The organism is Pseudomonas sp. (genome assembly GCF_035512415.1).
Classification (GTDB): domain Bacteria; phylum Pseudomonadota; class Gammaproteobacteria; order Pseudomonadales; family Pseudomonadaceae; genus Aquipseudomonas.
The window spans coordinates 171,403-227,167 of the sequence record NZ_DATKDZ010000009.1; the positions used below are offsets into that span (position 1 = coordinate 171,403).

At 62.1% G+C, this 55,765-nt stretch carries 54 protein-coding genes (2 of these 54 running past the window's edge); 25 read left to right on the forward strand and 29 right to left on the reverse strand.

Annotation, left to right across the window (positions count from 1 at the left end; all coding sequences use genetic code 11):
- Together VMP31_RS04295 and phnE are read left to right on the forward strand one after the other, a co-directional pair.
- Window positions 1-284: the 3' portion of an ABC transporter permease gene (locus VMP31_RS04295; RefSeq protein WP_325504426.1), read on the forward strand. It extends 544 nt beyond the left edge of the window; the window shows 284 of its 828 coding nt (coding positions 545-828); the start codon falls outside the window, past its left edge; its stop codon occupies window positions 282-284.
- Window positions 281-1,072 (forward strand): phosphonate ABC transporter, permease protein PhnE, encoded by a 792-nt coding sequence (gene phnE / locus VMP31_RS04300; RefSeq protein WP_325504428.1) that lies wholly within the window; start codon window positions 281-283, stop codon window positions 1,070-1,072. Before VMP31_RS04295 ends, phnE begins: the two co-directional genes overlap by 4 nt.
- A 130-nt stretch (window positions 1,073-1,202) precedes the next feature.
- Here the strand turns inward: phnE and VMP31_RS04305 are convergent, their stop codons facing one another.
- Both VMP31_RS04305 and VMP31_RS04310 read right to left on the reverse strand, forming a co-directional pair.
- Window positions 1,203-1,571, reverse strand: a complete 369-nt coding sequence (locus tag VMP31_RS04305) for a DUF5064 family protein (protein ID WP_325504430.1) — start codon at window positions 1,569-1,571, stop codon at window positions 1,203-1,205.
- 149 nt (window positions 1,572-1,720) lie between these two features.
- A complete protein-coding gene (locus VMP31_RS04310) occupies window positions 1,721-2,038 on the reverse strand; it encodes a DUF2288 domain-containing protein (RefSeq protein ID WP_325504432.1) in 318 nt (105 codons plus the stop codon).
- Between the two features lie 284 nt (window positions 2,039-2,322).
- Between VMP31_RS04310 and VMP31_RS04315 the strand changes: the two genes are divergently transcribed.
- The 8 genes from VMP31_RS04315 (at window position 2,323) to VMP31_RS04350 (ending at window position 9,581) form a co-directional block, all read left to right on the forward strand.
- Window positions 2,323-3,450 (forward strand): branched-chain amino acid ABC transporter substrate-binding protein, encoded by a 1,128-nt coding sequence (locus tag VMP31_RS04315; protein ID WP_325504433.1) that lies wholly within the window; start codon window positions 2,323-2,325, stop codon window positions 3,448-3,450.
- 123 nt (window positions 3,451-3,573) lie between these two features.
- On the forward strand, window positions 3,574-4,497 hold the full coding sequence (gene livH / locus VMP31_RS04320) for a high-affinity branched-chain amino acid ABC transporter permease LivH (protein WP_325504435.1): 924 nt from the start codon (window positions 3,574-3,576) through the stop codon (window positions 4,495-4,497).
- A complete protein-coding gene (locus VMP31_RS04325; RefSeq protein WP_414705429.1) occupies window positions 4,494-5,762 on the forward strand; it encodes a high-affinity branched-chain amino acid ABC transporter permease LivM in 1,269 nt (422 codons plus the stop codon). Before livH ends, VMP31_RS04325 begins: the two co-directional genes overlap by 4 nt.
- Window positions 5,759-6,526, forward strand: coding sequence for a high-affinity branched-chain amino acid ABC transporter ATP-binding protein LivG (livG, locus tag VMP31_RS04330; RefSeq protein ID WP_325504437.1), 768 nt, complete (start codon window positions 5,759-5,761; stop codon window positions 6,524-6,526). Before VMP31_RS04325 ends, livG begins: the two co-directional genes overlap by 4 nt.
- Window positions 6,526-7,227: an ABC transporter ATP-binding protein gene (locus VMP31_RS04335; protein WP_090375237.1), complete on the forward strand. Its 702-nt coding sequence runs from the start codon at window positions 6,526-6,528 to the stop codon at window positions 7,225-7,227. Before livG ends, VMP31_RS04335 begins: the two co-directional genes overlap by 1 nt.
- 243 nt (window positions 7,228-7,470) lie before the next feature.
- On the forward strand, window positions 7,471-8,181 hold the full coding sequence (locus tag VMP31_RS04340) for an rRNA pseudouridine synthase (RefSeq protein ID WP_325504441.1): 711 nt from the start codon (window positions 7,471-7,473) through the stop codon (window positions 8,179-8,181).
- A 49-nt stretch (window positions 8,182-8,230) separates the two neighbouring features.
- Window positions 8,231-8,692 carry a DUF1456 family protein gene (locus tag VMP31_RS04345; protein ID WP_325504443.1) on the forward strand — a complete coding sequence of 154 codons (462 nt, stop codon included), beginning with the start codon at window positions 8,231-8,233 and terminating at the stop codon, window positions 8,690-8,692.
- A gap of 118 nt (window positions 8,693-8,810) precedes the next feature.
- A complete protein-coding gene (locus VMP31_RS04350) occupies window positions 8,811-9,581 on the forward strand; it encodes an SDR family oxidoreductase (RefSeq protein ID WP_325504445.1) in 771 nt (256 codons plus the stop codon).
- A 44-nt stretch (window positions 9,582-9,625) separates the two neighbouring features.
- Here VMP31_RS04350 and VMP31_RS04355 read toward each other — a convergent pair whose 3' ends face one another.
- The gene (locus VMP31_RS04355) at window positions 9,626-10,387 is read right to left on the reverse strand and encodes a helix-turn-helix transcriptional regulator (RefSeq protein ID WP_325504446.1); all 762 of its coding nucleotides are present in this window, start codon (window positions 10,385-10,387) and stop codon (window positions 9,626-9,628) included.
- A gap of 89 nt (window positions 10,388-10,476) precedes the next feature.
- Here VMP31_RS04355 and VMP31_RS04360 point away from each other — a divergent pair, with 89 nt between their 5' ends.
- The 3 genes from VMP31_RS04360 (at window position 10,477) to VMP31_RS04370 (ending at window position 13,560) form a co-directional block, all read left to right on the forward strand.
- Window positions 10,477-11,265 (forward strand): hypothetical protein, encoded by a 789-nt coding sequence (locus VMP31_RS04360; RefSeq protein ID WP_325504448.1) that lies wholly within the window; start codon window positions 10,477-10,479, stop codon window positions 11,263-11,265.
- A gap of 31 nt (window positions 11,266-11,296) precedes the next feature.
- On the forward strand, window positions 11,297-11,992 hold the full coding sequence (gene tsaA, locus VMP31_RS04365; protein ID WP_325504450.1) for a tRNA (N6-threonylcarbamoyladenosine(37)-N6)-methyltransferase TrmO: 696 nt from the start codon (window positions 11,297-11,299) through the stop codon (window positions 11,990-11,992).
- A gap of 185 nt (window positions 11,993-12,177) precedes the next feature.
- Window positions 12,178-13,560 carry a sensor domain-containing protein gene (locus VMP31_RS04370; protein ID WP_325504452.1) on the forward strand — a complete coding sequence of 461 codons (1,383 nt, stop codon included), beginning with the start codon at window positions 12,178-12,180 and terminating at the stop codon, window positions 13,558-13,560.
- 174 nt (window positions 13,561-13,734) lie between these two features.
- Here the strand turns inward: VMP31_RS04370 and fpr are convergent, their stop codons facing one another.
- Window positions 13,735-14,514: a ferredoxin-NADP reductase gene (fpr, locus tag VMP31_RS04375; protein WP_325504454.1), complete on the reverse strand. Its 780-nt coding sequence runs from the start codon at window positions 14,512-14,514 to the stop codon at window positions 13,735-13,737.
- Between the two features lie 104 nt (window positions 14,515-14,618).
- Here fpr and VMP31_RS04380 point away from each other — a divergent pair, with 104 nt between their 5' ends.
- Complete coding sequence (locus tag VMP31_RS04380) at window positions 14,619-15,545, forward strand: LysR family transcriptional regulator (protein ID WP_325504456.1); 927 nt, start codon at window positions 14,619-14,621, stop codon at window positions 15,543-15,545.
- 31 nt (window positions 15,546-15,576) lie between these two features.
- On the opposite strand, the gene VMP31_RS04385 is transcribed toward VMP31_RS04380, so the two are convergent.
- Together VMP31_RS04385 and erdR are read right to left on the reverse strand one after the other, a co-directional pair.
- Window positions 15,577-15,942 carry a diacylglycerol kinase gene (locus VMP31_RS04385; protein WP_325504458.1) on the reverse strand — a complete coding sequence of 122 codons (366 nt, stop codon included), beginning with the start codon at window positions 15,940-15,942 and terminating at the stop codon, window positions 15,577-15,579.
- A 62-nt stretch (window positions 15,943-16,004) separates the two neighbouring features.
- Window positions 16,005-16,655, reverse strand: coding sequence for a response regulator transcription factor ErdR (gene erdR, locus VMP31_RS04390; protein ID WP_325504460.1), 651 nt, complete (start codon window positions 16,653-16,655; stop codon window positions 16,005-16,007).
- Between the two features lie 252 nt (window positions 16,656-16,907).
- Here erdR and VMP31_RS04395 point away from each other — a divergent pair, with 252 nt between their 5' ends.
- Entirely contained in the window at window positions 16,908-17,804 is an 897-nt protein-coding gene (locus VMP31_RS04395) for a DMT family transporter (protein ID WP_325504461.1), read from the forward strand.
- Window positions 17,805-17,832: 28 nt separating this feature from the next.
- On the opposite strand, the gene VMP31_RS04400 is transcribed toward VMP31_RS04395, so the two are convergent.
- Entirely contained in the window at window positions 17,833-18,543 is a 711-nt protein-coding gene (locus tag VMP31_RS04400; protein WP_325504463.1) for a tRNA-uridine aminocarboxypropyltransferase, read from the reverse strand.
- A 183-nt stretch (window positions 18,544-18,726) separates the two neighbouring features.
- Here VMP31_RS04400 and VMP31_RS04405 point away from each other — a divergent pair, with 183 nt between their 5' ends.
- Window positions 18,727-19,128, forward strand: a complete 402-nt coding sequence (locus VMP31_RS04405) for a quorum-sensing-regulated virulence factor family protein (protein WP_325504465.1) — start codon at window positions 18,727-18,729, stop codon at window positions 19,126-19,128.
- Window positions 19,129-19,131: 3 nt separating this feature from the next.
- Here VMP31_RS04405 and VMP31_RS04410 read toward each other — a convergent pair whose 3' ends face one another.
- The gene (locus VMP31_RS04410; RefSeq protein ID WP_325504467.1) at window positions 19,132-19,332 is read right to left on the reverse strand and encodes a hypothetical protein; all 201 of its coding nucleotides are present in this window, start codon (window positions 19,330-19,332) and stop codon (window positions 19,132-19,134) included.
- Window positions 19,333-19,383: 51 nt separating this feature from the next.
- A complete protein-coding gene (locus VMP31_RS04415) occupies window positions 19,384-21,786 on the reverse strand; it encodes a xylulose 5-phosphate 3-epimerase (RefSeq protein ID WP_325504469.1) in 2,403 nt (800 codons plus the stop codon).
- Between the two features lie 134 nt (window positions 21,787-21,920).
- Here VMP31_RS04415 and VMP31_RS04420 point away from each other — a divergent pair, with 134 nt between their 5' ends.
- Together VMP31_RS04420 and VMP31_RS04425 are read left to right on the forward strand one after the other, a co-directional pair.
- Window positions 21,921-23,324 carry an MBL fold metallo-hydrolase gene (locus VMP31_RS04420; RefSeq protein ID WP_325504471.1) on the forward strand — a complete coding sequence of 468 codons (1,404 nt, stop codon included), beginning with the start codon at window positions 21,921-21,923 and terminating at the stop codon, window positions 23,322-23,324.
- 133 nt (window positions 23,325-23,457) lie between these two features.
- Window positions 23,458-24,537: an LOG family protein gene (locus VMP31_RS04425; protein ID WP_325504473.1), complete on the forward strand. Its 1,080-nt coding sequence runs from the start codon at window positions 23,458-23,460 to the stop codon at window positions 24,535-24,537.
- 177 nt (window positions 24,538-24,714) lie between these two features.
- On the opposite strand, the gene recX is transcribed toward VMP31_RS04425, so the two are convergent.
- From recX to VMP31_RS04440, 3 genes are all read right to left on the reverse strand, one after another.
- Window positions 24,715-25,179 carry a recombination regulator RecX gene (recX, locus tag VMP31_RS04430; protein ID WP_325504475.1) on the reverse strand — a complete coding sequence of 155 codons (465 nt, stop codon included), beginning with the start codon at window positions 25,177-25,179 and terminating at the stop codon, window positions 24,715-24,717.
- A gap of 11 nt (window positions 25,180-25,190) precedes the next feature.
- Window positions 25,191-26,234, reverse strand: a complete 1,044-nt coding sequence (recA, locus tag VMP31_RS04435; RefSeq protein ID WP_325504477.1) for a recombinase RecA — start codon at window positions 26,232-26,234, stop codon at window positions 25,191-25,193.
- A 249-nt stretch (window positions 26,235-26,483) separates the two neighbouring features.
- Entirely contained in the window at window positions 26,484-26,996 is a 513-nt protein-coding gene (locus VMP31_RS04440; RefSeq protein WP_325504479.1) for a nicotinamide-nucleotide amidohydrolase family protein, read from the reverse strand.
- A gap of 78 nt (window positions 26,997-27,074) precedes the next feature.
- Here VMP31_RS04440 and mutS point away from each other — a divergent pair, with 78 nt between their 5' ends.
- Together mutS and fdxA are read left to right on the forward strand one after the other, a co-directional pair.
- Window positions 27,075-29,648 carry a DNA mismatch repair protein MutS gene (gene mutS, locus VMP31_RS04445; RefSeq protein ID WP_325504481.1) on the forward strand — a complete coding sequence of 858 codons (2,574 nt, stop codon included), beginning with the start codon at window positions 27,075-27,077 and terminating at the stop codon, window positions 29,646-29,648.
- Window positions 29,649-29,786: 138 nt separating this feature from the next.
- Window positions 29,787-30,110: a ferredoxin FdxA gene (gene fdxA, locus VMP31_RS04450; RefSeq protein ID WP_274086771.1), complete on the forward strand. Its 324-nt coding sequence runs from the start codon at window positions 29,787-29,789 to the stop codon at window positions 30,108-30,110.
- Between the two features lie 676 nt (window positions 30,111-30,786).
- Here fdxA and rpoS read toward each other — a convergent pair.
- The 9 genes from rpoS to VMP31_RS04495 form a co-directional block, all read right to left on the reverse strand.
- Complete coding sequence (gene rpoS / locus VMP31_RS04455) at window positions 30,787-31,797, reverse strand: RNA polymerase sigma factor RpoS (protein WP_325504485.1); 1,011 nt, start codon at window positions 31,795-31,797, stop codon at window positions 30,787-30,789.
- A gap of 101 nt (window positions 31,798-31,898) precedes the next feature.
- Entirely contained in the window at window positions 31,899-32,753 is an 855-nt protein-coding gene (locus tag VMP31_RS04460) for a peptidoglycan DD-metalloendopeptidase family protein (protein ID WP_325504487.1), read from the reverse strand.
- A 57-nt stretch (window positions 32,754-32,810) separates the two neighbouring features.
- Window positions 32,811-33,749, reverse strand: coding sequence for a DUF368 domain-containing protein (locus VMP31_RS04465; protein WP_325504489.1), 939 nt, complete (start codon window positions 33,747-33,749; stop codon window positions 32,811-32,813).
- 23 nt (window positions 33,750-33,772) lie between these two features.
- Window positions 33,773-34,408, reverse strand: a complete 636-nt coding sequence (locus VMP31_RS04470; RefSeq protein ID WP_325504763.1) for a protein-L-isoaspartate(D-aspartate) O-methyltransferase — start codon at window positions 34,406-34,408, stop codon at window positions 33,773-33,775.
- Between the two features lie 38 nt (window positions 34,409-34,446).
- Entirely contained in the window at window positions 34,447-35,196 is a 750-nt protein-coding gene (gene surE / locus VMP31_RS04475) for a 5'/3'-nucleotidase SurE (RefSeq protein WP_325504491.1), read from the reverse strand.
- Entirely contained in the window at window positions 35,184-36,242 is a 1,059-nt protein-coding gene (gene truD / locus VMP31_RS04480) for a tRNA pseudouridine(13) synthase TruD (protein WP_325504493.1), read from the reverse strand. The genes surE and truD overlap by 13 nt, the downstream gene beginning before the upstream one ends.
- On the reverse strand, window positions 36,239-36,712 hold the full coding sequence (ispF, locus tag VMP31_RS04485; protein WP_325504495.1) for a 2-C-methyl-D-erythritol 2,4-cyclodiphosphate synthase: 474 nt from the start codon (window positions 36,710-36,712) through the stop codon (window positions 36,239-36,241). The genes truD and ispF overlap by 4 nt, the downstream gene beginning before the upstream one ends.
- A 98-nt stretch (window positions 36,713-36,810) precedes the next feature.
- A complete protein-coding gene (fghA, locus tag VMP31_RS04490; RefSeq protein ID WP_325504497.1) occupies window positions 36,811-37,659 on the reverse strand; it encodes an S-formylglutathione hydrolase in 849 nt (282 codons plus the stop codon).
- A 41-nt stretch (window positions 37,660-37,700) separates the two neighbouring features.
- Window positions 37,701-38,813 (reverse strand): S-(hydroxymethyl)glutathione dehydrogenase/class III alcohol dehydrogenase, encoded by a 1,113-nt coding sequence (locus VMP31_RS04495; RefSeq protein ID WP_325504499.1) that lies wholly within the window; start codon window positions 38,811-38,813, stop codon window positions 37,701-37,703.
- A gap of 166 nt (window positions 38,814-38,979) precedes the next feature.
- Between VMP31_RS04495 and VMP31_RS04500 the strand changes: the two genes are divergently transcribed.
- Together VMP31_RS04500 and VMP31_RS04505 are read left to right on the forward strand one after the other, a co-directional pair.
- Window positions 38,980-39,909: a LysR substrate-binding domain-containing protein gene (locus VMP31_RS04500; protein WP_325504501.1), complete on the forward strand. Its 930-nt coding sequence runs from the start codon at window positions 38,980-38,982 to the stop codon at window positions 39,907-39,909.
- A gap of 61 nt (window positions 39,910-39,970) precedes the next feature.
- The gene (locus VMP31_RS04505) at window positions 39,971-40,285 is read left to right on the forward strand and encodes an HPF/RaiA family ribosome-associated protein (RefSeq protein WP_325504503.1); all 315 of its coding nucleotides are present in this window, start codon (window positions 39,971-39,973) and stop codon (window positions 40,283-40,285) included.
- A gap of 32 nt (window positions 40,286-40,317) precedes the next feature.
- Here VMP31_RS04505 and ispD read toward each other — a convergent pair whose 3' ends face one another.
- From ispD to dnaE, 8 genes are all read right to left on the reverse strand, one after another.
- Window positions 40,318-41,022: a 2-C-methyl-D-erythritol 4-phosphate cytidylyltransferase gene (ispD, locus tag VMP31_RS04510; protein ID WP_325504505.1), complete on the reverse strand. Its 705-nt coding sequence runs from the start codon at window positions 41,020-41,022 to the stop codon at window positions 40,318-40,320.
- Window positions 41,019-41,297, reverse strand: a complete 279-nt coding sequence (gene ftsB / locus VMP31_RS04515) for a cell division protein FtsB (RefSeq protein ID WP_325504507.1) — start codon at window positions 41,295-41,297, stop codon at window positions 41,019-41,021. Before ftsB ends, ispD begins: the two co-directional genes overlap by 4 nt.
- Before the next feature lie 65 nt (window positions 41,298-41,362).
- A complete protein-coding gene (eno, locus tag VMP31_RS04520; RefSeq protein WP_325504509.1) occupies window positions 41,363-42,652 on the reverse strand; it encodes a phosphopyruvate hydratase in 1,290 nt (429 codons plus the stop codon).
- A gap of 145 nt (window positions 42,653-42,797) precedes the next feature.
- Window positions 42,798-43,643 carry a 3-deoxy-8-phosphooctulonate synthase gene (kdsA, locus tag VMP31_RS04525; RefSeq protein ID WP_325504511.1) on the reverse strand — a complete coding sequence of 282 codons (846 nt, stop codon included), beginning with the start codon at window positions 43,641-43,643 and terminating at the stop codon, window positions 42,798-42,800.
- Between the two features lie 4 nt (window positions 43,644-43,647).
- The gene (locus VMP31_RS04530; protein ID WP_325504512.1) at window positions 43,648-45,279 is read right to left on the reverse strand and encodes a CTP synthase; all 1,632 of its coding nucleotides are present in this window, start codon (window positions 45,277-45,279) and stop codon (window positions 43,648-43,650) included.
- Between the two features lie 165 nt (window positions 45,280-45,444).
- Window positions 45,445-46,764, reverse strand: coding sequence for a tRNA lysidine(34) synthetase TilS (tilS, locus tag VMP31_RS04535; RefSeq protein WP_325504514.1), 1,320 nt, complete (start codon window positions 46,762-46,764; stop codon window positions 45,445-45,447).
- A 60-nt stretch (window positions 46,765-46,824) separates the two neighbouring features.
- Window positions 46,825-47,775, reverse strand: a complete 951-nt coding sequence (locus VMP31_RS04540) for an acetyl-CoA carboxylase carboxyl transferase subunit alpha (protein WP_325504516.1) — start codon at window positions 47,773-47,775, stop codon at window positions 46,825-46,827.
- 160 nt (window positions 47,776-47,935) lie between these two features.
- Window positions 47,936-51,454, reverse strand: a complete 3,519-nt coding sequence (gene dnaE, locus VMP31_RS04545; protein WP_325504519.1) for a DNA polymerase III subunit alpha — start codon at window positions 51,452-51,454, stop codon at window positions 47,936-47,938.
- A gap of 299 nt (window positions 51,455-51,753) precedes the next feature.
- On the opposite strand from dnaE, the gene wecB reads away from it, so the two are divergent.
- The 3 genes in view from wecB to VMP31_RS04560 are tightly spaced (each overlapping or abutting the next) and all read left to right on the forward strand, a layout consistent with a single transcriptional unit that may run on beyond the window.
- On the forward strand, window positions 51,754-52,914 hold the full coding sequence (gene wecB, locus VMP31_RS04550) for a non-hydrolyzing UDP-N-acetylglucosamine 2-epimerase (RefSeq protein ID WP_325504521.1): 1,161 nt from the start codon (window positions 51,754-51,756) through the stop codon (window positions 52,912-52,914).
- Window positions 52,911-55,085, forward strand: a complete 2,175-nt coding sequence (locus VMP31_RS04555) for a glycosyl transferase family protein (RefSeq protein WP_325504523.1) — start codon at window positions 52,911-52,913, stop codon at window positions 55,083-55,085. The genes wecB and VMP31_RS04555 overlap by 4 nt, the downstream gene beginning before the upstream one ends.
- On the forward strand, window positions 55,082-55,765 hold the 5' end (the start) of the coding sequence (locus VMP31_RS04560) for an NfrA family protein (protein WP_325504526.1). It continues 2,406 nt past the right edge of the window; the window shows 684 of its 3,090 coding nt (coding positions 1-684); it begins with the start codon at window positions 55,082-55,084; the stop codon falls past the right edge of the window. Before VMP31_RS04555 ends, VMP31_RS04560 begins: the two co-directional genes overlap by 4 nt.

Genomic DNA, 55,765 nt, shown 5'->3' on the forward strand with positions numbered 1-55,765 from the left:
GTGCTCTGCTGGTCGCCGGCAGCCCGCGTCTGGCGGCCTTCGCCTATGGCGTACTGCCGGGTGCCGCCGCCGAGATGCTGTCCTACACGGTGTATCGCTGGGAATGCGCGATCCGCGCTTCGGTGGTGATGGGCTTTGTCGGGGCCGGCGGCCTGGGCCAGCAGATCGACCTGTCGATGCGCATGTTCGCCGGCGGCGAAGTGGCCAGCATGCTGCTGACCTTTCTCGCTCTGGTGCTGCTGGCCGACCAGATCAGCCGCCTGCTGCGCACCCGGCTGTTATGAAAGCGAGCCCGCTCTTGCGCACCTCGACCCTGCTCAACTACGGCCTGCTGCTGGTACTGCTGGCGGCGGTAGTCGCCTCCTTCCGCTACCTGGGCATCGATCTCGGCGAGCTATTTCAGGGCGACAGCCTAAACCAGATGGGCCGCTACGCCAGCAGCTTCCTCAGCCCGGATTTCTCGCCCGCCCACGTGCGGGCCATCGCTCATGGCGCGCTGGAAACCCTGGCCATGTCGGCACTTGGCACCCTGCTGGCGGCCCTGTTCGGCCTGTTGCTGGCCCTACCGGCGGCCGGCCGTTGCGGCTGGCTGGCCATGAGCCTGGCGCGCTTCGTGCTGAACGCCCTGCGGGCAATTCCCGAGTTGGTGTGGGCGGCTCTGGTGGTTCTCGCTGCGGGCCTGGGACCGAATGCCGGCACCCTGGCCCTGGCCCTGCACACCACAGGAGTGCTCGGCCGGCTATTCGCCGAGGCCCTGGAGAACAGCCCGAGCGAGCCTGCCGAGGCGATCCGTCTGGGCGGTGGTGGTCATATCGCGGCCTTCTGCTACGGCACCCTGCCCTGCATCTGGCCGCAGCTGATCGCCTATTCGCTGTACCGCTGGGAAAACAATATCCGCATGGCCAGCGTGCTCGGCTTCGTCGGTGCCGGCGGCCTGGGGCAGATGCTCTACGTCAGCCTCAGCCTGTTCCAGCAAGCCCAGGCGGCCACGGTGATCCTGGCCATGTTGCTGCTGGTGCTGGTGGTCGATGCCTTTAGCGGCTGGGTGCGCCAGCGCTGGGTCAGCGCGTAGGAAGGGTGGGGCCGCCGAGATCGGGCCGCGTAGGATGGGTGATAACCCATCAGCCAATTGATGGGTTATCACCCATCCTACAGGCTGCCGGGGCACCGTCCGCTCGGAGCGAAGCGACAGCCTACCCATCCTACAACCCATCTTTTTCCAGATGATCGAAGTCAACCGGGTCGCCGCTGTGGGCTCCCAGAATGCTGCGGATATGTTCGAACATCAGGTCGTACTCGTCATGGCCACGCATGATCATGCTGTGGCTGGTCGGCAGCCCATGTTTCTGCGCCAGGCGGGTGGCGACGCTGGCGAAGTTGAAGGCGGTGTCACGGTGCAGTTCGAACGCCTCCTCGAAAGCCTTGCCCGCCACTTCGCCGACCATGCGCATATGCAGCATCGCCCCTTCCACCGGGTCCTGGCGCACCTCGTAGTAGAGGTCGATGTTGAATATGGGCTGGTCGGCACTGACAAACTGGTTGGCGCGGTGCAAGTGTCCTGGTTCGAACATGATCGTTTCTCTCTGTAGTTGCCCGCTTTAGTTGCCCGGCTCTATTGCCACTGCCGTTTTATGATGCAACGGGAACACCTCAGCATACTCGCTCTGGCGGCATCTGCCTGCACGAGCGCAGGCCTCTAGACCGGGGTTTGCGCGCCAGATCAGTGCAGAGCTGGGGCCGCGGTGCGCTCCTGGGCCAGCACCCAGGGGGCCACCACCACAGCCCAGAGCTGCGGATCACGCTGCAACAGATCGGCGGCGCAGTCGTCGTCGACACGGCGCAACTGGCCGGCCTCCAGCCAGGCGGCGACCCGGCCTTGGTCGTTCTGCGCCACGGCCTCGGCCACTGCGATCAGATCCTGGCAGCCCTCGACCAGCAGCAGGGCACCGCGGGCAAAGAACGGCTGCAGTTCCTGCCAGCTAATAGGTGCAGTTTCTCCAAGCAGCTTGGCATAGAGGGTGCTAGGTTGTTCATTCATGGATTGCCCTGTCGTGGATGGCCGTTTACAGATCGGTCACCATGATAGCGTCAGCCGGCCAGCGACGCCGGCAACGGCACGTAAGACACGCCGTTTTTCTATACGTTTATTGCAATAACGCGACACCCTTGGGTTTTGCCCCCAGCTAGCGGCTTTTCAAGGCGCAAAGCCGCGCTCTACACTGCAGCGGTACAGTTGCCGGGGGTATGACCGGGGAAAAATCCCGGTTCTGCAGCTTTGGCCGCCAGAACTACAACAATGAAAATCAATAAGAGTGGAGCACTATGAACAAGGCTACTAAGCAGATTTCCAAACTGTTTGCCGCCATGGCCATGGCCGGCGTTGCCAGCTACTCGGTAGCGGCAGACACCATCAAGATCGGCCTGGCGGGTCCGGTTACCGGTGCAGTCGCGCAATACGGCGAAATGCAGTTCATCGGTGCCAAGATGGCCATCGAGCAGATCAACAAGGCCGGCGGGGTGAACGGCGCGATGCTCGAAGGCGTGGTCTACGACGATGCTTGTGATCCGAAGCAAGCCGTGGCCGTGGCCAACAAGATCGTCAACGACGAAATCAAATTCGTGGTTGGCCACCTCTGCTCCAGCTCCACTCAGCCGGCGTCCGACATCTACGAAGACGAAGGCATTCTGATGATCACCGCGGCTTCCACCAGCCCGGACATCACCGCGCGTGGCTATGAGCTGCTGTTCCGCACCATCGGTCTGGACAGCCTGCAGGGCCCAACCGCCGGCAACTACATCGCCGACCACGTCAAGCCCAAGGCCGTTGCGGTCATCCACGACAAGCAGCAGTACGGCGAAGGCATTGCCACCGCGGTCAAGCAGACCCTGGAAGGCAAAGGCACCAAGGTCGCCCTGTTCGAAGGCATCAACGCCGGCGACAAGGACTTCTCCGCGATGATCGCCAAGCTCAAGCAAGCCGATGTGGACTTCGTCTACTACGGCGGCTACCACCCGGAACTGGGCCTGCTGCTGCGTCAGTCGGCTGAAAAAGGCCTGAGCGCCAAGTTCATGGGGCCGGAAGGCGTGGGCAACAAGGAAATCTCGGCCATCGCTGGCCCGGCTTCCGAAGGCATGCTGGTCACCCTGCCGAAATCCTTCGACCAGGATCCGCGTAACCAGGCACTGGTTGAAGCATTCAAAGCCAAGAACGAAGACTCCAGCGGCCCGTTCGTGTTCCCGGCCTACGCCGCCGTGCAAGTGATTGCCGAAGGCATCGAGAAAGCCGGCGACACCGACACCGCCAAGGTAGCCGCAGCCCTGCGCGCCAACAGCTTCGACACTCCTACCGGGGTGCTCAGCTTCGACGAGAAGGGCGACCTGAAGGACTTCAGCTTCGTGGTCTACGAATGGCACCAGGACGGCACCAAGACCGAAGCGCCGCTGAACTGATAACGCGGCTTCCCGCCTGAACCCAAAGCCCACTGCACCGCAGTGGGTTTTGCTTATTAGAAGAATTCCGGTCTCACTCTGCGCCACAAGCGCTGACGTGCGTGACGACCCAGGAGTTAGGCAATGCCTGATCTTTATCACTACCTGCAACAGCTGATCAACGGCCTGACCGTTGGCAGTACCTATGCCCTGATCGCCATCGGCTACACCATGGTCTACGGCATCATCGGCATGATCAACTTCGCCCACGGCGAGGTGTACATGATTGGCTCCTATGTAGTCTTTATCGTCATCGCCGGCCTGGCCATGTTCGGCCTGGACAGCTTGCCGCTGATGATGATCGCCGGCTTCGCCGCCAGCATCATTGTCGCCAGCGCCTACGGCTACAGCATCGAACGGGTCGCCTACCGCCCCTTGCGCGGCGGTAACCGCTTGATCCCGCTGATCTCGGCAATCGGCATGTCGATCTTCCTGCAGAACCTTGTGCTGCTGTCCCAGGATTCCAAGGACAAAGCCATCCCCAACCCTCTGCCGGGCAATTTCGTGCTCGGGGAAAGCGCCATGAACGGCGTGGTCATTTCCTATATGCAGGTGCTGATTTTCGTCGTCACCTTCCTGGCGATGGTCGGTCTGACCCTGTTTATCTCCCGCTCGCGTCTGGGTCGGGCCTGCCGGGCCTGCGCCGAAGACCTGAAGATGGCCAACCTGCTGGGCATCAACACCAACAACATCATCAGTCTGACCTTCGTGATCGGTGCTGCCCTGGCCGCTGTGGCGGCGGTGCTGCTGGGCATGCAGTACGGTGTGATCAACCCGCACCTGGGCTTCCTCGCCGGGATCAAGGCCTTCACCGCCGCGGTACTGGGCGGCATCGGCAGCATCCCTGGCGCAGTGCTCGGCGGTCTGCTGCTGGGCGTGGCCGAAGCCTTCGGTGCCGATATCTTCGGCGACCAGTACAAGGACGTCGTGGCCTTCAGCCTGCTGGTACTGGTGCTGCTGTTCCGCCCGACCGGCATCCTCGGTCGTCCGGAGGTTGAAAAGGTATGAGTTCGCCAACCATGAAAAACTTCAAGATCGCGTTCTTCAGCGCCCTGCTGGTGCTGGCCGTGGCCTACCCGGTGCTGGGTCTGAAGCTCTCCACCATCGGCATCAAGCTGCAGGTCGAGGGAGCCAGCCCGGCGGTGCTGTGGACCATCGGCGGCTGCGCCATTGCCATGTTCTTCTGGCAATTGTTTCGTAACCAGCTGCGCGCCGCCTGGAGCCACGCGCCCAAGCTGCCAAGCATGCCGGGCAAGGCCAGCGAGTACCTTACCCTGCCCTCGACCCAGCGCTGGATCGTCCTCGGCCTGATCGTCGTCGCGCTGGCCTGGCCGTTCTTCGGCTCGCGCGGGGCGGTGGATATCGCCACCCTGATCCTGATCTACGTGATGCTCGGCCTCGGCCTGAACATCGTGGTCGGTCTAGCCGGTCTGCTCGACCTCGGCTACGTGGCCTTCTACGCCGTGGGTGCCTACAGCTACGCGCTACTGTCGTTCTACTTCGGCCTGAGCTTCTGGATCTGCCTGCCGATCGCCGGCCTGATGGCGGCGTTCTTCGGCTTTATCCTGGGCTTTCCGGTGTTGCGCCTGCGCGGCGACTACCTGGCCATCGTCACTTTGGGTTTCGGCGAGATCATCCGCATCCTGCTGAACAACATGACCTGGCTCACCGGTGGCCCCAACGGCATCGGCTCGATCCCCAAGCCAACCCTGTTTGGCCTGTCGTTCGACCGCAAGGCCGCCGAAGGCATGCAGACCTTCCACGAGTACTTCGGGGTGGCCTACAACTCGATCAACAAGGTGATCTTCCTCTACCTGATCGCCCTGTTGCTGGTGCTGTTGACCCTGTTCGTGATCAACCGCCTGCTGCGCATGCCGATCGGCCGCGCGTGGGAAGCCCTGCGTGAAGACGAAATCGCCTGCCGCGCCCTGGGCATGAACCCCACCGCGATCAAGCTCTCGGCCTTTACCATCGGTGCCTGCTTCGCCGGTTTCGCCGGCAGCTTCTTTGCCGCGCGCCAGGGTCTAGTCAGCCCGCAGTCGTTCACCTTTATCGAATCGGCGATCATCCTCGCCATCGTCGTGCTGGGCGGCATGGGCTCGCAGCTGGGCATCATCCTGGCGGCCATCGTGATGATCCTACTGCCGGAGCTGGCGCGGGAATTCAACGAGTACCGCATGCTGATGTTCGGTGCCTTGATGGTACTGATGATGATCTGGCGTCCGCAGGGCCTGCTGCCCATGCAACGCCCGCACCTGGAGCTGAAACAATGAGCCGCCCGATTCTAGAAGTAAGCGGCCTGTCCATGCGTTTTGGCGGCCTGCTGGCCGTCAACGGGGTGAGCCTGACCGTCAACGAAAAGCAGGTTGTGTCGATGATCGGCCCCAACGGTGCCGGCAAGACCACGGTGTTCAACTGCCTGACCGGCTTCTACCAGCCCACCAGCGGCAATATCCGCCTCAACGGCGAGCAGATCGAGGGCCTGCCGGGCCACAAGATCGCCCGCAAAGGCGTGGTGCGTACCTTCCAGAACGTGCGTCTGTTCAAGGACATGACCGCGGTGGAAAACCTGCTGGTGGCGCAGCATCGTCACCTCAACACCAACTATCTGTCCGGTTTGTTCAAGACCCCGGCGTTTCGCAAAAGCGAGCGCGAGGCCATGGAGTTCGCCGCGTTTTGGCTGGATCAGGTCAACCTGACCGAGTTCGCCAACCGCCCAGCCGGCACCCTGGCTTACGGTCAGCAGCGCCGCCTGGAAATCGCCCGCTGCATGATGACCCGGCCGAGCATCCTGATGCTCGACGAACCGGCCGCGGGCCTCAACCCGCGCGAGACCGACGACCTCAAGGCGCTGATCCGCGTGCTGCGCGACGAACATAACGTCACCGTGCTGCTGATCGAGCACGACATGAAACTGGTCATGAGCATTTCCGACCATATCTATGTGATCAACCAGGGCACGCCCCTGGCGGACGGCACGCCGGAGCAAATCCGCGAAAATCCGGACGTGATCAAAGCCTACCTGGGGGAAGCTTGATGCTGTATTTCGAGAATGTTTCCACCTTCTACGGCAAGATCCAGGCGCTGCATGACGTCAACGTCGAAGTCCGTCAGGGCGAGATCGTCACCCTGATCGGCGCCAACGGTGCCGGTAAATCCACCCTGCTGATGACCCTCTGCGGCTCACCTCAGGCGAGCAGCGGCAGCATCCGCTACCAGGGTGAAGAGCTGATCGGCCAGGACACCCCGAGCATCATGCGCAAGAGCATTGCCGTGGTACCAGAGGGCCGCCGGGTGTTCTCCCGCCTGACCGTGGAAGAAAACCTGGTGATGGGCGGTTTCTTCGGCAGCAAAGCCGACAATCAGGAGCAACTGGACAAGGTGCTGCACCTGTTCCCGCGCCTGAAGGAACGCTTCGCTCAGCGTGCCGGCACCATGTCCGGCGGCGAGCAGCAGATGCTCGCCATCGGCCGCGCGCTGATGAGCAAGCCCAAGCTGCTGCTGCTCGACGAGCCGTCGCTGGGCCTGGCGCCAATCATCATCCAGCAGATCTTCGATATCATCGAACAGCTGCGCAAGGACGGTGTAACGGTGTTTCTGGTCGAGCAGAACGCCAACCAGGCGCTCAAGCTGGCCGACCGCGGCTATGTGCTGGAAAACGGCCGGATCGTGATGCAGGGCAGCGGCCATGACCTGTTAAACGACCCGAAGGTACGCGACGCCTACCTGGGCGGTTGACCGCACCCTGGGTTCAAGAAAACCGCTCCTCGGAGCGGTTTTTTTTGCAATCGAGAACGTTATGAGCTCGTAGGATGGGTGATAACCCATCGTGCAATTGATGGCTTATCACCTTGACGGCCCCCATCCTCCGCCCCATCCCCTTTGTGGTCTGTCTTTTATCGCCGCCGTTCGCCCATTGCTGCGTGCATCGCGCGCGCGGCCAGTTACAATGGTCGCCCTTTTTTGCCGATGCGTGCTTCCATGACCGACCCGATACGCCTGTCCAAACGCCTGATCGAAGAGATCGGCTGCTCGCGCCGCGAGGCCGAACTCTATATCGAAGGCGGCTGGGTCACGGTGGATGGCGTGGTGGTGGAAGAACCGCAATTCAAGGTCGCCGAGCAGCGCGTTGAACTGCTGCCCAATGCCGTGCTGACCCCGGTCGAGCCGGTTACCCTGCTGCTCAATGTACCCAACGGCCACTCGCCTGATCGCGCCGTAGAAAGCATCAGCCCGGCCAGCCACTGGCCGGAAGACGGCTCGGGCATTCGTCCGCTGAAAAGCCATTTCGCCCGACTCATTTCCTGCATTCCGCTACAGGCCGGGGCCGATGGCCTACACGTACTGACCCAGGACTGGCGCATTGAGCGCAAGCTCAAGGAAGACCTGAGCAAGCTGGAGCAGGAGTATGTGGTCGAAGTGGTTGGCACCTTGAGCGCGAGCCAGCTCAAGCGCCTGGCTCAAGGCCTGACCTTCAATGGCACGGCCCTGGCACCGTGCAAGGTCAGCTGGCAGAACGAAACCCGCCTGCGCTTCGCCTTGAAGAACCCGCTGCCTGGGCAGATCGTCTTTATGTGCAACAGTGTCGACCTCAAGGTACTGGGCATGAAGCGCATCCGCATCGGCGGCGTGCCCATGGCCAAGGTTCAGCCGGGGCAATGGCGCTATCTGGCCGCGAAAGAACGCTTCTAACTTTTCTCAAGCTGCCGCTTTAGGCGTCAGCCACCTTCAGGACACCCTCATGCTTAATAACGATGTACTGCGCAGCCTGCGCTATATGCTCGACGTCAGCGATGCGAAGCTGAGCGAAATCATCCAGCTCAGCGGCAAGCAGGTCGCCCTCGACGACCTCGCCGCTATGCTCAAGAAGGAAGACGAAGAAGGCTTTGTCGCCTGCAACGACGAACTGATGGCCCACGCCCTGGATGGCCTGGTGTACTTCAAGCGCGGCAAGGACGACAGCCGTCCGCCCCAGCCGCTTGAGCTGCCGATCACCAACAACACGGTACTGAAGAAACTGCGCGTGGCCTTCGAACTGAAAGAAGACGATATGCACGCCATCATGAACAGCGTCGACTGCCCGGTTTCCAAACCGGAGATGAGCGCGCTGTTTCGCAAGTTCGGCCACAGCAACTACCGCACCTGTGGCGACCAGTTTCTGCGCAACTTTCTCAAGGGCTTAACCTTGCGCCTACGCGGCTAAGTCAGCGGCAAGCCGCCATGCCTGACCGCATGGCGTTGTATTTCCAAGGGCAATAGTGCCTGCCGCGTTGCAGGTGCAGGATTAGGCTAGTGGCATCTATCCCCAACAAGGATTTGCCATGCACCCTTATTTCTCCCTGCAAGGCCGCACCGCCCTGGTCACCGGCGGCACCCGCGGTATCGGCAAGATGATCGCCAAAGCCTTTCTCGAAGCCGGCGCAACGGTCTACGTCTGCGCCCGTGATGGTGAAGCCTGCGCGCAAACCGCCACGGAGCTATCGGCCTTCGGCACTTGCCACGGCATCGCCGCCAACCTGGCCAGCGAGGAAGGCGTGCAGGCCCTGGCCGCGCAGCTGAGCGGCACCCTCGACAAGCTGGATATCCTGGTCAATAACGCCGGCACCACCTGGGGCGCGCCGCTGGAAAGCTACCCGGCCAAGGGCTGGGAGAAGGTCATGCAGCTCAACGTGACCTCGGTGTTCAGCTGCATTCAGCAATTGCTGCCGCTGCTGCGCAAAGCCGGCAATGCGGAGAGCCCGGCGCGGGTGATCAATATCGGCTCGGTCGCCGGCATCACCTCCCACGGTGAAGACGCCTATGCCTACGGCCCGAGCAAAGCCGCCCTGCACCAGCTGTCGCGCATGCTGGCCCGTGAGCTGGTCGGCCAGCATATCAACGTCAACGTGATCGCCCCGGGGCGTTTCCCAAGCAAGATGACCCAATTCATCGCCCAGGACGAGGCGGCCATGGCCGAAGACTGCGCGCTGATCCCGATGCAGCGCTGGGGCCGCGAGGAAGAAATGGCCGCCCTGGCAATCAGCCTGGCCAGCACCGCCGGTGCCTATATGACCGGCAATATCATCCCCATCGACGGCGGTTTTCACCTGTAACTAAGGACTGTTGGCGCTTCGCCGCGGCTGCGACAGCGAGCTGATCAGCGGCGCCATGCCTCAAATACGGCGAACTCCCAGCGCCGCATTGCCAGAACCAACGTATAGCCCTCTCGCTCAGCCTCGGGCAATTTCTGGTCGGCCAGATGCTGCTGGGCGAACTCCTGTGCTACCCGCTGCAGGCGTTCGACGAACGAAGGCGCCAACGCGCGACTGATCCGTCCGTGCACCAGCAGCAGGCCTTCGTCGCTACCGGCGAATTCGCCATCGTAGTAATCCTGCAACGCATGCCTGCGGAAGTAGCGCATCACCGGTCCGTCGGGTTGCCAGCGAAACGTCTTAGCCAGCTTGAGACGGTAGCGGTTCAACGGCTTCAACTCGATGACACCCAACCGATCGAGACGAATCAGGGCACGGATCAACTCGACCTCGCTCAGACGATAGGCCGCCAGAATCTGCTCGGCGGTCCACTGACTCAGCACACAAAGCGCCACCAGCATTAGCTGCTCATCACCCACCACAGCCTGCTCCTGCTCCAGGCTGAGCGTACTGAGTAATGGCTGGGCATCGGCGACCTGACGGGCCAGGTCGGCAAAGTCCAGGTGCAATACACGGCAGATAGCGTCCACCCGAGATAGCGGCATGTCCGCCTTCGCCAGCATGCGTTTGACGTTGGACTCGGACATACCCAACTCACGGGCCAGATCCGCATAGGTGAGCTGCTGCGCCTTGAGTTCACGCTTGATGATGTGTACCAACTCAGATGAAGCGCCCATAAGTATCGCTAAAGTGAACTTGATAAGCACTTATACGCTACCAAGAACACTGAAGAGAGACTTACCCAAGAAAAAGATTCAGAGTGCCCGCCACAACTATCGACCTGATGGAGAAGGCCATGCATGCAAGTACCACCCCACCCCACCATTGGCACAGACAAAACCTGGGCTCACTCGCACTTTGCCTGTTCGGGCTCGGCCTGGTGCTAGTGGCAGTCCTGGCTCCATCGGTGGAGCAACCCGCGCACTATCATGCCTTCGCCGATCAGCGCTCCCTGTTCGGCATCCCCCATGCCATGGACGTATTCAGCAACCTGCCGTTCCTGCTTCTCGGGTTGCTCGGATTGACCCGTCTGGCGCAGGTACTCGACCCTCACAGGCGCAGCCTGGCGTTGCTGATGTGTCTCGGGCTGCTTTTCACCTTCACCGGTTCCAGCGTCTATCACCTGGTGCCCAACGACCACAGCCTGCTCTACGACCGCCTCGGCATGCTGGTGTTGTTCGCCGGGATATTGAGCCTGGCGACAGCCGACCGCCTGGGCCCGGCGGCAGCCAGGGGTGTGCTGCTGGCCGTCGCCCTTGGCGGGGCAGCAAGCCTTTGGGCCTGGCAAGCCAACGACAACCTGCTGCCCTGGATACTATTGCAGGCTGGCGGCATGCTTGTGCTGGTCTCGCTAGCCTTCTGCCGACCGCAGAGTGACGGACATGGACTCAGACTCGGCCTGTGCGTTGCCTGGTATGCCCTGGCCAAGCTCTTCGAACTCACCGACGACCGCCTGTTCCACCTGAGTGGCGAGCTGCTGTCCGGCCACAGCATCAAGCATGTGCTATCCGCGGTCGCAGTACTGCCACTATTGCTCCCACTGCTCAGAAGCAAAGGGCTTAAGGCAACTGCCCGTTGCGGGTAAGATGGCCACCCCGCCATCGCCGGCCGCCGCTATGCCCTACTCCGTTTCGCCCATCGGTTTTGTCCGCTCCTGCTTCAAGGAGAAGTTCGCCATTCCCCGTCAGCCGCAACTGGCCCCGGCGGCGCGTGGTGTGCTGGAACTGGTCGCACCGTTCGATAATGGCGATGCCGTGCAAGGCCTGGAGCAGGTCAGCCATGTCTGGCTGCTGTTTCTGTTTCACCAGGTCTTGGAAGACAAACCCCGCCTCAAAGTGCGCCCGCCGCGCCTGGGTGGTAATCAGTCGGTCGGGGTGTTCAGCACCCGCGCTACCCACCGGCCCAACGGCATCGGCCAGTCGGTGGTCAAGCTGGACAGGGTCGAGCCAGGCAAGCTGTGGCTGTCCGGTATCGACCTGCTTGACGGCACACCGGTGCTGGATATCAAACCCTATGTGCCCTATGCCGACAGCGTGGCCGCTGCCTATAACCGCATCGCCGACAGCGCGCCCAAGCTGATCGAAGTGACCTGGCAGGACAGCGCGCTGACCCAGGCCCATGGCCATGGCCAGCGTCTGGATGAGCCCCTGGTCGAGCTGATCGAACAGTGCCTGGCCCAGGATCCGCGCCCGGCCTATCAGCAACCCGGCCCGGAGCGGCGCTATGGCGCACGGTTCTGGGATGTTGATGTGCACTGGCATTACCCACAGCCTGACAGCATCTGCGTGCTGGAAGTCGTGCCGGCTGGCTGATCCAGTTCGCCCGCCTCGTCCTGAGCCGGCATCTGGCCAATCGAGCGGACGGTTTCGCCGGCTTACACAAAAGCTTACAACCGCTTACAGCTAGGCGGGGCATGGCCTATGGTTAACTGTGCCGACACAGGACTCCCCTTTAGCCTAGGTCCATTCATACAGTCTCAGTGAAGTATGCGCAGACGATGAAACGCACGCCTTATGTGCCCTCTGGCAACCTTGTCGACCTCCTCCTCGACGCTATCTGCGTGGTCGACAAGAGCGGGCACTTCGTCTTTGTCAGCGCCGCCTGCGAGCGGATCTTCGGTTACAGCGCCGCGGAGATGATCGGCAAACCGATGATCGACATGGTTTACCCGGAGGATCGCGAAAGAACCCTGCAGGCCGCCAGCGAGATCATGGCGGGTGACAGCAAGCCGCATTTCGAGAACCGTTATGTGCGCAAGGACGGTCAGATCGTGCACATCCTCTGGTCAGCACGCTGGTCGGAAGACGATCAGCTGCGCATAGCCGTCGCCCACGACATCAGCGAGCGCAAGCGCAGCGAGTCCCTGCAGGCGGCGTTGTATGCGATCTCCGAGGCGGTGCATGGCAGCCAGGACCTGCCCGGGCTGTTCCAGCAGGTACACCGGATCATTGGCCAATTGCTCCCAGCGAGCAATTTCTCGGTGGCGCTCTACGATGAGCAGCATGACCAACTGAGCTTCCCCTACCACGTCGACGAGCAACAGCCGGCACCGGCCGCGCACAGTCTCGCCGCTCGCACCCTGAGCGCCGAGGTGATACGCAGCGGCCAGACCCTGCTGCGCAGCCTGGAAAACCTCGACCAGTTGCCCGCTCATATTCGCGCCCTCGACTGCGACGCACTGGACTGGCTCGGTGTGCCGCTCAAGTCGCAAAAAGGGGCCATGGGTGCGCTTATTCTGCAAAGCTACTCCCACGCCGCCCGCTACAGCGAAAATGACAAGGTGCTGCTGCAGTTCGTCTCGACCCAGGTGGCATCGGCCATCGAGCGCCTGCAGATGCTCGACCGCCTGCAGTTTATGGCGCAGTACGACCAGCTGACCCGCCTGCCCAACCGCGAACTGCTGCGCGACCGCCTGCAGATAGCCATGGCTAGGGCGCGGCGCGAGCGGCGGCAGCTGGCCCTGCTGTTTCTCGATCTGGACAAGTTCAAGCTGATCAACGACACCCTCGGCCACGCCATAGGCGACCGACTGCTGCAACAGGTCGCCCGGCGCATCCAGCAATGCATACGCGAGATGGATACCGTTGCCCGCTTTGCCGGGGATGAATTCGTGGTGCTGCTGGAGGATTTCCAAGCCGCCGATCACGCCGTCCAGGTCGCCGAGAAGATCCGCCTGGCACTTAACCAGCCCTACGACCTAGAGGGGCAGCCGCAGCGCGTACAGCCGAGCATCGGCATTGCCCTCTATCCGCAACATGCGGACGACCCCCAGCAACTGCTGATCCACGCCGACAATGCCATGTACCTGGCGAAGAAAAACGGCGGCAATCGTTATCAGCTAGGGCTGGAAAAACACCTGGACTGCGATAGCCCCCTGTAGCCCGTTGGCGCGAGGCCGCACCGAGTCGTAGCCCGGATGAAATCCGGGAGCCCATTGGCTGGCGATAAATCTCCGCCAGATTGCATCCGGGCTACAGGGCGTCCAGCCCCTACAGAAATGCCGCTCACTTTTTACAAGTAAGCGGCATTCGGTTTTCCCGAGCTTCGCTGCGCCTTATTTCTCGACGAAGGCGCGCTCAATCAGGTAATCGCCAGGCTCGCCCATGCGCGGCGAGATCTTCAGGCCGAAGCTGTCGAGCACCGCTGCGGTTTCGTCGAGCATGCTCGGGCTGCCGCAGATCATCGCGCGGTCGTCCTGGGGGTTGATCGGCGGCAGGCCGATATCGCGGAACAGCTTGCCGCTGCGCATCAGATCGGTCAGGCGGCCCTGGTTCTCGAACTCTTCGCGGGTCACGGTGGGGTAATAAATCAGCTTGCTCTTCAAGGCATCGCCGAAGTACTCGTTCTGCGGCAAATGCTCGGTGATGAACTCGCGGTAGGCCACTTCGTTGACGTAACGCACGCCGTGCACCAGCACCACCTTCTCGTAGCGGTCGTAGGTTTCCGGATCCTGGATCACGCTCATAAAGGGGGCCAGGCCGGTGCCGGTGCTGAGCAGATAAAGGTGCTTACCCGGCAGCAGGTCGTCGAGCACCAGAGTGCCAGTGGGCTTGCGGCTGACCATCAGCTCGTCGCCCGGCTTGAGGTGCTGCAGCTGCGAGGTCAGCGGGCCGTCGGGCACCTTGATGCTGAAAAACTCCAGGTGCTCCTCATAATTGGGGCTGGCAATCGAATAGGCGCGCATCAGCGGGCGGCCATTGTCCTGCTGCAGGCCAATCATCACGAACTGACCGTTCTCGAAACGCAACCCGGTATTACGGGTGGTCTTGAAGCTGAACAGGGTGTCGTTCCAGTGATGGACGCTGAGTACACGCTCGACGTTCAGGTTGCTCATGCTGACTCCTCGGGAAACGCTAGGCTCGGTTGCAGCGAATTCTAGGCGGGCGCACAATATCTGTTAAGTTGATTATCAAGATATAGGTTATCGGTTATATAGATATGCGATTTACCCTCAGGCAACTTCAGGTCTTCGTCACCGTAGCCCAGCAGGAAAGCGTGTCCCGCGCCGCCGACGCCCTGGCGCTGTCGCAGTCGGCCACCAGCACCTCGCTCAGCGAACTGGAACGCCAGTCCGACTGCCAATTGTTCGACCGGGCCGGCAAGCGCCTGAGCCTCAATGCCCTGGGCCTGCAGTTGCTGCCCCAGGCAGTAGCCCTGCTCGACCAGGCCAAGGAGATCGAGCGCCTGTTGGGCGGCAAGAGTGGCTTCGGCTCGCTCAACGTGGGTGCCACCCTGACCGTCGGCAATTACCTGGCCACCCTGCTGATCGGCAGTTTTATGCAGCGCCACCCCGAATGCCGGGTCAAGCTGCAGGTGCACAACACCGCCCATGTGGTGCAGCAGATTGCCCACTACCAGCTGGATATGGGCCTGATCGAAGGCGACTGCCAGCACCCGGATATCGAAGTGCAGCCCTGGGTCGAGGACGAGCTGGTGGTGTTTTGCGCCCCTCAGCACCCTCTGGCCCAGAGGGGGCAAGCCAGCCTGGATGAGCTGAGCCGTGAGGCCTGGATCCTTCGCGAGCAGGGCTCGGGCACCCGCCTGACCTTCGACCAGGCCATGCGTCATCACCCTGGCAGCCTGAATATCCGCCTGGAACTGGAGCATACCGAGGCGATCAAGCGAGCGGTGGAGTCGGGGCTTGGCATTGGCTGTATTTCGCGCCTGGCCCTGCGCGACGCCTTTCGCCGCGGCAGCCTGGTGGCGCTGGAAACCCCGCAGCTGGACCTGCGCCGGCAGTTCTGGTTTATCTGGCACAAACAGAAGTACCAGACCGCCGCCATGCGCGAATTTATCGAGCTGTGCCGGGCTCTGACGGCCGGCGTCGAACGTAGCGATCAGATCGTCTTGCCGACCATCGCGTAGGGCGGACAAGCTGCTACGCGGCGCGTCCACCCTACCCCAGCAGAATAATCGCCCACACCGCGGCGATCAGGCTGAGGGCGGTGAACTGGGCGGCGCTGCCCATATCCTTGGCGTTTTTCGACAGTGGATGCAATTCCAGGGAGATGCGGTCAATGGCCGCCTCCACCGCCGAGTTAAGCAGCTCGACGATCAGAGCCAGCAGACAGACCGCCACCAGCAAGGCGCGCTCCACCCGGCTGACATCCAGATAGAAGGCCAGGGGAATCAGCAGCAGATTGATCAGCAGCAGCTGGCGGAACGCCGCCTCGCCGTTGAACGCAGCGCGCAGGCCGGCCAGCGAATAACCGGAGGCGTTGAGGATACGTTTAAGGCCGGTTTGACCTTTGAATGGCGACATCAGACTTTATCCACAACCAAAAAGGGCCGGCAGCCTACGCCAGGCACTGTGCAATGGACAGCTTAGCTGGCCGGAATCGATTCCAGTTGCTGCAAGAGCAGCGCCGCCTGAGTACGCGTGCGCACCCCCAGCTTGCGGAAAATCGCCGTGACATGAGCCTTGACCGTGGCCTCGGAGACGCTCAGCTCGTAGGCAATCTGCTTGTTCAGCAAACCGTCGCAAACCATGGTCAGCACGCGGAATTGCTGCGGCGTGAGGCTGGCCAGGCCAGCGCTGGCGGCCTTGGCCTCGGCCGACAGGGCAATCGCTTCCTGAGTCTGCTGCGGCCACCAGACCTCGCCATCGAGTACCTGACGCACCGCTTGCTGAATGGTTTCCAGGGCACTGGATTTGGGGATAAAGCCGCTGGCCCCGAACTCCCGGGAGCGCGCCACGATGGTCTGATCTTCCTGAGCCGAAACCATCACCACCGGGATATGCGGATACTGCCCGCGCAACAGCACCAGGCCGGAGAAACCATAGGCACCAGGCATATTGAGGTCGAGCAGGACCAGATCCCAATCGGTCTTCTGTACCAGGCAGCCTTCCAGCTCCGCGATGCTGGCGGCTTCCACCAGCCGCACATCGGGGCCCAGCCCCAGGGTCAGGGCCTGCTGCAGGGCACTGCGAAACAGTGGGTGATCATCGGCAATCAGGATTTCAAAAGCGGCCATGGCAGATCCTGTTCTTGTTATGTGAATACCCATCGAGGGTACTGCTCTGTGCACTCTAGGAGCCTGTCGGACTTAACACTGTTCTACTGCGGAAAAGCCCGACAGGCTCCTAGACAATGCATCTTGGCATGCGGCGCGACTGGCCAGACGGCCCGGCCCGCATAAAAACGACCCAGCATGCCGAGCCGTGACGGGGTGGTCAAGCTCGGCGCTTTGCGGCACAGTCGACAACTTTGCCGAAGAGCCCTTGAAATGCCAAGCCACAGTCTGCGTGCCGACCTTCTGATGCTGCTTACCGCCATGATCTGGGGCTCGGTGTTTGTCGCACAACGCCTGGGCATGGACTCCATCGGCCCCTTCCTCTATAGCGGCCTGCGCTTTAGCTTAGCTGCTCTGATTTTGCTGCCGGTTCTGCATCTGCTACAAGGCCGGGCGCAGAGCGCGCCCCTGCCGGCGGTCAATCGCCAGCTGCTGCTGGGCGGCATTCTGATGGGCCTGGCCCTGGCCCTGGGGATCAACCTGCAGCAGGTGGGCCTGCTGTTCACCAGCGTGACCAACTCCGGCTTTATCACCGGTCTTTACGTGATCATCGTGCCACTGCTGGGCCTGTTTATCGGCCACAGGAGCGGTGTAGGCATCTGGCTCGGTGCCACCCTGGCGGTGCTGGGCATGTTTCTGCTCAGTGTCGGCGACGGTTTTCAGGTGGCTTCCGGTGACTGGCTACAACTGGCCGGGGCCTTTGTCTGGGCCGTGCATGTACTGCTGGTGGGGTTCTTCGCCAGCCGCCACGACCCGCTGCGCCTGGCCGTGATCCAGTTCGTCACCTGCGCGCTGATCAGCCTGGCGCTGGCGCTGCTGTTCGAAGAGATTCAACTGCAGGCCATCATCGCCGCCGGGCCGGCGATTCTCTACGGCGGCATTCTCGGCGTGGCCATCGGCTTTACCCTGCAGGTGGTGGCGCAGAAGGACGCGATTGCCTCCCATGCGGCCATCATCTTCTCCCTGGAGGCGGTGTTTGCCGCTATGGCCGGGGCCTGGTTCCTCGGCGAAGCCCTGGAGCTGCGCGGCTACCTGGGTTGCACGCTGATGCTCGGCGGCATGCTGCTGGCCCAACTCTGGCCACGCCAGCTGGCGCAGCCGGCACGCTAGCCTCTGCCCCGGAGCGACTACTGGCGCGCTACAAAAACGCCTGCAGGCGTTGATGCAACGGGTCGCCCAGATCGACCGCGCGCGGTGCTTTGGCCGCCAGGTAATGCTGACTGAATACATCCAGATAGGCGTTTAACCCGTCCGCAGCGTGCTGGTCGCCGGCCAGCTCCAGGCACAACGCCGCCACTTCGGCGGTGCACAAGTGATCGTCGCGAGTCGAGCGACGCAGGCGATAGCGCGACAGCTGTTCGGGCTGCAGGCTGAGTACCGGCAGGCTGTCGAGGTAAGGACTCTTGCGAAACATCTTGCGCGCCTCGGTCCAGGTGGCGTCGAGCAGCACAAACAGCGGCCGCTTGCCTGCGACGGGCCGCACCTCGCTGACCACCCGCTCGGGCGCGACATACTCCCCCGGAAACACCAGATAAGGCTGCCATTGCGGATCGTTCAGCAACACTGGCAGCGCCGCATCGACGTCGACCCGCGACCAGCCGAAGGCAGTGGTATCCGCCACCACATCGGCGATCAGCCAGCCGGTATTACTCGGCTTGAGCGCTTCGACATCGTGCATCAGCAGGCACATGGCCGATTGCGCGGCGACCCGCGGTTTCCAGGCGCACAGACAATGACTCTCGGCTAGTCGGCAGGCCGGACAGCGCACCGAGCGACTGCCGCGGGCCAGGAAGGGTTTTACGCTGCGGGCAATGCGCGCGTCACGTAAACGGGCAACGGCATGGCTCATTGGCCAGCCACCGCACTGTAGGGGGAAAGGAGCATGTTCAATCCTGAGTCGGCAAGCGCGGCAGTTTAACAAGGCAGCGGCCAACAGCGTACGCCCGCGAGCGCCGTAAGGAGTAAGATAGCGCGCACTGAACCTTGGCAGGCACTCACCTGTCGAAGGAGCGAATTGACTTAGGAGTACCCCATGCTGCGTTTGACCGCTCTGACCCTGGCCCTGAGCCTGCCCCTCTTCGCCCAAGCCGCCTCGCTGAAGGACTACGAGCTGAGCCAAATGCTCGAGAAAGTGGCACGCGAAAGCAGCGTGGGCACCCCACGGGCAATCAACGAAGACATTCTCGATCAGGGCTATAGCGTCAACGGCAATGAATTGGTCAACCACCTCAGCGTACGCGCCGAACATGCCGGCCAGATGCGCGGCAACCCGGACGTCGTACGTGCGCAACTGGCTAACAGCGTCTGCCGCAACCAGGGTTATCGCCAGTTGCTGGCACGCGGCGCGGCTTTGCGCTACGAGTTCAGTGAATACAAGAGCAACCGTCCGGTCACGGTCGAGCGCTTTACCAAGACCGACTGCGGCCTGCAGTAAGCATCAGGGGCAACCCTTGCGCGCCCGCCGCTGTTCATCATCGGCGCGCAAATCTGCCAGCAGCGCCGTCATATAGTGCGAACGGCGCGCCCCGCCGGCCAAGCGCCGCACACACTCCTCTTCCAGACTCAGCCGATTGCCCTGCGCCGCCTGCTGCAGCAGGCGGTATAGCGCAGGTTCAAGCTCCAGGGTCAACTTGGGCATGCCTGCCCCTCCCTTTCCAGGCTGTACGGCGGTTGCCGCACAGCAGTTGTGCTAGCGCAAGCAGCGTGGGTCGCCATTGCCCTGCACCGCGGACGCCTCATCGGCATCGAGAAAATCGCCGAGGGGTCTGTTCAGCAATCCGCCAACCGCTTGCAGCACATGGGCCCAGGTGGCGCTATTGGCAAACAGCATGCCGGCCTCATCCAGGGTGCCGCCACGATTACGGTAGCCAAGCACCGCATTGCGCGGCCCGTCGCCGAGAATCGACCACAGATGCCCCCGTGCCACTTCCGGGCGCATATGGGTCAGCAGTACCCGGTAGGGGCAACTGGCCGGGAACAGGCGCTCGCTCAACTCACTGGGCGCGAGTGTGGCCTGCTCCCAGCGGTCACGCGGGGCACGGAAGCGCCCCGGCTCCTGCAAGTAAATCAGACGCCAGGCACAACCCGCGGCGCTCAGACGAACGGCGGCGCGTTGCATCTCGGCCAACTGGTAACTGCCGGTGGCGATCAGCAGCAAGGGCTGCTCGCCCTGCTGTTCGGCCAGCACAATGGCCCCGTCCTGCGCCAGTTGCTCGGCCTGTTCGCGGCTGAACACAGCAGGTCGTTCGCGCTTGGCAATAACCATGCAGGCCAGCTGGCCACGGGCCTGGTAGATGCCCGGCAGCAGCGCCAGTACCGTGTTGTGATCGGCGGGAAACACCACCCGAACCATATCGCTCATCTCACCGAGCAAGGCCTCACAGAAGGTGGTGTCCTGATGCGATTGCTGATTCTTGCCGTTCTCCCAAGTGTGCGAAGTGGCCACCAACGGCCAGCCCAGCCAGCCGGCAGGTCGCCCGGCCTCCTTCTGCTGGCGGGCGAAAATGATCCGCTGACGCACCGCGCCGAGCATCTTCACGCAGAAGGCCTCGTAGCTGGCCACCAGGTTCAAACCGCCCTGGTTGGCCAGGCAGGCGGAGACCACGGCCTCCTCGTTCAGGGCGGTAATGATTGCGCCATCCAGCGCCTCCAGCTCGCTCTCCGGCGCGGTCACTCGGTGCTTGAGCGCCTTGAGCACGCCGCCCAGGCGATTGCTGGCCAGTTCGTCGGGGTTGCCGACCCGAGGGCGCAACTGCGGGTTGGCCTGCACCAGATCCACAAAGAAGCGATCCAGCGCCGACATCGGCGAACAGGCCGTATCCTGATAGTGCAACGCGGGCAGTTGCGCCAGCGACGGCTGACGCTGCGCCAGCGGATTATCCCGTTCCAGCAGGCGGGAGCCTCGGGCGGCAAATAACGCACAGGCGTCAGCCAGTTCATCAGCAGCCACCCAGAGCTGCGCCGCATGCTGATTGAACAGCTCGCGGGCAGCGCCATCGGTATGCGGGTTGGCCGGCAATGGCAGGTTATGTGCGGCATTGCTGCCCGCGCCGTAGAAACCGAAGCCCTTGAGCGTTTCGGCGATGCCGTAGGGCATCGGCAGCGGGTAGTTGAGCACGCCATCGCGCAGCTCCTGCACCCGATGACTCAGGCGCTGCTCCATCTCCCACAGCGCGCAGACAAAGGCGGCCGGATCGCGGCCATCGAAACTCAGCGGATCGAAGCCGCAATGGCGCAGGTGCTCGCGGAAGTTCTCCAATCCGGCGGGGGTCGCCAGCTCGGTGCGCTGCTCGATACGCCGACCATTGGCGATCATTATCGGCATGGCCACACCGCAGTCTTCGGCGCGCCACCAGCGCGGCATCCAGTCACTGCCGCGCTGTTCCTCGGCCGCGCCATCGGACAGGAAGGCCACCAGCTTCTCGCCTGGCAGCGGCAGATGGGCGTACTGCAATTCGGCAAAGCCCAGGTAACCGCCTTCGGCGATACCACCCGCCGTGTGCGGGTTGACGTGGCTGCCCAGCGGCGCGCTGACCTGACCTTCGGCGTTTTGCTCATAGCTGTAGAAATCCGCCGCCAGCTGACTCATGCCAGCTTCGCTGCAGGGGTAGCGTTCGGCCTGCTCCGGGTGCTGATTGGCAACCAGCAGGTTGAGCGCCTCGATGGCCGCCACGCAGTGACCCTGGCCCATCAGCCAACCGCGGGTTTCACCCGTCAGGCTGTTCAGCGCCAGATAACCGGCATAGGCCGGGACCATATTCAAGGCACCACCGGTATGCCCCTCAGGCACCGGTTTGAAATCCGCCGCTGCCAGGGCCGTACCATCGAGGCGCACGCGCTGGGCGTAGGTCATATGCACCACCAGCCACAACCCTGCCGCGGTCAGCCGGTCAAGCGCACGCAAGTGCCGGTAGACACTGGCCAGATCAGGTTGCAAACCGCCCTGCACCAATTGCTGGGCCAATCGATAGACCGCGGCGCAAGTCTGCGGACTATGCTGCAAAGGACCGTAGCCGCGCTGCCAATCCGCGTAGGCGGGCTCGCTGCGCGCATGCTCGGCAAGCTCGTTGGCACTCGGAAATAGCTGGGTCATATCTGTGCTCCGATGATTTGCAACAAGTCTAGAGCGCGGGATCGGGACGGATGCTGACCTGTATCAAAACACCCACCCAGCTGATACGACAGCCTTAAGCCTGAATAACTCAACTCCAGAAAAGGAATGATCTTATGGCCCTGCTCAACTTCCTCGGTGCCATCCAGCAGGTGACAGGTTCTTCTTACCTGATCGAAAGCCGCGACGGGGCCAAGGTGCTGCTGGACTGCGGCATGCGCCAAGGCCGCCGCGAGGAGGAAGAAGGCAACCGCGCCGCCTTTGCCTTCGACCCCCTCAGCCTGGACGCCGTAGTGATTTCCCACGCCCATATCGACCACACCGGGCTGCTGCCCAAACTGGTGGCCGCCGGCTACCGCGGGCCAATCTTCGCCACCGACGCCAGCTGTGAGCTGATGGAACTGATGCTGCTGGATGCCGCGTTTCTCCAGGAGAAGGACGCCGAATGGGAGAACAAATGGCGGGCCCGCATGGGCAAAGCACCGATCAGCCCGCTCTACACCACCGCCGATGCCGAACAGACCCTGCGTCAGCGCCAAGCGGTGGCCTATGGCGCAACACGGGAGGTGGCCAAGGGCGTGCAGGTGACCTTCCACGATGCCGGGCATATCCTCGGCTCGGCGATTGTCGAACTCGAGGTGCAGGACCATCACCTGACCCGCCGCCTGGTGTTCTCCGGCGACCTGGGCAATACCTGCTCACCGCTGATGCATGACCCGGCCATCCTCAAGCGCGCCGACGTGGTGCTGCTCGAATCTACCTACGGCGACCGCGACCACCGCTGCAGCAGCGATACCCTCGATGAACTGGCGGAGATTCTGCAGCAGGCCCACCGCGATGGCGGCAACGTGCTGATCCCCTCATTTGCCGTGGGCCGCACCCAGGACCTGATCTATTACTTGGGGCGCTTCTATCAGGAAGGCCGTCTGCCGCAACAGGCGGTCTTTCTCGACAGCCCCATGGCCATCCGGGCCAACGCCATCTATTCGCGCTTCCAGGACCAGTTCGCCCCCGAGGATCGCGCGGTGCTGGCGGCCAAAGGGGTCAAGCGCATCGAGGACTGGTTGCCCATACTGCGCTGCACGCCGACCCCGGAAGAGTCGATGGCGATCAACCGGATCAAGAGCGGCGCAATCATCATTGCCGGCAGCGGCATGTGCACCGGTGGGCGCATCGTCCATCACTTCAAACACAACCTCTGGCGCGACGATTGCCACCTGATCTTTCCCGGCTTCCAGGCCAAAGGCACCCTGGGGCGCAACCTCGTCGACGGTGCCGAGAGCGTCAAAGTGCTGCACCAGCGCATTGCGGTAAAAGCCAAGATCCATACCCTCGGTGGCTTCTCTGCCCATGCCGGACAGTCGCAGCTGATCGACTGGGTCAGCCACTTCGAACACCACCCGGAGCTGTATCTGGTACATGGCGAACTGGAAAAAATGCAGGCCTTGCAACAAGCCCTGCGTGAACGCCTGAACTGGGTCGCCAATATTCCAGAACCTGGCGAGCAAATCGCCCTCTGATGCGGTCCTGGCATGGGCTGTCGGTTATCACGCAGGTGCGTACGTCGCACAAAGCGTAAACCAGCAGCCATACTTAGGACACGGCCGACGCGGCAGTACGCCGCCTCGGCCGGCAACCAGAAGGAGAAGTTGTATGCCCTATGAATCGGACGACTTTCTGTCCCGGCATTTTCAAACCAGTGGCGTCGACCTGACTACCCGAGTGGAAGAACTGGGCATCCTTGCAGCACCGCCCGACAGCCCCAATACCAAGCTCTACCAGGCCATGCTCGGCACGGTTGTACGCATGGCCCAGGCCGACCGCAACCGCTGGGACGCCAAGATCATGTTGCAGACCCTGCGCGAAATGGAGCATGCCTTCAGCGCGTTGGAACAGTTCAAGCGGCGACGCAAGGTGACCGTGTTCGGCTCAGCGCGCACCCCGCCCAACCACCCGGTTTACAACCTGGCCCGCGACCTTGGTGCGACGCTGGCCAAGCACAACCTGATGGTCATTACCGGGGCCGGTGGCGGCATTATGGCGGCCGCCCACGAAGGCGCTGGCCTGGAAAACAGCCTGGGGTTCAACATCACCCTGCCCTTTGAACAGGGCGCAAATGCCACCGTGCAAGGCAGCAGCAACCTGCTGTCGTTCCACTTCTTCTTTCTACGCAAGCTGTTCTTCGTCAAGGAAGCCGACGGCCTGGTGCTCTGCCCGGGTGGTTTCGGCACCCTGGACGAAGCACTGGAAGTGTTGACCCTGATCCAGACCGGAAAAAGCCCGCTGGTGCCCGTGGTACTGCTCGACCAGCCTGGCGGCACCTTCTGGACCAGCGCCCTGACCTTTCTGCAGGAACAGCTGCAAGACAACGGCTATATCCTGCCCAGCGATATGCGCCTGATGCGTCTGGTGCATAGTGCCGAAGATGCCGCAGAAGAAATCGCCCAGTTCTACCGCAACTACCACTCCAGCCGTTGGCTCAAGGAGCGTTACGTTATCCGCCTCAACCATGAGTTGAACGAAGCGGCCATGCAGCAGCTGAACGATGAGTTCCGCGACCTGTGCATACAAGGCGACTTCCAGCAGCAAGCGCGCTGTGAATCCGAACAGGACGAACCGGAGCTGTGCAATATGACGCGCTTGGCCTTCGCCTTTAACGGCCGCAACCACGGCCGCTTGCGCGAATTGCTGGACCTGGTCAATCAGCCGCAGAACTGGCTAGCAGACCGCTAAAAAGGCGATATGGCCGCCACCGCCAGCACAGCAATGGTCGCTGCAACCTGCTGTAGGGTGCGCCGTGCGCACCGCGAGCCCATAGCCTAGGGCCTGACGGACTTAATGCTGTTCTATTGCGGAAAAGCCCGACAGGCTCCAAGGACAAGCCACGCACTTAAGCCGGAACGCTCGGAACTAGTCGTCCAGCGCACCGCGGAGCAAGCGCCCGATCAGCTCAGGCGGATAACCCCGATAACTGAGAAAGCGCCCCTGCTGGGCACGTTCACGGGCATCACGGGGTAGCTCCCCGGCAAACTTGCGTTGCCAGGTTTCTTGCAAATGTTCACCCCAGTCAATACCGCTGTCGCGCAAGGCCTGCTCGACATCGCCGCGGGCCAGGCCGCGCTGGGTCAGCTCTTCGCGAATACGCAACGGCCCATAGCCGGACCGCGCCCGATAGCTGACAAAGGCCTCCAGATAACGCGCCTCTGACAACAAGCCTTCTTCAGACAGGCGATCGAGGGCGGCTTCGATCAACTCATCCGCCGCCCCACGACTGCGCAACTTGCGGGTCAACTCGACGCGGCCATGCTCACGCCGCGCCAGCAGATCCATGGCCGCCCGTCGCACCGCGACGGGGTTATCCAGAGCAATGGACATAGGCAGGCAGATCAGGCGTCGGCGTCGGCCAGGTCATCGACCGTGGAGTTGGCCTTGACCGTCGGGCTGACCACCAGCAATTTCTCACGGATCAAACCTTCAATGGTGCGTGCCACCTCAGGATTGTCTTCCAGGTACTTGGCCGAGTTGGCCTTGCCCTGACCGATCTTGTTGCCCTGATAGCTGTACCAGGCACCGGATTTTTCCAGCAGGCCGTGCTGCACACCGAGGTCGATGATCTCACCGTTACGGTAGATGCCCTTGCCGTAAAGAATCTGGAACTCGGCCTGGCGGAACGGCGGAGCTACCTTATTCTTCACAACCTTGACCCGGGTTTCGCTACCCACCACTTCGTCGCCTTCCTTCACCGCGCCGGTACGGCGGATGTCCAAGCGAACCGAAGCGTAGAACTTCAGCGCGTTACCACCGGTGGTGGTTTCCGGGCTGCCGAACATCACGCCGATCTTCATGCGGATCTGGTTGATGAAAATAACCAGGCAGTTGGCGTTCTTGATATTGCCGGTGATTTTGCGCAGTGCCTGGCTCATCAGACGGGCCTGCAGGCCAACGTGCATATCGCCCATTTCGCCTTCGATTTCCGCCTTCGGCACCAGGGCCGCCACGGAGTCGATCACGATCACGTCGATGGCATTGGAGCGCACCAGCATGTCGGTGATTTCCAGGGCCTGCTCGCCGGTATCCGGCTGCGAAACCAGCAGGTCGTCAACGTTGACGCCCAGCTTGCCAGCGTACTCAGGGTCGAGCGCATGCTCGGCATCGACGAAGGCGCAGGTGGCCCCGAGCTTTTGTGCTTCGGCGATCACCGACAGGGTCAGGGTGGTTTTACCGGAAGACTCAGGGCCGTAGATTTCGACGATACGGCCTTTCGGCAGACCGCCAATGCCCAGCGCGATGTCCAGACCCAGCGAACCAGTGGAAATGGCCGGAATTGCCTGGCGATCGTGATCGCCCATGCGCATGACCGCACCTTTGCCGAATTGTTTTTCAATCTGGCCCAGGGCTGCCGCCAAGGCGCGCTTCTTATTCTCGTCCATTTAAGTCCTCACGTAATCAAAAGGGCTTCAGAGCCTGTCGAGCTTAACGCTGTCCTACTGCGGAAAAGCCAGATTGGTCATTTTTGCCGTTCTTTCTCGTTAAATAGCTAGCTATTCGCCTCGCAAGATCAACAAAACTGCCTCAATCCGGACTTTCCCTCGCTACGGACGGTCAAGCCCGACAGGCTCCTAGCGGCCACCAACAACTGTATATGTAGCCAGTATTATTCCACAGGGCAAGTCGCCCGCCTACCCCGCATTTGGATTTTCTTGCGCAAGCAGGCGCAATAGCCCCGCCAGTGCGGCCTCGACCGTTTGTCGGCGAACTTCGCTGCGGTCCCCGGCAAACTGCCGGCGCACGCTGAATAGCTGCGCGCCATCGCCCCATGCCAGCCAGACCGTGCCCACCGGTTTCTCCGCCGAGCCGCCGTCCGGCCCGGCCACACCGCTGACCGCCACCGCATAGCGCGCCCCACTTTGCGCCTGCGCACCGCGCACCATGGCCTCAACCACTTCCTGACTCACCGCCCCGACAGTGGCGAACAGCGCCTCGGGCACGCTCAGCTGTTTAGTCTTCTGTGCATTGGAGTAGGTGACATAACCAGCCTCGAACCAGGCCGAGCTGCCGGGAATGCGGGTAATCGCCTCGGCAATGCCGCCACCGGTGCAGGATTCGGCTGTGGTCACCTGAGCCTTGACGGCAATCAGTTGCCCGCCCAGCTCGGCAGCCAGTTGGGTCAGGGCACATTCATTAGCAGTCATCTGCACTCCGGGGTTAAAGCCAGCTAGGCCGATACCGTACACTAGGCGCTTTTGCGATTCAGCCGGACAGTTAAAACGATGAGCCAAAGCGACCTCAGTTCTCACACGCCGATGATGCAGCAGTACTGGAAGCTGAAAAATCAGCACCCGGAACAGCTGATGTTTTACCGCATGGGCGACTTCTACGAGATCTTCTACGAGGACGCGAAAAAGGCCGCCAAGCTGCTGGATATCACCCTCACCGCCCGCGGCCAATCCGCCGGCCAGGCCATCCCCATGTGCGGGATTCCCTATCACTCGCTGGAGGGCTACCTGGTCAAGCTGGTCAAGCTCGGCGAGTCGGTGGTGATCTGCGAGCAGATCGGCGACCCGGCGACTAGCAAAGGACCGGTGGAACGCCAGGTGGTGCGTATCATCACCCCCGGCACCGTCAGCGACGAGGCGCTGCTCGACGAGCGCCGCGACAACCTGCTGGCCGCGGTACTGGGCGATGAGCGCCTATTTGGCCTGGCCGTGCTGGATATCACCAGCGGCCGCTTCAGCGTGCTGGAGATCAACGGCTGGGAAAACCTGCTGGCCGAGCTTGAGCGCCTCAATCCGGTTGAACTGCTGATTCCCGATGACTGGCCGCAGGGCTTGCCCGCTGAAAAACGTCGCGGCACACGCCGCCGCGCGCCCTGGGACTTCGAACGCGACACCGCGCACAAAAGCCTGTGTCAGCAGTTTGCCACCCAGGACCTCAAGGGCTTCGGCTGCGAAAACCTGACCCTGGCCATCGGCGCTGCCGGCTGCCTGCTGGCTTACGCCAAGGAAACCCAGCGTACTGCCCTGCCGCACCTGCGCAGCCTGCGCCACGAACGCCTGGACGACACGGTGATTCTCGACGGTGCCAGCCGACGCAATCTGGAGCTGGACATCAACCTGGCCGGCGGGCGCGACAATACCCTGCAATCGGTGGTCGACCGTTGCCAGACCGCCATGGGCAGCCGCCTGCTCAGCCGCTGGCTAAACCGTCCTCTGCGTGACCAAGCCATTCTGGAGGCACGTCAGGAGTCGATTGCCTGCCTGCTGGAGCGCTACCGCTTCGAAACCCTGCAGCCGCAGCTCAAGGAAATCGGCGATCTGGAGCGCATTCTCGCGCGGATCGGCCTGCGCAATGCGCGCCCGCGCGACCTAGCGCGCCTACGCGACGCCCTGGCCGCCCTGCCCACGCTGCAGATGGCCATGACCAATCTGGAAGCGTCGCACCTGGCCGACCTGGCGGGCATAGTCAGCACCTACCCGGAACTGGCCGAGCTGCTGGCCCGGGCGATTATCGATAACCCGCCGGCGGTGATCCGCGACGGCGGCGTGCTCAAGACCGGTTACGACGCCGAGCTGGACGAGCTGCAATCGCTCAGCGAAAACGCCGGCCAGTATCTGATGGATTTAGAAGTGCGGGAAAAAGCCCGCACCGGCCTGGCCAACCTCAAGGTCGGCTACAACCGCGTGCACGGCTACTTTATCGAGCTGCCGAGCAAGCAGGCCGAGTCGGCTCCGGCCGACTATATCCGCCGGCAGACCCTCAAAGGTGCGGAGCGCTTTATCACCCCCGAGCTCAAGGAGTTCGAAGACAAGGCGCTGTCGGCCAAGAGCCGCGCCCTGGCCCGGGAGAAGATGCTCTATGACGAGTTGCTGGAGCGCCTGATCAGCCACCTCGGCCCGCTGCAGGACAGCGCCGCGGCCCTGGCCGAACTGGACGTACTGAGCAACCTGGCCGAGCGCGCGCTGAACCTGGACCTCAATCGCCCACGCTTTGTCGACGAGCCCTGCATGCGTATCGACCAGGGCCGCCACCCGGTGGTCGAGCAGGTGCTGACCACGCCGTTTGTGGCCAACGACCTGAGCCTGGACGATGACACCCGCATGCTGATCATCACCGGGCCGAACATGGGCGGTAAATCCACCTATATGCGCCAGACCGCCTTGATCGTGCTGCTGGCGCATATCGGCAGTTTCGTACCGGCGAAAAGCTGCGAGCTGTCCCTGGTCGACCGCATCTTTACCCGTATCGGCTCGAGCGATGACCTTGCCGGTGGTCGCTCGACCTTTATGGTGGAGATGAGCGAAACCGCCAATATCCTGCACAACGCCAGCGAGCGCAGCCTGGTGCTGATGGACGAAGTGGGCCGCGGCACCAGCACCTTCGACGGCCTGTCGCTGGCCTGGGCCGCCGCCGAACAGCTGGCCAAGCTGCGTGCCTACACCCTGTTCGCCACTCACTACTTCGAGCTGACCGTGCTGCCGGAAAGCCAGCCACTCGTGGCCAACGTGCATCTCAACGCCACCGAGCACAATGAACGCATCGTGTTCCTCCACCACGTGCTGCCCGGCCCGGCCAGTCAGAGCTATGGTTTGGCTGTAGCGCAATTGGCAGGCGTGCCGAACGAGGTGATCCTGCGCGCCCGCGAGCATCTGGCGCGCCTGGAAACCACCAGCCTGCCCCACGAACTACCGCCGGTACAGCCTGGGCAGACGGCCGCACCGATGCAGAGCGACATGTTCGCCAGCCTGCCGCACCCACTGCAGGAGGAATTACGCAAGATCAACCCGGATGATCTGACTCCGCGCAAAGCGCTGGAACTGTTATATACATGGAAGACACGCTTCTAACGTTTACCCGCGTGAACTGTTAGAATCGCGCGCATTTTTACCATTGCCCGACTTAAAGCCTGAGCCGTGGCCCCTACCCCCAGCCTGCTAAAGCCCGCATAGAACGGTGCAGGCTGGCGCCCGAGGAGAGAATCAGAAATGACCTTCGTTGTTACCGACAACTGCGTGAAATGCAAATACACCGACTGCGTGGAAGTCTGCCCGGTGGACTGCTTCTACGAAGGCCCGAACTTCCTGGTGATCCACCCGGACGAGTGCATCGACTGCGCACTCTGCGAGCCTGAGTGCCCAGCACAGGCCATCTTCTCCGAAGACGAAGTGCCGGAAGATCAGCAGGAATATATCGAGCTCAATGCCGACCTGGCGGAAATCTGGCCGAATATCACCGAGAAGAAAGAGTCCCTGCCTGACGCCGAAGAGTGGGATGGCGTGAAGGACAAACTGCAGTATCTGGAGCGCTAGTACCAGGCTCACCGGACTGCAGACTAAAAACCCGCCTTGTGCGGGTTTTTACTTTTCTGCAGACAAAAAATTGTCTGGAACAATTTTTGACGTCGCGCAGCGACGGCCCGCAGGGTGGTCGCCAGGGATGGCGGCCACAAAAAATTGCCGGGAGCAATTATTGACGTCGCGCAGCGACGGCCCGCAGGGTGACCGCCAGGGATGGCGAACACAAAGAATTGCCGGGAGCAATTATTGACGTCGCGCAGCGACGGCCCGCAGGGTGGCCGCCAGGGATGGCGGCCACAAAACGCAGACAAAAAAAGGGGCGGCTTGCGCCGCCCACCCTTTTGTCCCTATTCCATCTATTTCCCAACTCATCATCCTGATGAATCGCATCTTGCGAGGTTCCTGACCATCTCCCTGACAGCCTGCGCTTGTCCCTAAGCACAGTTGCAATACTAGTCACTTCCACGGTCATCACAAGCCAGGGGAAACGCCAGACAAGCACGACATAAAAGTCGCATATAAAAATCAAATACTTATAAATCAATAATTTATAAGCTATCTCCAGCATCTAAAAGCCGTTGTCTGGCCTATCTTTCCACCAATCACTTACACACCGTGTAAGCAACGACTTACATAAGCGCGCATAAAAAACCCGGCCTAGGCCGGGTTCGGGTGTTGAATCCAGCGGTTACTGGAACAACGAGTCGCTTGAAAGGCCGTTCTTTTCCAGAATCTCGCGCAGACGCTTAAGCGCTTCAACCTGGATCTGCCGCACCCGTTCGCGGGTCAGGCCGATTTCCTGGCCGACCTCCTCCAGGGTGCAGCTTTCGTGGCCGCGCAGGCCGAAGCGGCGAATCACCACCTCACGCTGCTTGTCGGTCAACTCAGACAGCCACTGATCGATGCTCTGCGACAGGTCATCATCCTGCAGCAACTCGCAAGGATCGGTAGGCCGATCATCGGTGAGGGTATCGAGCAGGGTTTTATCCGAGTCCTGGCCCAGTGAGACATCCACCGAGGAAACACGCTCATTCAGGCCGAGCATGCGTTTGACTTCACCCACCGGTTTTTCCAGCAGGTTGGCAATTTCTTCTGCCGAAGGCTCATGGTCGAGCTTCTGGGTCAATTCGCGAGCAGCACGCAGGTAGACGTTGAGCTCTTTGACCACATGAATGGGTAAGCGAATGGTACGGGTCTGATTCATGATCGCCCGTTCAATGGTCTGGCGGATCCACCAGGTGGCGTAGGTCGAGAAACGGAAACCGCGCTCGGGATCGAATTTCTCCACCGCGCGAATCAGCCCGAGGTTGCCTTCTTCGATCAGGTCCAGCAGGGACAAGCCCCGATTGACGTAACGGCGAGCGATTTTCACCACCAGGCGCAGGTTGCTTTCGATCATGCGCTTGCGCCCAGCCGGATCGCCCTTCTGCGCCAGGCGCGCGAAGAACACTTCCTCTTCAGGAGTCAGCAGGGGGGAAAAACCGATTTCGTTGAGATACAGCTGAGTGGCGTCTAGCGCCCGGGTGTAATCGATGTATTTGTGTTGCTTGCTACTAGCTGTGGATGCTTTCGCTTTGCCGCGTGCAGGTGTCGCTTGTGTCTCATCATTAGAATCATCGTCAAGGACAATAGCAGGCTCCATCAGGAGCACCTCATCATCGACGTCAAACTCCGGCGCTTCTTTTTTTTTGAGAGCCATTTTTGTTATTCCTTGCTGAGTTCGACAGCAAGCTCGACGCTACCCGATCCCTGGCCGCACCCGAGCCTGTCCCTCCCACGCAATGGACAGGCTGGCGAAGATCAACGACGCGGCAGGTATTGCAGTGGATCTACAGGCTTACCCTGGCGGCGAATCTCGAAATGAAGCTTCACCCGGTCGGTTCCTGTGGAACCCATCTCGGCAATTGTCTGCCCGGCCTTGACCTTTTGCCCCTCCTGCACCAACAGCCTACGGTTGTGTCCGTAGGCGCTCACGTAGGTATCGCTATGCTTGATGATCACTAATTCGCCGTAGCCCCGTAAACCACTCCCGGCGTAGACCACTGAACCATCAGACGCAGCAGAAACAGGCTGGCCCAATTCTCCGGCGATATCAATTCCTTTATTCAAACTACCGTTTGAGGAGAAACGACCGATGACCGCACCGTTCGTCGGCCAGGCCCAGCCCCCTGCGGAGCGCTGTACCGGTTGTATCGGCGTGGTCGCCTGCACAACCTTGGGCGGCTGCTGGGCGGTGGCCGGCGCACGCGCTGGCGGGGCCGGGGTGGAGGTAATTGGCGGGCGTACGGGTACCGGAGTGGCAACCGGTGCCGAAGCAACCACCGGTGCGCGACTGCCAGGCTGGCCGTCGAAGCGAATCACCTGGCCGACCCGGATCAGGTAAGGCGCGGCAATGCCATTGCGGGCGGCCAGGGCTTTCCAGTCCCAACCGAAACGAAAGGCGATGGAGTAGAGCGTGTCGCCACGCTGCACCCGATATTGCCCCTGGGTCACAGGCTGGCGCTGGGCGACGGCGCGGTTGTTCCGATCGAGCACCTGCACCCCACCCGGCGGCGGACTGGCGCAAGCGCTGAGCAACACGCCCAGCACCAGGCCAGCCAGCAGGCATCGGATGCCGCTGTAGCTAATTCGCAACTGAATGGCTGTGAAACTCACCCGCGTCTCCCTTACCGGCTACTGGCGTCTTAATGACTGGCGCGTATTGTGCCGCAATTATTCGTCGCGACCACTGCTTTGCTGATTACGTCCAGCCACCCACTCCAGGCTCAGCACCAGCAATACACCACCGACGGCCAGGGCAATGGCCAGCAGCAACTGCGGGTCCTGGCCGCTGATTTCGGCAAAGCGCTCCGGCAACAGATTGCTCTGCAGCAACGGCAGCTGCTCGCCATGCCGATCGGTACGCCAGGTCAGGGTTTCCTTCCATGGCCAGATCTTGTTCAACGAGCCCAGCATCAGGCCGGTGAGAAAGGCCAGGCTCAGGTCGCGCCAGCGCACCAGCAACCAGCGCAGCAGGCTGGCAAAACAGATCAGGCCGACCAGACAGCCCGCGGCAAACACCGCCAGCAGCGCCATATCCAGGCTTTTCACCGCCCCCAACACCACCGAGTAGAGGCCCAGCAGCACTAGAATAAAGCTGCCGGATATCCCCGGCAGGATCATTGCGCAGATGGCGATGGCACCGGCGATAAACAGGCTGAACGGATCGCTGCCCAACTGCACCGGCGAGGCCACGGTAATCCAGTAGGCAAAGCCGCCCCCGAGAACGAAGCTCAGCACCCGGCTCCAGTTCCAGCGCTGGATCTCCCGTGCCACCAGGTGCGCAGACACCAGAATCAGGCCGAAGAAGAACGACCACACCGGTATGGGGTGCTCGGCCAACAGGTAGGTAATCAGCCGGGCCAGGCTCAGCACGCTGGTCATGATGCCCAGCAGCAGAATCAGCAGAAAGGTGGCATTGGCCGCTTGCCAGGCATCGCGCACACGCCCGCGCAACAGCATTATGGTGGCGGCAGGAATACTGGCGATGGAGCGCAGCAGCTCATCGTAGATGCCGGTAATAAAGGCGACGGTGCCGCCGGATACACCGGGCACCACATCGGCCGCGCCCATGGCGATGCCTTTGGCGTAGAGCAGGAAATACTTCTTCATGGGTTCATCCGTAAACAATCGAATCAGGCCAGAGGCCCGTTGAGCAAGGGCACAAAACGCACCGCATCCAGCACATGACGCGAGAAGCCATGCTCTTCGCGCACGATCAGCAGCAGCTCCTGCACATCACCCGCACCGACCGGGATCACCAGGCGTCCACCTGGAGCCAACTGATCCAGCAATGCCTGGGGCACATTTGCCGCCGCCGCCGTGACGATAATCCCGTTGTACGGGCCCAGGGCGTTCCAGCCTTCCCAGCCATCGCCCCAGCGAAACACCACATTGCGCAGGTTGAGTTGGACCAGACGCTCCTTGGCCTTGTCCTGCAGGCTTTGGATACGCTCGACGCTGAACACCCGCTCGACCAGCTGGGCGAGAATCGCGGTCTGGTAGCCCGAGCCGGTGCCGATCTCCAGCACCTTGTCCAGCGGCCCTGCTGCCAGCAGCAGCTCGCTCATGCGCGCGACCATATAGGGCTGCGAGATGGTCTGGTTGTTGCCAATCGGCAGTGCGGTGTCTTCATAGGCGCGATGGGCCAGGGCCTCATCGACAAACAGATGACGCGGCGTGCGGCGAATGGTTTCCAGCACCTGGGCATTGGACAGGCCCTCCTCATAAAGGCGCTGGATCAGGCGCTCGCGGGTGCGCTGCGAGGTCATGCCGATGCCACGGTGCAAATCGTCCTGCTCACGCCTGATCACAGCAGACCCTCCAGCCAAGGTTGCAGGCTGTTAAGGCCATCCTGATAGGTGCGATCGAGCTGCAGGGGCGTGACCGACACATAGCCCTGCATCACCGCGTGGAAGTCCGTGCCCGGGCCGCCGTCTTCGGCATCCCCGGCCACCGAGATCCAGTAACCCTCTTTGCCACGCGGGTTGACCACCTTGACCGGCGCGGCCGCTCGGGCGCGATGGCCCAGACGGGTCAGCTGGATACCGCGGATATGCTCCAGCGGCAGGTTGGGAATATTGACGTTGAGCACGGTACGCGGCGGCAGGTCGAGCTGCTCGTGAGCTTCGACCAGCTTGCGGGCGAAATAGGCGGCGGTCGGCAGGTTGTCCGGCAGACGCGAAAGCAGCGAGAAGGCGAACGCTGGACGCGCCAGAAAACGCCCTTCAAGGGCCGCGGCCACGGTGCCGGAATAGAGCACGTCATCGCCCAGATTGGCCCCAAGATTGATCCCCGCCACCACCAGATCGGCCACCTGGGGTAGCAATCCGTTCAGGCCTAGGTGCACACAATCGGTGGGCGTGCCGTTGAGGCTGATAAAACCATTGGGCAAGGTGCAGGGGTGCAGCGGACGATCAAGGGTCAGCGAACTGCTGGCACCGCTCTTGTCCTGGTCCGGGGCAATCACCGCACACTCGGCATAGTCGGCGAGCGCAGCATAGAGTGCAGCAAGGCCGGGGGCGGCCACGCCGTCATCATTAGAAATCAGAATACGCATGGGTTGTCCGTCTGCCCTGCCGGCAACAGATCGACGAGCTCCCGCACCAATACGGTGGCGAAGCATCCAGCCGGCAGGACGAATTCCAGTTGCAGAATGTCAGACTCGGGATAATGCCACGACAGGCCGCCGATGGGGAGGCGCAGGATGCGCCGTTCGTGCGTCATGCCCGCTTCTGCCAACCAATCGACCAGGGCAGGCTCATTCTCGGCCCCCTGTTGCTCCAGCTGCTGGGCCACCCCGGCGGCCGTGGACACCCCCGCGCCCCATAGCGGCCCGGTGGGATGCAGGTCGAGAATGGCCAGACGCGGATCGCTGCATTCGGCCTCGCCGGCCGGGAAAAAACTGCGGCTGTCGGTAAAGGCCAGCAGGTCGCCCGGCAGCGCCTGATTCCAGTTGCCTGCCGCGACCCGCGCGGCCAACACCTGGTTAAACAGGTAACTGCGCGCCGCAGAAAGCACCCGAGAACGCACATTGCGCTTGTCCGGCAGGCTCTTGTTCGCGGCGAAATGCCGGGCATGGGCGACATTGCCGCCTTCATGACCGAAGCGCTGCAAACCGTAATAGTTGGGAATGCCCTGGGCGGCGATTTGCTTGAGGCGTGCATCCAGCGCCTCGCGATCCGCGGCCAGCTGGGTCAGACGCAGGGTAAAGCCGTTGGCGGCATGGGCACCGCGCTGCAGTTTACGACTATGGCGCAGCTGCTTGAGGATACTCAGGCTGGCATCTTCGGCGGCGCTCAGGTCAGGATCGACCTTGCCCGGCAGGTGCAGGCTGAACCACTGCCGGGTCAGGGCCTGACGGTCCTTGAGCCCGGCATAACTGATCATCCGCAACGGCACGCCGGCGGCGCGGGCGATGCGTTTGGCGGCCTCCTCGGTGTTCAGCTCACGCTTTTCCACCCACAGCCAGAGGTGCTCGCCCTCACCGGCCAGGGGGATATCCAGCACCTCGTCGACCTGGAAATCTTCCGCCACAGCCTTGAGCACCGCAGTGCCACAGGGTGCGCCATGGGCACGCGGGCCCAGCAGTTGCAGTTCGTTCATTGCGCCACCAGCAGTGCCACGGCATGCACAGCGATGCCTTCTTCACGGCCGGTAAAGCCGAGTTTCTCGGTGGTGGTGGCCTTGACGTTGACCTGATCCAGGCTCACCTGCAGGTCTTCGGCAATCAGCGCGCGCATGGTGTCGATATGCGGGGCCATCTTCGGGGCCTGGGCGACTATGGTGGCGTCGACATTGCCCACCCGCCAGCCCTTGGCCTGAACCAGGCCGAGCACATGACGCAGCAGCACGCGACTGTCCGCGCCCTTGAAGGTCGGGTCGGTATCCGGGAAGTGCTTGCCGATATCGCCCAGGGCCGCCGCGCCGAGCAAAGCATCGGCGAGTGCGTGCAGCAGCACGTCGCCATCGGAGTGGGCCAGCAGGCCGAACGTGTGAGGGATTTGCACGCCGCCCAAGGTAATAAAGGAGCCCTCGGTAAAGCGGTGCACATCATAGCCGTGGCCAATACGCATAAAAAACAACGCCCTGAAAAGTCAGGGCGTGATTCTAACCGTTTTGACCGGCAGCCCGGATGAAATCCGGGAGACCAATTTCCCGGATTTCATCCGGGCTACGCATGGTGCAATGCCGCCGCATGATGACGCAGGTGGTCATCGATAAAGCTGGCGATAAAGTAGTAGCTATGGTCGTAGCCCGGTTGCAGGCGCAGCGTCAGCGGATGGCCTGCCGCCTGGGCGGCGTTCTTCAGCGCCTCGGGTTTTAGCTGAGTCTCGAGAAAATCATCGCGATCGCCCTGGTCGATCAAAATCGGCAGCTTCTCCGTGGCCTCGGCGAGCAAGGCACAGGCATCCCACTCACGCCAGCGCGAACGCTCCTCGCCCAGGTAGCGGGAAAAGGCCTTCTCGCCCCAGGGGCAGTTCATCGGGTTGCTGATCGGCGCGAAGGCCGACAGCGACTGATAACGCCCCGGGTTGCGCAAGGCGCAGACCAGCGCGCCATGACCACCCATGGAGTGACCGCTGATACCGCGTTTATCGGACACCGGAAAATTCGCCTCGACCAGGGCCGGCAACTCCTGCACCACATAGTCGTACATGCGGTAGTTGCGCGCCCAGGGCTGCTGGGTGGCATTGAGGTAAAAGCCGGCACCCAGACCAAAGTCCCAAGCCTTGTCCGGATCATCCGGCACATCGCCACCGCGCGGACTGGTGTCCGGCGCGACGATGATCAGCCCCAGTTCGGCCGCCAGCTTGTGCGCGCCGGCCTTCTGCATAAAGTTCTCGTCGGTGCAGGTCAGGCCGCTCAGCCAGTACAGCACCGGCAGCTTCGCGCCCTGCTCGGCCTGCGGCGGCAGGTACACGGCAAACTGCATATCGCAGCCCAGTACCTGGGAGCGATGCCGATAACGCTTATGCCAGCCGCCAAAGCTTTTCTGGCAGGAAATATTCTCCAGAGTCATGACGTCCCCGTAGGGTGCGCTACGCGCACCGCAACTGTGTATTAGAAGTGAATGACGGTACGGATGCTCTTGCCTTCGTGCATCAGCTCGAACGCCTGGTTGATATCGTCCAGCGGCATGTTGTGGGTGATAAAGGTGTCCAGAGGGATTTCGCCCTTTTGCGCCTTCTCCACATAGCTTGGCAATTCGGTACGGCCCTTGACGCCACCGAAGGCGCTGCCGCGCCAGACCCGCCCGGTGACCAGCTGGAACGGCCGGGTGCTGATTTCCTGACCGGCACCGGCCACACCGATGATGGTCGACTCGCCCCAGCCCTTGTGGCAGCACTCCAGCGCCGCACGCATCAGCTGCACATTGCCCACACACTCGAAGCTGTAATCCACGCCGCCATCGGTCATCTCGACTATGACCTCCTGGACCGGCTTGGCGAACTCCTTGGGATTGATAAAGTCGGTGGCACCCAGCTCACGGGCGATATCGAACTTGGACGGGTTGATATCGACTGCGATGATGCGCGAGGCCTTGGCCATCTTCGCGCCGATGATCGCCGCCAGACCAATACCACCCAGACCGAAGATGGCCACGGTCGCGCCCTCTTCCACCTTGGCGGTATTAAGCACCGCACCGATGCCGGTGGTGACGCCACAGCCGAGCAGGCAGACCTTCTCCAGCGGCGCTTCCTTGGGAATCTTGGCCAGGGAAATTTCCGGCAGCACGGTGTACTCGGAGAAGGTCGAGCAGCCCATATAGTGATAGATCGGCTTGCCCTGGTAGCTGAAGCGCGTGGTGCCATCCGGCATCAGGCCCTTGCCCTGGGTGGCACGCACCGCCTGGCACAGGTTGGTCTTGCCCGAGGTGCAGAACTTGCAGGTACGGCATTCGGCGGTATACAGCGGGATCACATGGTCGCCGACGGCCAGGGAGGTCACGCCCTCGCCGATGGCCTCGACGATGCCGCCGCCTTCGTGGCCGAGAATGCAGGGGAACACGCCTTCGCTGTCCTCGCCGGAGAGGGTGTAAGCGTCGGTGTGGCACACGCCGGTGGCGACGATGCGCACCAGCACTTCGCCGGCCTTGGGCGGCGCGACATCCACCTCGACGATTTGCAGCGGTTGATTGGGCGCAAAGGCTACGGCAGCACGGGACTTGATCATGATCGCTCTCCAGCGGATTCAACGGTGGCGCAGAGTGTAGATCAGTGCCTGTAGATAGATAATCAAGTAAAAGGCAAAACATTATTGCCATACAGGGATAATCAATCGCCGGCTGATTTAGAATTCTTCGATCGCCAGGCAGCTGGCTCCTACAGGGAACAGAATGATGAGTCGCTGGGAAGGTCTGGATGAATTCGTTGCCGTGGCCGAGTGCGGTCAGTTCAGCGCTGCGGCCGAGCGTCTGAGCCTGTCGTCCTCCCACGTCAGCCGGCAGATCGCTCGTCTGGAGGAGCGCCTGCAGACCCGCCTCTTCTACCGCAGCACCCGGCGGGTGGTACTGACCGAGGCCGGGCAGACCTTTCTGCAACATTGCCAGCGTCTGCAGGATGCCCGCGAGGAAGCGCTGCGCGCGGTCGGCGACCTCGGCAGCGAGCCCAAGGGCCTGCTGCGCATGACCTGCGCCGTGGCCTATGGCGAACGCTTTATCGTGCCCCTGGTGACCGAATTCATGACCCGCCATCCGCAGCTGCGGGTGGATATCGAGCTGAGTAATCGCACCCTCGACCTGCTGCACGAAGGGCTCGACCTGGCCATTCGCCTGGGCCGCCTGCAGGACTCGCGCCTGGTGGCCACGCGCCTGGCACCCCGGCAGATGTACCTGTGCGCAGCCCCCGAATACCTGCAGCGCTACGGCCGCCCGCATTCGCTTTCAGAACTGGGCCGACACAACTGCCTGATCGGCAGCACGGAGGTCTGGAGCTTTCAGGTCAACGGCCAGGAAGCGAGCCAACGGGTGCAGGGTAACTGGCGCTGCAACAGTGGCCAGGCAGTGCTGGATGCCGCCCTGCGCGGCCTTGGGCTGTGCCAGCTACCGGACTACTATGTATTGGAGCACTTGCGCAGCGGTGCCCTGGTGTCCCTGCTGGACAATCAGCAACCGCCCAATACCGCGGTGTGGGCGCTGTACCCGCAGCAACGCCACCTGTCGCCCAAGGTGCGCCAACTGGTCGAATGCCTCAAGCAGGGTCTGGCGCAACGCAACGAGTACAGCCCGCAACAGAATGTCACAGCCACGCGAGGAACACCGTCACCCTGAACACGTCCCAGGACTGGGGGCTCAACCCTTCTTATTCGCCGTCCGCACAAGGGGAAACGTCATGCAAGTACTGGTCAACAGCGACAACCATATCGAAGCCTCACTCGACTTTATGACCACCATCGGCAAGCGCGTAGAGGACAAGGTCAAGCGCTTCGAGGAGCACCTGACCCGCGTGGAGGTGCACCTGAGCGATGAGAACGCCCACAAGGGCGGCACACTGGACAAACGCTGCCTGATCGAGGCCCGGCAGAAAGGCCGCGATCCGATTTCGGTTTCGCACAACGCCGACCATCTGGAGAAGGCCATCGATGGGGCCCTGCACAAACTCAGCACGGTACTGGAACGCGATATCAGTAAAACCAGAATCCACTGACGACTAGCGGTTTAGCCGCCCGGCCCGGGCGGCTAAACGCGCCACAAGCGGCGCAGACCCAGCAGATCTTCAGGGCGCGTCACCTTGAGGTTATCCGCCCGCCCCTCGATCAGGCGCGGCGCTTGCCCCGCCCACTCCATGGCCGAGGCCTCATCGGTAATCGCCACGCCCGCCAGCAAGGCATCCGCCAGCGCTCGCTGCAATTCCCCCAGACGAAACATCTGCGGCGTGTAAGCCTGCCAGATCGTTGCCCGGTCGACGGTTTCCCGCACCCGGCCATCCGGCCCCGCACGCTTGAGGGTATCGCGCGCCGGCACCGCGAGCAGACCGCCGACCGGATCACCGGCCAGCTCCGCGAGCAGCAGGTCCAGATCCGAACGCGCCAGATTGGGCCGCGCGGCATCGTGCACCAGCACCCAGTCGTCGTCCCGCGCACCCAGCTCACTCAGCCGCAGCAGGCCGTTAAGCACCGAGTCGGCGCGCTCGCGGCCACCCTCGGCACGCTGCAAACGCGGCTCAGCGGCACAGGCCAGATGCGGCCAATAGGGATCATTGAGCGCCAGGCTGACCACCACCCCGCGCAACTGCGGGTGGTCGAGAAAGCACGCCAGGCTGTGTTCGATAATAGTCTTGCCGGCCACTTCCAGGTATTGCTTGGGACGGTCGGCGGCCATCCGACTGCCGACGCCGGCGGCCGGGATCAAGGCCCAGAAAGGGGGTAGTTCGGGGGTATTCATTCGGCCAGCTGATAGAGGGTTTCGCCCTCTTTGAGCATGCCCAGCTCATGGCGGGCGCGCTCCTCGACGGTTTCCATGCCGCTTTTCAGCTCCAGCACTTCCGCTTCGAGAATGCGATTACGCTCCTGCAACTGCTCGTTCTCGCCCTGCTGTTCGGCAATTTGCTGCTTCAACTGGGTGGCCTGGGCCAGGCTGCCATCGCCCACCCACAAGCGATACTGCAGGCCAGCCAGCAGCAGAATCAGAACAAGCAGCAACCAATAAGGACTACGCATGACAGGAAAAACGTCCGGACGAAAAAGGGGCGACTCGCGCCGCCCCTCTTTTAACACGATTGAGCTCAACCACGGAACTCGGCGCGACCACGATATGCGGCCTTGCCGGCCAACTGCTCTTCGATACGCAGCAGCTGGTTGTACTTCGACACGCGGTCGGAGCGGCACAGCGAGCCGGTCTTGATCTGGCCAGCAGCAGTACCCACAGCCAGATCGGCGATGGTGCTGTCTTCGGTTTCACCGGAGCGGTGCGAGATCACCGCGGTGTAACCGGCGGCCTTGGCCATCTGGATGGCTTCCAGGGTCTCGGTCAGGGTGCCGATCTGGTTGAACTTGATCAAGATCGAGTTGCCGATCGACTCGTCGATGCCGCGCTTGAGGATCTTGGTGTTGGTCACAAACAGGTCGTCACCGACCAGCTGCACCTTGTCGCCGATCTTGTCGGTCAGCACTTTCCAGCCAGCCCAGTCGGACTCGTCCATGCCGTCTTCGATGGAGATGATCGGGTAACGCTCAGCCAGACCGGCCAGGTAGTCGGCGAAACCAGCGGCGTCAAAGACTTTGCCTTCGCCAGCCAGGTCGTACTGGCCATCCTTGAAGAACTCGCTGGAAGCGCAATCCAGGGCCAGGGTGACGTCGTCGCCCAGGGTGTAGCCGGCATTGGCCACAGCTTCAGCGATGGCCGCCAGAGCGTCTTCGTTGGAGGCCAGGTTCGGCGCGAAACCGCCCTCGTCACCGACGGAGGTGCTCAGGCCACGGGCCTTCAGCACGGCTTTGAGGTGGTGGAAAATCTCGGTGCCCATACGCAGCGCGTCGGCGAAAGTCTTCGCGCCCACCGGCTGGACCATGAACTCCTGGATATCGACGTTGTTATCAGCGTGCTCGCCGCCGTTGATGATGTTCATCATCGGTACCGGCATCGAGTAAACGCCCGGGGTGCCATTCAGATCGGCGATATGCGCATACAGCGGCACGCCCTTGGCCTGAGCGGCAGCCTTGGCGGCGGCCAGGGACACAGCGAGAATGGCATTAGCACCCAGGGTGGCTTTGTTCTCGGTACCGTCGAGGGCAATCATCGCCAGGTCGAGGGCTTTCTGGTCGGTGGCATCTTTGCCCAGCAGCAGGTCGCGGATCGGACCATTGATGTTGGCCACGGCTTTGAGCACGCCCTTGCCCAGGTAACGGCTCTTGTCGCCATCACGCAATTCCAGCGCTTCACGCGAACCAGTGGAGGCACCGGACGGCGCGCAGGCGCTACCCATGATGCCGCCTTCGAGAATTACATCGGCTTCCACAGTTGGGTTACCACGGGAATCGAGAACCTCACGGCCTTTGATGTCGACGATCTTTGCCATTGCGTGTAGCACTCCAAAAAGTTGACGAAAAGGGTAGTACCGAGCTGCACACTCATTGCGCGCTGGAGGCTGCTCCGGCGCGCAACATGTACCGACTATTTAGTCAGATTGTATACAAAAGGCACTTTACCGCAGAATTGCCGTTTCAGGCAGTCTCAATCGGCGCAAAACTCTTGATCAGATCATCCAGCTGTTTGAGCTGAGTGAGGAAGGGCTCCAGCTTGTCCAGGCGCAGGGCGCAGGGGCCGTCGCACTTGGCGTTGTCCGGGTCCGGGTGGGCTTCGAGGAACAGCCCGGCCAGGCCCTGGCTCATGCCGGCTTTGGCCAGGTCGGTAACCTGAGCGCGGCGGCCACCAGCGGAATCGGCGCGACCACCCGGCATCTGCAGGGCGTGGGTCACGTCGAAGAATACCGGGTAGTTGGTCTGCTTCATGATGCCGAAGCCGAGCATGTCCACCACCAGATTGTTGTAGCCGAAGGAGCTGCCACGCTCGCAGAGGATCAACTGATCGTTACCGGCTTCGACACACTTGGCCAGGATATGTTTCATCTCCTGGGGCGCGAGGAACTGGGCTTTCTTGATATTGATCACCGCGCCGGTCTTGGCCATAGCCACCACCAGGTCGGTCTGCCGCGAGAGGAAGGCGGGCAACTGGATGATGTCGCACACGTCCGCCACAGGCTGCGCCTGATGCGGCTCATGCACGTCGGTGATCACTGGCACGCCGAAGGTTTTTTTGATTTCCTCAAAAACCTTCATGCCCTCTTCCAGGCCCGGGCCGCGGAAGGAGGTCACCGAAGAACGGTTGGCCTTGTCGAAGCTGGCCTTGAACACGTAAGGGATGCCGAGCTTGTCGGTGACCCGCACATATTCTTCACAGGCGCGCATGGCCAAGTCGCGGGACTCGATCACATTGATCCCGCCGAACAGCACGAAGGGCTTGTCGTTGGCGATCTCGATGTTGCCGACCTTGATGATCTTCTGGGTCATATCCTTATGCCTTCTTCGCGTGTTGCGCCAGGGCGGCGCTAACGAAACCGCTGAACAATGGGTGGCCGTCGCGCGGAGTCGAGGTGAACTCGGGGTGGAACTGGCAGGCCACGAACCACGGATGATCCGGTGACTCCACCACTTCAACCAGCGCGCCGTCACCGGAGCGGCCGGTGATCTTGAGACCGGCTTCGATCAGCTGCGGCAACAGGTTGTTGTTCACTTCATAGCGATGACGATGACGCTCGACGATTACATCCTTGCCGTAGCACTGATGCACCTGCGAGCCGGCCAGCAGCTGGCAATCCTGGGCACCAAGGCGCATGGTGCCGCCCAGATCGGAGGCGTCGGTACGCTGCTCGGTCACGCCGGTAGCGTCCTGCCATTCGGTGATCAAACCGACCACTGGATGCTGGCTGGTGGTGTCGAATTCGGTGGAGTTGGCATCGCTCCAGCCCAGCACATTGCGGGCGAACTCGATAACCGCCACCTGCATGCCGAGGCAGATACCCAGGTAGGGAATCTTGTTCTCACGAGCGTACTGCACGGTCTTGATCTTGCCTTCCACGCCGCGCAGACCGAAGCCGCCCGGTACCAGAATGGCGTCGACGCCTTCGAGCAGCGCAGTGCCTTTGTTCTCGATGTCTTCGGAGTCGATATAACGCAGATTGACCTTGGTGCGGTTCTGGATGCCGGCATGGCTCATCGCTTCGATCAGCGACTTGTAGGCGTCCAGCAGCTCCATGTATTTGCCGACCATGGCGATGGTGACTTCATGCTCCGGGTTGAGCTTGGCATCAACGACACGGTCCCACTCGGACAGATCGGCACCGCCGCACTCCAGACCGAAGCGCTCGACGACGAAATCATCCAGGCCCTGAGCATGCAGCACGCCTGGGATCTTGTAGATGGTGTCGACGTCTTCCAGGGAAATCACCGCACGCTCTTCAACGTTGGTGAACAGCGCGATTTTGCGCCGCGAGGAGATGTCGATCGGGTGGTCGGAGCGGCAGATCAGCACGTCCGGCTGCAGGCCGATGGAGCGCAGCTCTTTCACCGAATGCTGGGTCGGCTTGGTCTTGGTTTCGCCAGCGGTGGCGATATAGGGCACCAGAGTCAGGTGCATCAGCATGGCGCGCTTGGCACCTACTTCGACACGCAGCTGGCGGATGGCTTCGAGGAACGGCTGCGACTCGATGTCGCCCACCGTACCGCCGATTTCAACCATGGCCACGTCAGCGTCGCCAGCACCTTTGATGATGCGGCGCTTGATCTCGTCGGTGATATGCGGAATGACCTGAATGGTCGCGCCCAGGTAATCACCACGGCGCTCGCGGCGCAGCACGTCTTCATAGACGCGGCCGGTGGTGAAGTTGTTGTTCTGGGTCATGGTGGTGCGGATAAACCGCTCATAGTGGCCCAGATCGAGGTCGGTCTCAGCGCCGTCGTGGGTGACGAACACCTCACCGTGCTGGAACGGGCTCATGGTGCCCGGATCGACGTTGATATAGGGATCCAGCTTGAGCATGGTGACCTTCAGGCCCCGCGCCTCCAGGATAGCCGCCAATGAAGCCGAGGCGATGCCTTTCCCCAATGAAGAAACAACACCACCCGTGACGAATATGTAGCGCGTCATGAAAAACCCTAGAAGTCTGCGTTTAAGCGGTCAGTGCCGCCGGGGAAAGCGAAGGAATACCGAAGCGACCAATTGCAATACAGTGCAATTAGCTAGCCCTGCCGATTCCCAAGGGGAGTCAACAAAAGCTCTAGTAAGACGGGAGCGTAGTCTACCGGAAAGGGCTTAGCAGCTCAAACCTTGATCACTCCCCGGCGGCTGCCAATGCAATTGCCAACTAGCGTCAGCCGCCCCCTGCACACCCGCCAGGTTGGCGATTGCCACCACTTGGTTATCCAGACGCAGCAACGGCAGGCGGTCGCGGACAAAAGCCGGTACGCGCAGTTCATTGAACAGGCGCTTGAGATCACGATGCCCACGCCCCGGCAAGAAAATCTGATCGCCGCCCTGGCGATACCCCAGCTGCCAATTACCCGCCGGCAAGGTGCCGTCAATGCGCACCAAACCATTCCCAGGCAATGCCACCTGCTGGTTACCTTGAACCGCAACACTGGCCAGCGTTGGCGAACGTAGCCAGTCACCGGCCAACCACCACAGACGCTCATCACTGCGGCGCAACTCCCCCGCCGCCAGCTTCCAGACTGGCGCAGCATCCACTGCCGCATCACGCAGCGCCTGCCAGCCGGCCCAGTGTTCGCTATCGGGCATCGCCGTCAGCGGGCGCAGCCAATAACGCAGGGCATTACGCTGGCGCGGCTCACTCAGATGGCGCAGCGTAGGCAATGCCAGGTTTGGCAGGCGCAGCCAGGCAAACTCGCCCGGCACTTCGGCGGCAGCTACGTCTTGCTGCGCCAGCTCATCGAGCAACTGCCCCGCCTCGCTCAGGTACGCAGCGCTGCGCGCCATATTCGCCGAGGCCTGCGGCCAGCGACTAAGCAACGCAGGCATCACCTGACGACGCAGGTAATTGCGCGAGAAGCGTTCATCGGTATTTGACGGATCCTCCACCCAGGCCAATCCGTGCTCGCCGGCATAGGCCAACAGCTCATCGCGCGAGCAGTTGAGCAGCGGCCGAACCAGCCGCCCCGCGCCCAGCGCACGACTCGCCGGCATCGCCGACAAACCCTGCACTCCGGCACCACGCAGCAGGCGGAACAACAGGGTTTCGGCCTGATCATCGCGATGCTGCGCAGTCAGTAGCACCTCGCCGGCACCCAGGCGAGCAGCAAAGGCCGCGTAGCGAGCATCGCGAGCCGCCTGTTCAAGGCTGGCCCCCAGAGCCACCTGCACATGCTCCACCTGCAACGGCACGGACAAGGCCGCACACAACTCACGGCAATGCGCCGGCCAGGCATCGGCCGCAGCCTGCAGGCCGTGATGAATATGAATAGCGGAAAGTGGCGGCAACGCCTCGCGCTGCGCCAGGCTAGCCAGCAGATGCAGCAGCACCGTCGAATCCAGGCCGCCGGACAGGGCAACACACCAGCTCGGGGCATTACGCCAGGGCTGCAGGGCATCACGCAGACGAATATGCACAGGAGTCATCGGCCAAGCTTAAAACAACAACGGGCCCGAAGGCCCGTTGTATGCGCAGCTACAGAGCAATCAGGCAATCCCGTAGCTCATCAGACGATCGTAGCGACGCTTGAGCAGCGCCTCAGTATCGAAGGTCTTCAGGTTGTCCAACTGGCCCCGCAGCGCCTGACGCACCGATTCCGCGGCAGCGGCCGGGTCATTGTGGGCACCGCCGAGTGGCTCGCCGATCACCTGATCGACAATGCCCAGGCCCTTCAGGCGCTCGGCGGTAATGCCCATGGCCTCGGCCGCATCGGGTGCCTTGTCGGCGGTCTTCCACAGAATCGAGGCACAGCCCTCCGGCGAGATCACCGAATAGGTGGAGTACTGCAGCATGTTCAGCTGATCGCATACGCCGATAGCCAATGCACCGCCGGAACCACCCTCGCCAATTACGGTGGCGATGATCGGGGTTTTCAGCCGCGCCATCACCCGCAGGTTCCAGGCAATCGCCTCGCTCTGCCCACGCTCTTCGGCGTCGATACCCGGATAGGCACCCGGGGTGTCGATAAAGGTCAGGATCGGCATCTGGAAACGCTCGGCCATCTCCATCAGGCGGCAAGCCTTGCGATAGCCCTCAGGGCGCGGCATGCCGAAGTTGCGGCGGACCTTCTCGCGGACTTCGCGGCCCTTCTGGTGGCCGATGACCATCACCGGCTCGCCATCCAGGCGCGCTACACCGCCGACAATCGCCGGATCATCGGAGAAATGCCGATCACCGTGCAGTTCGTCGAACTCGGTGAAGATGTGCTGCAGGTAATCCAGGGTGTAGGGACGGCGCGGATGACGCGCCAGCTTGGCGATCTGCCAGCTGGTCAGATTGCCGAAAATGCTTTCGGTCAGAGAGTTGCTCTTGTCCTGCAGACGCGCAATCTCGTCGCTGATATTGATCGAGTTGTCGCTACCGACCAGGCGAAGCTCTTCGATCTTGGCTTGCAGGTCGGCGATCGGCTGTTCGAAATCGAGAAAATTCGGGTTCATAGTCATCCGTCTTGCGTCGACGGCCAAGTGGCCGGGGAGCTGTATCCGTTTCGCGCCCTACCTTATAGCAGCAGGCGCATTCAGGTCGACACCGGCTGCACAGAAATCGGCAGCACCTCAGCGGTATCGCCACTGACAAGCGGGGCCAGGGCCCCACAAATCAGCGGTAGTGCAAAAAGACGTTGTCGCGGCCGAACTGGTCACGCAATGTCTGAATCAGGCTGTCTGCCGGCTCGATCCGCCAGCTCTCGCCAAACTGCAACTGAGCCTTGGCATCCGCACCACTGTAGTCGACGGTGATCGGGCAGGCCCCGCGATGACGCCCGCAGAGCTCGGCCAGCCAGCGCAGCCGGTCGCCCTTCAGCGCCTCGCTGGCAACCCGCAAACGCAGGCTGTCAGCCAGCCCGGTACGCGCGTCTTCCAGGCTCATCACCCGCTTGGCACGCAGGCGCAGGCCGCCGGAGAAGTCGTCGTTGCTCACCTCGCCTTCCACCACCACCAGAGCATCGGTCTGCAGCAGAGCCTGGGCGCTGTTGAAAGCTTCGGCAAACAGCGAGGCCTCGATCCGCCCGGAGCGGTCATCGAGGGTGATAAAGCCCATTTTGTCGCCCTTCTTGTTCTTCATCACCCGCAGGTTGATCACCAGGCCGGCGACCGTCTGATCGCCACGGGCTGGCTTGAGATCGACGATGCGCTGACGGGCAAAGCGGCGCACCTCACCCTCGTATTCGTCGATCGGGTGGCCGGTGAGGTACAGGCCCAGGGTGTCCTTCTCGCCTTTGAGACGCTCCTTGAGCGTCAGCTCACGGGCACGCAGGTGGTTGAGGTAGACATCCGCTTCGGCATCGGCGAAGACCCCGCCAAACAGGTCCATATGACCGCTGTCGTGGCTGCGTGCGGTCTGCTCGGCCGCCTGTACCGCCTCTTCCATGGCCGCCATCAGCACCCCACGGTTGCGGTCGATATTGGCCTTGTAGGCTTTCAGCTCTTCATGGAAATGCGGCCCCAGGCGATCCAGCGCGCCGCTGCGGATCAGTGCTTCGAGGGTGCGCTTGTTGATGCGTTTGAGGTCGACCCGCGAGCAGAAATCGAACAGATCCTTGAACGGCCCCTCCTGGCGCGCTTCGACGATAGCCTCCACCGGCCCCTCGCCCACGCCCTTGATCGCACCCAGGCCGTAGACGATCCAGCCGCCGTCGTTGACCGTAAATTTGAACTCGGAGATGTTCACATCCGGCGCATCGAGGCGCAGCTTCATGCTGCGGCATTCCTCGATCAGGGTGACCACCTTGTCGGTGTTGTGCATATCCGCCGAGAGCACCGCGGCCATAAAGGCGGCCGGGTGGTGGGCCTTCAACCAGGCGGTCTGATAGGAAACCAGGCCATAGGCCGCGGAGTGGGATTTGTTAAAGCCGTAACCGGCGAATTTCTCCACCAGATCGAAGATGTTGCCCGCAAGATTTGCATCAATGCCGTTATTGGCGCAGCCTTCGATAAAGCCGCCGCGCTGCTTGGCCATCTCCTCAGGCTTCTTCTTACCCATGGCGCGGCGCAGCATATCCGCCCCACCAAGGGTGTAACCGGCCATCACCTGGGCGATCTGCATCACCTGTTCCTGGTACAGGATGATGCCATAGGTGGGCTTCAGCACCGGCTCCAGACCTGCGTACTGGTAGTCCTGGTGCGGATAGGAAATCGGCTCGCGACCGTGTTTACGGTTGATAAAGTCGTCCACCATGCCCGACTGCAGCGGGCCGGGGCGGAACAGCGCCACCAGGGCGATCATGTCTTCCAGGCAGTCCGGCTTGAGCTTCTTGATCAGCTCCTTCATGCCGCGCGATTCAAGCTGGAACACCGCAGTGGTCTCGGCCTTCTGCAGCATGCTGAACGTCGGTTTGTCGTCCAGCGGGATAAAGTCGATATTCAGATCAGGCAGGCCCTGCTTGGCCTGTTCGCGGTTGATCGTCTCCATCGCCCATTTGATGATGGTCAGGGTGCGCAGGCCGAGGAAGTCGAACTTGACCAGGCCGGCAGACTCCACGTCATCCTTGTCGAACTGGGTTACCAGGCCGCCGCCCTCGTCGTCGCAGGCAATCGGCGAGAAGTCGGTAAGTTTGGTCGGGGCGATAACCACGCCACCAGCGTGCTTGCCAGTACCGCGGCAAATGCCTTCGAGCTTGAGCGACATTTCCCAGATTTCCCGGGCGTCTTCGTCGACCTTGAGGAAGTCGCGCAGCGGCTCCTCCATCTCGTAGGCTTTTTCCAGGGTCATGCCGACTTCGAACGGAATCATCTTCGACAGGCGGTCGGCCAGGCCGTAGGACTTGCCCTGGGCCCGCGCCACGTCGCGCACCACCGCCTTGGCCGCCATGGTGCCGAACGTGATGATCTGGCTTACCGCGTTGCGCCCGTACTTCTCGGCCACGTAATCGATCACCCGATCACGGCCGTCCATGCAGAAGTCGACGTCGAAGTCGGGCATGGAGACCCGTTCCGGGTTGAGGAAGCGCTCGAACAGCAGGTCATAGGCCAGCGGGTCGAGGTCGGTGATCTTCTGTACGTAGGCCACCAGCGAACCGGCACCCGACCCCCGGCCAGGGCCGACCGGCACGCCGTTGTTCTTCGCCCACTTGATAAAGTCCATCACGATCAGGAAGTAACCGGGGAAGCCCATCTGGATGATGATATCCAGCTCGAAATTCAGCCGGTCGATATACACCTGCTTCTTCGCGGCGTAATCCGGGGTGTCCTTGGGCAGCAGCACTTCCAGGCGCTCGTCGAGGCCGTCGAAGGAGACCTGACGGAAATACTCGTCCATGGTCATGCCGGCCGGCACCGGGAAATCCGGGAGGAAGTACTTGCCCAGCTGCACTTCGATATTGCAGCGCTTGGCGATCTCGAGGGTGTTTTCCAGAGCTTCCGGCAGGTCGCTGAACAGCTCGGCCATTTCTTCCGGGGTCTTCAGGTACTGCTGATCGGAATAGGTGCGCGGCCGGCGCGGGTCATCCAGGCTGCGGCCTTCGCCGATGCACACGCGGGTCTCGTGGGCGGCGAAGTCGTCCTGCTTGAGAAAGCGCACATCGTTGGTCGCCACCAGCGGCGCGCCGAGCTTGTCGGCCAGCGCCACGGCCAGGTGCAGATGTTCTTCGTCATTGACCCGGTTGGTGCGCTGCAGCTCCAGATAGAAGCGTTCGGGGAACACCTCCATCCACTCGCGCAGCAGGGCTTCGGCCAGCGCCGGCTCGTCATTGAGCAGGGCATGACCGACCTCGCCCTCCTTGGCCCCGGACAGGGCAATCAGCCCCTCGGCGGCGGCCTTGACCCAGTCGCGCTGGATAATCACCAGGTCGTTGCTCTGCCCTTCGCTCCAGCCGCGCGAGACCAGCTCAGTGAGATTGCGATAGCCCTTGGGGTTCATCGCCAGCAGGGTCAAACGCGAAAGCGGGCCGTCTTCCTCGGCACTGGCCAGCCAGATATCGGCCCCGCAGATCGGCTTGATGCCGCCGCCCATGGCGGCCTTATAGAACTTCACCAGCGAGCACATATTGCTCATATCGGTGACCGCCACCGCCGGCATGCCGGCTGCCGCCACTGCCTTGACCAGCGGCTTGACCCGCACCAGACCGTCGACCAGGGAAAACTCGGTATGCAGACGCAGGTGGACGAACGAAGCAGTCATGGCAGTCCTATATCAAACACAAAAACGACAAGGCGGGGATTGTACAGCCTTCGCCACGGCAAGCTCCAAGCCGCAGACGAGAAGTTTCGCATCCGCTGCTAATGCCGCATCCCCCGGCAGATTGCCCACAAGACCGAAATAAAGCCGAATCAGCGCAGAAGAGAGTCATAAATTTGACCAGCACCGCCCATTTCATTGGGCAAAGTCAAAAACAAGGCATTTTGATATCAAAATATGGAACGTACGTCACACTCCCCTGTCCATTGTGGCCATTCGGTGAGTTAGCGGTAGGCAGCAACATGGAGACGAAGCACAGCGTAATGATGGTTTTCGGCACGCGTCCGGAGGCCATCAAGATGGCACCGCTGGCGCAAGCTTTGCGCCAAACAGCCAATATCGACCTTCACATCTGCGTCACCGGACAGCACCGTGAAATGCTGCATCAGGTACTGCAGACCTTTGGCCTTGAGGTCGAGCAGGACCTGGCGGTGATGAGCCAGGGGCAAACCCTCAACGGTCTCTCCCAGCAGTTGCTCGCCGGCCTTGACCAGGCCTATGAAACCTTTCACCCCGACCTGGTATTGGTGCATGGCGACACCACCACCAGCTTCGTCGCCACCCTGGCGGCCTTCCATCGACATATCCCCGTGGCGCATATCGAGGCCGGTCTGCGCACCGGCAACCTGCGTTCGCCCTGGCCGGAAGAGGCCAACCGACGCATGACCGGGGTGCTCGCCGACCTGCATTTCGCGCCCACCCAGCGTTCCTGCGACAACCTGCTGGCTGAAGGCGTACCCGCCGAGAGTGTCGAGGTCACCGGCAACACCGTGATCGACGCCCTGCTCTGGATGAGCGAGCAGATCCATCGCACCGCCTGGCAGCCCGCCGCCGATTCGGCCCTGCGCCAGTTGCCCGAAACGGCGCGGGTGGTCCTGATCACCGGCCATCGCCGCGAGAATTTCGGCAAGGGTTTCGAACGCATTTGCCGCGCCCTGGCGCAATTGGCCGAGCGCTATCCCGAGGTGTATTTCGTCTACCCCGTGCACCTCAACCCGCAGGTGCAGGACGCCGTGTACAGCGTGCTGGACGGCAAGCCCAACGTGCGCCTGATAGACCCACTGGACTATCAGCACTTCGTCTGGCTGATGGACCGCGCCACCTTGATCCTCACCGACTCCGGCGGCGTACAGGAAGAAGCACCTTCCTTGGGCAAGCCAGTGCTGGTGCTGCGTAAGAACACCGAGCGCCCCGAAGCGGTGGATGCCGGCACGGTGCGTCTGGTCGGCACCCTGGAGTCGAGCATTGTCGCAGAAACGTCGCGCCTGCTGGACGACCCTGCGGCCTATGCCCAGATGTGTCACGCCCATAACCCCTACGGCGATGGCGAAGCCAGCGCGCGTATCGTTGCCCGTATCGAGCGCTGGTTGGCCGAACGTTCGACAGTGGTGGCAGGACAATGAACTTTGCCCTGGTCGACTTCTCCGCTTACCTCTTCTATGGCATCAAATGGCTGGTCTTTTCCCTTGCCTGGCTGATGCTGCTGCTGGGCCTCGATGACCTGTTTATCGACCTGGTCTACTGGGGTCGCTTGGTCAAGCGCCGCCTGGGTATCTACCGCCGGGAACCACGGGCCGACGAGGAGCTGCTCTACAGCGTCGCCGAACAACCCCTGGCCATCATGATCCCGGCCTGGCAGGAAGTCGGCGTGGTCGGGGAGATGGCGCGCCTGGCCGCCTCGACCCTGGACTACGAAAACTACCAGATCTTTGTCGGCACCTACCCCAACGACCCTGAGACCCAGGCCGACGTCGAGGCCGTGTGCCAGCAGTACCAGAACGTGCACCAGGTGGTCTGCGCCCGCCCCGGGCCGACCAGCAAGGCCGACTGCCTGAACAACGTGATCGATGCCATCCTCGGCTTCGAGGCCAGTGCACGGGTGCAGTTTGCCGGCTTTATCCTGCATGACGCCGAAGACGTGGTCTCGCCCATGGAACTGCGCCTGTTCAACTTCCTGCTGCCGCGCAAGGACCTGATCCAGATCCCGGTCTACCCCTACGCGCCGGACTGGAATGGCTTTACCGCCGGGCATTACGTTGACGAATTTGCCGAATACCACGGCAAGGACGTAGTGGTACGCGAGGCCCTGATCGGCCAGGTACCGAGCGCCGGGGTCGGCACCTGCTTTAGCCGCCGGGCGATCACCGCGCTGCTGGAAGAAGGTGACGGCGTGGCCTTCGACGTCCAGAGCCTGACCGAAGACTACGACATCGGCTTTCGCCTCAAGCAAAAGGGCATGAACTGCATCTTCGCCCGCTACCACGTCACCGACCCCTCACTGGCACCGCTGCGCGAGCTGAGCTGGGGCGTGTCGCCACGCTCGAGCCGAGTGATCTGCGTGCGCGAGCATTTTCCGCGTTCGCTGGGCTATGCCATCCGCCAGAAGTCGCGCTGGATAGTCGGCATCGTCTTCCAGGGCACCCGCACCCTGGGCTGGAGCAAGGACTGGAAGCTCAACTACTTCCTCTGGCGCGATCGCCGCGGAGCGCTGGCCAACCTGCTCGGCATGCTGGTCAACGCCCTGTTCCTGATACTGCTGGGGCTGTGGTTGAGCGCCTCGTACTTTCCTAACGCCTGGCACTTCCCCTCGCTGCTGGGTAACAGCCCGACCCTCAAGGTCCTGCTGTGGATCAACGGCCTGCTGCTGCTCAATCGGCTGTTTCAGCGCTTCTACTTCGTCAACCTGTATTACGGCGTCGGCCAGGGTCTGTTGTCCGCACCGCGGATGATGTGGAGCAACCTGGTCAACTTTCTGGCCAATGTCCGGGCCATTCGCCAGGTGCTGCAAATGGGCGACTCACGACGCGTAGCCTGGGACAAGACCACCCACGAATTCCCGGCAATGGGCAACCCGCGACGCCAGCCCATCGGCTTGCGTCTGGTCGAGATCGGAGCGCTGAGCAAGGCCCAGCTCGAAGAGGTCGTGGTGGCACCGCGTCGCCGTCTGCTGGGCCGAGAACTGCTGGTGCGCGGGCTGATCGACAGTTCGCAACTGACCCAGGTACTGGCCGAGCAGGCGGACCTGGAATGGGCACCGCTGGATCCCTTTACCCTCGACCCACGGTTGATCGACGCCCTGCCGGCGCGCCTGGCCCTGCGCTACTCGGTGCTGCCGATTGGCGTGGATGGCAAGGTGCTGATTCTGGCCAGCGAGCGGGCCCCCAGCGAAGTTTCTCTGGGCGTTATCAGCCGACAGTTGAAGCGCCCGGTCCGCTGCTGCCTGGCCCCCCAGGGCCGCGTGACCCTCGGCCTGCGCCACTGGTATGGCAATACCAACCTCGGCGAGCAGGAGCGCACGGTATTGGCGTTTCTGGCCGAGCGCCACGAAGACGCCGAGCTGATGGAGCAGGTTTGCCGCCATCAGGTGCTGCTGGGCGATCTGATTCAGGAATACGGCCATCTGCCCCCCAGTCTGCTGAGCCAGGCGCTGATGGATTTCGACCCGGCCAATGACTCCCTGGGCGAACACTTGATCGAGCGCGGACTGATCAGCCGACAAACCATGGAACAAGCCCTGCACGAACAGCAGGTCGAACAGAACACAGCCTATGAGCTGCTTAAGAGGCTGGCATGAAACCCTATATATTGACGCTGTCACTGCTGACCGGCCTGGCCCCCAATGCCTTTGCCCAGCCACTCAGCGAGTTCGAAACGTTCCGCACCTTCCCCTACCTCGACAAAGGCTACCGGGCAGCCAAGCAGAACGACTGGAGCGAAGTCGAGCGCCTGATGCGCCATGCGCTGGAGCGCGTCCCTCAACATCTTGAGGCCCGTGGTCTGCTGGTGCAGGCGCTGACCCAGCAGCAACGCTATGCCGAGGCCGCACGCGAAACCGAGACCCTGACCGGTACGCCGGAAGGGCTGCACGCCCTGTTCGAACTGCGCCAGGCCTGGATTACTCAGCACCCTCCCGCTGCCGAAGTGGTGGAAACCTGGCTGCAGGACAGCGCCGCCCCCGAGCGTCAGCGGCTGTGGCAGGCCTACGGCCTGGCCCTGGCCGAACGCCAGGGCGACGCCGCGGCGCTGCGCTGGATGCTGCAAGTGCCGGGAGACGAGGACGAAACCCTGCGCCGCTGGCGTGCGACCTCGGCGGAAAAACTCGGCAACTGGCCCGAGGTGATCAGCCAACTGGCCCCTCTGCAGCAAAACAACCGTTTGACCGAAGAGGACTGGGCCCGCCTGGGCCAGGCCTATGCCCAGCAACAGGACGATGCCGCGCTGCGGCACCTGCTGACCTCTGCACCAACCACCGAG

What these genes read in the sequence shown, in the direction of transcription:
- VMP31_RS04345 (WP_325504443.1), top strand. Translation starts at nt 8,231, where the DNA reads ATGCTTAATAACGATGTACTGCGCAGCCTGCGCTATATGCTCGACGTC.
- VMP31_RS04380 (WP_325504456.1), top strand. Translation starts at nt 14,619, where the DNA reads ATGCGATTTACCCTCAGGCAACTTCAGGTCTTCGTCACCGTAGCCCAG.
- VMP31_RS04505 (WP_325504503.1), top strand. Translation starts at nt 39,971, where the DNA reads ATGCAAGTACTGGTCAACAGCGACAACCATATCGAAGCCTCACTCGAC.
- VMP31_RS04425 (WP_325504473.1), top strand. Translation starts at nt 23,458, where the DNA reads ATGCCCTATGAATCGGACGACTTTCTGTCCCGGCATTTTCAAACCAGT.
- VMP31_RS04465 (WP_325504489.1), bottom strand. Translation starts at nt 33,749, where the DNA reads ATGAAGAAGTATTTCCTGCTCTACGCCAAAGGCATCGCCATGGGCGCG.
- livH (WP_325504435.1), top strand. Translation starts at nt 3,574, where the DNA reads ATGCCTGATCTTTATCACTACCTGCAACAGCTGATCAACGGCCTGACC.
- VMP31_RS04415 (WP_325504469.1), bottom strand. Translation starts at nt 21,786, where the DNA reads ATGACCCAGCTATTTCCGAGTGCCAACGAGCTTGCCGAGCATGCGCGC.
- ispF (WP_325504495.1), bottom strand. Translation starts at nt 36,712, where the DNA reads ATGCGTATTGGCCACGGCTATGATGTGCACCGCTTTACCGAGGGCTCC.
- VMP31_RS04540 (WP_325504516.1), bottom strand. Translation starts at nt 47,775, where the DNA reads ATGAACCCGAATTTTCTCGATTTCGAACAGCCGATCGCCGACCTGCAA.
- fpr (WP_325504454.1), bottom strand. Translation starts at nt 14,514, where the DNA reads ATGAGCAACCTGAACGTCGAGCGTGTACTCAGCGTCCATCACTGGAAC.
- VMP31_RS04325 (WP_414705429.1), top strand. Translation starts at nt 4,494, where the DNA reads ATGAGTTCGCCAACCATGAAAAACTTCAAGATCGCGTTCTTCAGCGCC.
- VMP31_RS04440 (WP_325504479.1), bottom strand. Translation starts at nt 26,996, where the DNA reads ATGACTGCTAATGAATGTGCCCTGACCCAACTGGCTGCCGAGCTGGGC.
- tsaA (WP_325504450.1), top strand. Translation starts at nt 11,297, where the DNA reads ATGCCCTACTCCGTTTCGCCCATCGGTTTTGTCCGCTCCTGCTTCAAG.
- VMP31_RS04340 (WP_325504441.1), top strand. Translation starts at nt 7,471, where the DNA reads ATGACCGACCCGATACGCCTGTCCAAACGCCTGATCGAAGAGATCGGC.
- VMP31_RS04500 (WP_325504501.1), top strand. Translation starts at nt 38,980, where the DNA reads ATGAGTCGCTGGGAAGGTCTGGATGAATTCGTTGCCGTGGCCGAGTGC.
- VMP31_RS04360 (WP_325504448.1), top strand. Translation starts at nt 10,477, where the DNA reads ATGCATGCAAGTACCACCCCACCCCACCATTGGCACAGACAAAACCTG.
- surE (WP_325504491.1), bottom strand. Translation starts at nt 35,196, where the DNA reads ATGCGTATTCTGATTTCTAATGATGACGGCGTGGCCGCCCCCGGCCTT.
- tilS (WP_325504514.1), bottom strand. Translation starts at nt 46,764, where the DNA reads ATGACTCCTGTGCATATTCGTCTGCGTGATGCCCTGCAGCCCTGGCGT.
- truD (WP_325504493.1), bottom strand. Translation starts at nt 36,242, where the DNA reads ATGAACGAACTGCAACTGCTGGGCCCGCGTGCCCATGGCGCACCCTGT.
- fghA (WP_325504497.1), bottom strand. Translation starts at nt 37,659, where the DNA reads ATGACTCTGGAGAATATTTCCTGCCAGAAAAGCTTTGGCGGCTGGCAT.
- eno (WP_325504509.1), bottom strand. Translation starts at nt 42,652, where the DNA reads ATGGCAAAGATCGTCGACATCAAAGGCCGTGAGGTTCTCGATTCCCGT.
- fdxA (WP_274086771.1), top strand. Translation starts at nt 29,787, where the DNA reads ATGACCTTCGTTGTTACCGACAACTGCGTGAAATGCAAATACACCGAC.
- VMP31_RS04335 (WP_090375237.1), top strand. Translation starts at nt 6,526, where the DNA reads ATGCTGTATTTCGAGAATGTTTCCACCTTCTACGGCAAGATCCAGGCG.
- VMP31_RS04385 (WP_325504458.1), bottom strand. Translation starts at nt 15,942, where the DNA reads ATGTCGCCATTCAAAGGTCAAACCGGCCTTAAACGTATCCTCAACGCC.
- erdR (WP_325504460.1), bottom strand. Translation starts at nt 16,655, where the DNA reads ATGGCCGCTTTTGAAATCCTGATTGCCGATGATCACCCACTGTTTCGC.
- VMP31_RS04315 (WP_325504433.1), top strand. Translation starts at nt 2,323, where the DNA reads ATGAACAAGGCTACTAAGCAGATTTCCAAACTGTTTGCCGCCATGGCC.
- VMP31_RS04530 (WP_325504512.1), bottom strand. Translation starts at nt 45,279, where the DNA reads ATGACGCGCTACATATTCGTCACGGGTGGTGTTGTTTCTTCATTGGGG.
- VMP31_RS04555 (WP_325504523.1), top strand. Translation starts at nt 52,911, where the DNA reads ATGAACTTTGCCCTGGTCGACTTCTCCGCTTACCTCTTCTATGGCATC.
- VMP31_RS04470 (WP_325504763.1), bottom strand. Translation starts at nt 34,408, where the DNA reads ATGACCTCGCAGCGCACCCGCGAGCGCCTGATCCAGCGCCTTTATGAG.
- VMP31_RS04305 (WP_325504430.1), bottom strand. Translation starts at nt 1,571, where the DNA reads ATGTTCGAACCAGGACACTTGCACCGCGCCAACCAGTTTGTCAGTGCC.
- dnaE (WP_325504519.1), bottom strand. Translation starts at nt 51,454, where the DNA reads ATGACTGCTTCGTTCGTCCACCTGCGTCTGCATACCGAGTTTTCCCTG.
- ispD (WP_325504505.1), bottom strand. Translation starts at nt 41,022, where the DNA reads ATGAATACCCCCGAACTACCCCCTTTCTGGGCCTTGATCCCGGCCGCC.
- ftsB (WP_325504507.1), bottom strand. Translation starts at nt 41,297, where the DNA reads ATGCGTAGTCCTTATTGGTTGCTGCTTGTTCTGATTCTGCTGCTGGCT.
- kdsA (WP_325504511.1), bottom strand. Translation starts at nt 43,643, where the DNA reads ATGACCCAGAAGATCATCAAGGTCGGCAACATCGAGATCGCCAACGAC.
- wecB (WP_325504521.1), top strand. Translation starts at nt 51,754, where the DNA reads ATGGAGACGAAGCACAGCGTAATGATGGTTTTCGGCACGCGTCCGGAG.
- VMP31_RS04395 (WP_325504461.1), top strand. Translation starts at nt 16,908, where the DNA reads ATGCCAAGCCACAGTCTGCGTGCCGACCTTCTGATGCTGCTTACCGCC.
- mutS (WP_325504481.1), top strand. Translation starts at nt 27,075, where the DNA reads ATGAGCCAAAGCGACCTCAGTTCTCACACGCCGATGATGCAGCAGTAC.
- VMP31_RS04310 (WP_325504432.1), bottom strand. Translation starts at nt 2,038, where the DNA reads ATGAATGAACAACCTAGCACCCTCTATGCCAAGCTGCTTGGAGAAACT.
- VMP31_RS04410 (WP_325504467.1), bottom strand. Translation starts at nt 19,332, where the DNA reads ATGCCCAAGTTGACCCTGGAGCTTGAACCTGCGCTATACCGCCTGCTG.
- VMP31_RS04405 (WP_325504465.1), top strand. Translation starts at nt 18,727, where the DNA reads ATGCTGCGTTTGACCGCTCTGACCCTGGCCCTGAGCCTGCCCCTCTTC.
- VMP31_RS04350 (WP_325504445.1), top strand. Translation starts at nt 8,811, where the DNA reads ATGCACCCTTATTTCTCCCTGCAAGGCCGCACCGCCCTGGTCACCGGC.
- livG (WP_325504437.1), top strand. Translation starts at nt 5,759, where the DNA reads ATGAGCCGCCCGATTCTAGAAGTAAGCGGCCTGTCCATGCGTTTTGGC.
- rpoS (WP_325504485.1), bottom strand. Translation starts at nt 31,797, where the DNA reads ATGGCTCTCAAAAAAAAAGAAGCGCCGGAGTTTGACGTCGATGATGAG.
- recX (WP_325504475.1), bottom strand. Translation starts at nt 25,179, where the DNA reads ATGTCCATTGCTCTGGATAACCCCGTCGCGGTGCGACGGGCGGCCATG.
- VMP31_RS04400 (WP_325504463.1), bottom strand. Translation starts at nt 18,543, where the DNA reads ATGAGCCATGCCGTTGCCCGTTTACGTGACGCGCGCATTGCCCGCAGC.
- VMP31_RS04370 (WP_325504452.1), top strand. Translation starts at nt 12,178, where the DNA reads ATGAAACGCACGCCTTATGTGCCCTCTGGCAACCTTGTCGACCTCCTC.
- phnE (WP_325504428.1), top strand. Translation starts at nt 281, where the DNA reads ATGAAAGCGAGCCCGCTCTTGCGCACCTCGACCCTGCTCAACTACGGC.
- recA (WP_325504477.1), bottom strand. Translation starts at nt 26,234, where the DNA reads ATGGACGAGAATAAGAAGCGCGCCTTGGCGGCAGCCCTGGGCCAGATT.
- VMP31_RS04420 (WP_325504471.1), top strand. Translation starts at nt 21,921, where the DNA reads ATGGCCCTGCTCAACTTCCTCGGTGCCATCCAGCAGGTGACAGGTTCT.
- VMP31_RS04495 (WP_325504499.1), bottom strand. Translation starts at nt 38,813, where the DNA reads ATGATCAAGTCCCGTGCTGCCGTAGCCTTTGCGCCCAATCAACCGCTG.